The sequence below is a fragment of the Mesorhizobium sp. LNHC232B00 genome, from assembly GCF_000502435.1.
Classification (GTDB): Bacteria; Pseudomonadota; Alphaproteobacteria; order Rhizobiales; family Rhizobiaceae; genus Mesorhizobium; species Mesorhizobium opportunistum.
On record NZ_AYWP01000003.1, the window covers coordinates 55,346 to 112,012 of the forward strand.

General features: G+C 62.9%; 53 protein-coding genes, 2 tRNA genes and 3 pseudogenes (2 of these 58 only partly in view). 31 read left to right on the forward strand and 27 right to left on the reverse strand.

Annotated features, from left to right (window positions below):
- The 4 genes from X743_RS164035 to X743_RS164020 all read left to right on the forward strand — a co-directional run.
- On the forward strand, positions 1-178 hold the 3' portion of the coding sequence (locus X743_RS164035; protein WP_023764111.1) for an AAA family ATPase. 605 nt of this gene lie to the left of the window's left edge; the window shows 178 of its 783 coding nt (coding positions 606-783); the start codon falls outside the window, past its left edge; the stop codon is at positions 176-178.
- Positions 175-696: a CoA-binding protein gene (locus X743_RS164030; protein ID WP_023764112.1), complete on the forward strand. Its 522-nt coding sequence runs from the start codon at positions 175-177 to the stop codon at positions 694-696. The genes X743_RS164035 and X743_RS164030 overlap by 4 nt, the downstream gene beginning before the upstream one ends.
- 158 nt (positions 697-854) lie before the next feature.
- Positions 855-2,135, forward strand: a complete 1,281-nt coding sequence (locus tag X743_RS164025; protein WP_023764113.1) for an O-acetylhomoserine aminocarboxypropyltransferase — start codon at positions 855-857, stop codon at positions 2,133-2,135.
- Positions 2,136-2,251: 116 nt separating this feature from the next.
- Positions 2,252-2,599 carry a cupin domain-containing protein gene (locus X743_RS164020; protein ID WP_023764114.1) on the forward strand — a complete coding sequence of 116 codons (348 nt, stop codon included), beginning with the start codon at positions 2,252-2,254 and terminating at the stop codon, positions 2,597-2,599.
- Here the strand turns inward: X743_RS164020 and X743_RS164015 are convergent, their stop codons facing one another.
- The 4 genes from X743_RS164015 to X743_RS164000 form a co-directional block, all read right to left on the reverse strand.
- Positions 2,600-3,664, reverse strand: coding sequence for a hypothetical protein (locus X743_RS164015; protein WP_023764115.1), 1,065 nt, complete (start codon positions 3,662-3,664; stop codon positions 2,600-2,602).
- 25 nt (positions 3,665-3,689) lie between these two features.
- Entirely contained in the window at positions 3,690-4,940 is a 1,251-nt protein-coding gene (locus X743_RS164010) for a cytochrome P450 (protein ID WP_023764116.1), read from the reverse strand.
- A 105-nt stretch (positions 4,941-5,045) separates the two neighbouring features.
- Complete coding sequence (locus tag X743_RS164005; RefSeq protein ID WP_023764117.1) at positions 5,046-6,425, reverse strand: pyridoxal-dependent decarboxylase; 1,380 nt, start codon at positions 6,423-6,425, stop codon at positions 5,046-5,048.
- A gap of 84 nt (positions 6,426-6,509) precedes the next feature.
- Complete coding sequence (locus X743_RS164000) at positions 6,510-7,100, reverse strand: hypothetical protein (RefSeq protein ID WP_023764118.1); 591 nt, start codon at positions 7,098-7,100, stop codon at positions 6,510-6,512.
- Positions 7,101-7,451: 351 nt separating this feature from the next.
- Here X743_RS164000 and clpP point away from each other — a divergent pair, with 351 nt between their 5' ends.
- From clpP to X743_RS163980, 4 genes are all read left to right on the forward strand, one after another.
- Positions 7,452-8,081, forward strand: coding sequence for an ATP-dependent Clp endopeptidase proteolytic subunit ClpP (clpP, locus tag X743_RS163995; protein ID WP_013895939.1), 630 nt, complete (start codon positions 7,452-7,454; stop codon positions 8,079-8,081).
- A 294-nt stretch (positions 8,082-8,375) separates the two neighbouring features.
- Positions 8,376-9,650 (forward strand): ATP-dependent Clp protease ATP-binding subunit ClpX, encoded by a 1,275-nt coding sequence (clpX, locus tag X743_RS163990; RefSeq protein ID WP_013532190.1) that lies wholly within the window; start codon positions 8,376-8,378, stop codon positions 9,648-9,650.
- A gap of 274 nt (positions 9,651-9,924) precedes the next feature.
- The gene (gene lon, locus X743_RS163985) at positions 9,925-12,336 is read left to right on the forward strand and encodes an endopeptidase La (RefSeq protein WP_023764119.1); all 2,412 of its coding nucleotides are present in this window, start codon (positions 9,925-9,927) and stop codon (positions 12,334-12,336) included.
- Positions 12,337-12,533: 197 nt separating this feature from the next.
- Entirely contained in the window at positions 12,534-12,806 is a 273-nt protein-coding gene (locus X743_RS163980) for an HU family DNA-binding protein (protein ID WP_006201846.1), read from the forward strand.
- Between the two features lie 85 nt (positions 12,807-12,891).
- Here X743_RS163980 and X743_RS163975 read toward each other — a convergent pair whose 3' ends face one another.
- Positions 12,892-13,914: an aldo/keto reductase gene (locus tag X743_RS163975; RefSeq protein WP_023764120.1), complete on the reverse strand. Its 1,023-nt coding sequence runs from the start codon at positions 13,912-13,914 to the stop codon at positions 12,892-12,894.
- A gap of 116 nt (positions 13,915-14,030) precedes the next feature.
- Between X743_RS163975 and X743_RS163970 the strand changes: the two genes are divergently transcribed.
- On the forward strand, positions 14,031-14,657 hold the full coding sequence (locus X743_RS163970; RefSeq protein WP_245264154.1) for an SIS domain-containing protein: 627 nt from the start codon (positions 14,031-14,033) through the stop codon (positions 14,655-14,657).
- Between the two features lie 3 nt (positions 14,658-14,660).
- On the forward strand, positions 14,661-15,404 hold the full coding sequence (locus X743_RS163965; protein ID WP_023764122.1) for a creatininase family protein: 744 nt from the start codon (positions 14,661-14,663) through the stop codon (positions 15,402-15,404).
- Positions 15,405-15,641: 237 nt separating this feature from the next.
- On the opposite strand, the gene X743_RS163960 is transcribed toward X743_RS163965, so the two are convergent.
- From X743_RS163960 to X743_RS163950, 3 genes are all read right to left on the reverse strand, one after another.
- The gene (locus X743_RS163960; protein ID WP_023764123.1) at positions 15,642-16,559 is read right to left on the reverse strand and encodes a carbohydrate ABC transporter permease; all 918 of its coding nucleotides are present in this window, start codon (positions 16,557-16,559) and stop codon (positions 15,642-15,644) included.
- A gap of 12 nt (positions 16,560-16,571) precedes the next feature.
- Positions 16,572-17,693 carry a sugar ABC transporter permease gene (locus tag X743_RS163955; protein WP_023764124.1) on the reverse strand — a complete coding sequence of 374 codons (1,122 nt, stop codon included), beginning with the start codon at positions 17,691-17,693 and terminating at the stop codon, positions 16,572-16,574.
- Between the two features lie 91 nt (positions 17,694-17,784).
- On the reverse strand, positions 17,785-19,449 hold the full coding sequence (locus X743_RS163950; protein ID WP_013895932.1) for a sugar ABC transporter substrate-binding protein: 1,665 nt from the start codon (positions 19,447-19,449) through the stop codon (positions 17,785-17,787).
- Between the two features lie 293 nt (positions 19,450-19,742).
- On the opposite strand from X743_RS163950, the pseudogene X743_RS1000000170335 reads away from it, so the two are divergent.
- From X743_RS1000000170335 to rbsK, 4 genes and pseudogenes are all read left to right on the forward strand, one after another.
- A pseudogene (locus X743_RS1000000170335) lies at positions 19,743-19,904 on the forward strand (ATP-binding cassette domain-containing protein); the annotation flags it as partial.
- Positions 19,859-20,896 (forward strand): sn-glycerol-3-phosphate ABC transporter ATP-binding protein UgpC, encoded by a 1,038-nt coding sequence (ugpC, locus tag X743_RS0135435; RefSeq protein ID WP_051508502.1) that lies wholly within the window; start codon positions 19,859-19,861, stop codon positions 20,894-20,896. The pseudogene X743_RS1000000170335 and the gene ugpC, both read left to right, overlap by 46 nt.
- A gap of 43 nt (positions 20,897-20,939) precedes the next feature.
- Positions 20,940-21,392 (forward strand): RbsD/FucU family protein, encoded by a 453-nt coding sequence (locus X743_RS163945; RefSeq protein WP_023764125.1) that lies wholly within the window; start codon positions 20,940-20,942, stop codon positions 21,390-21,392.
- Between the two features lie 4 nt (positions 21,393-21,396).
- A complete protein-coding gene (rbsK, locus tag X743_RS163940; protein WP_023764126.1) occupies positions 21,397-22,341 on the forward strand; it encodes a ribokinase in 945 nt (314 codons plus the stop codon).
- A gap of 196 nt (positions 22,342-22,537) precedes the next feature.
- Here the strand turns inward: rbsK and X743_RS163935 are convergent, their stop codons facing one another.
- Positions 22,538-23,083 (reverse strand): hypothetical protein, encoded by a 546-nt coding sequence (locus X743_RS163935; RefSeq protein ID WP_051508503.1) that lies wholly within the window; start codon positions 23,081-23,083, stop codon positions 22,538-22,540.
- A 314-nt stretch (positions 23,084-23,397) separates the two neighbouring features.
- Positions 23,398-23,474: transfer RNA gene (locus tag X743_RS163930), tRNA-Asp, on the reverse strand.
- 217 nt (positions 23,475-23,691) lie between these two features.
- Here X743_RS163930 and X743_RS163925 point away from each other — a divergent pair.
- Positions 23,692-23,767, forward strand: a tRNA-Val gene (locus X743_RS163925).
- 102 nt (positions 23,768-23,869) lie between these two features.
- Here X743_RS163925 and X743_RS163920 read toward each other — a convergent pair.
- The 6 genes from X743_RS163920 to X743_RS163895 all read right to left on the reverse strand — a co-directional run bounded on the left by X743_RS163920 (position 23,870) and on the right by X743_RS163895 (position 29,293).
- Positions 23,870-24,136, reverse strand: coding sequence for a hypothetical protein (locus X743_RS163920; RefSeq protein ID WP_156934383.1), 267 nt, complete (start codon positions 24,134-24,136; stop codon positions 23,870-23,872).
- Positions 24,137-24,376: 240 nt separating this feature from the next.
- Positions 24,377-25,147, reverse strand: a complete 771-nt coding sequence (locus tag X743_RS163915; RefSeq protein WP_023764129.1) for an SDR family oxidoreductase — start codon at positions 25,145-25,147, stop codon at positions 24,377-24,379.
- 30 nt (positions 25,148-25,177) lie between these two features.
- Positions 25,178-26,173: an ABC transporter permease gene (locus tag X743_RS163910; protein ID WP_023764130.1), complete on the reverse strand. Its 996-nt coding sequence runs from the start codon at positions 26,171-26,173 to the stop codon at positions 25,178-25,180.
- A gap of 112 nt (positions 26,174-26,285) precedes the next feature.
- On the reverse strand, positions 26,286-27,326 hold the full coding sequence (locus X743_RS163905; RefSeq protein WP_013895921.1) for a sugar ABC transporter substrate-binding protein: 1,041 nt from the start codon (positions 27,324-27,326) through the stop codon (positions 26,286-26,288).
- A 39-nt stretch (positions 27,327-27,365) separates the two neighbouring features.
- A complete protein-coding gene (locus X743_RS163900) occupies positions 27,366-28,130 on the reverse strand; it encodes an ATP-binding cassette domain-containing protein (RefSeq protein ID WP_013895920.1) in 765 nt (254 codons plus the stop codon).
- Complete coding sequence (locus tag X743_RS163895) at positions 28,127-29,293, reverse strand: ROK family transcriptional regulator (protein ID WP_023764131.1); 1,167 nt, start codon at positions 29,291-29,293, stop codon at positions 28,127-28,129. The genes X743_RS163900 and X743_RS163895 overlap by 4 nt, the downstream gene beginning before the upstream one ends.
- Positions 29,294-29,344: 51 nt before the next feature.
- Here X743_RS163895 and X743_RS1000000171910 point away from each other — a divergent pair, with 51 nt between their 5' ends.
- Genes X743_RS1000000171910 through X743_RS01000000168630 form a run of 3 tightly spaced genes read left to right on the forward strand, consistent with a single transcriptional unit; the run spans position 29,345 to position 31,411 of the window.
- The gene (locus X743_RS1000000171910; protein WP_156934384.1) at positions 29,345-29,518 is read left to right on the forward strand and encodes a hypothetical protein; all 174 of its coding nucleotides are present in this window, start codon (positions 29,345-29,347) and stop codon (positions 29,516-29,518) included.
- Positions 29,515-30,693, forward strand: a complete 1,179-nt coding sequence (locus X743_RS163890; RefSeq protein WP_023764132.1) for a M24 family metallopeptidase — start codon at positions 29,515-29,517, stop codon at positions 30,691-30,693. Before X743_RS1000000171910 ends, X743_RS163890 begins: the two co-directional genes overlap by 4 nt.
- A complete protein-coding gene (locus tag X743_RS01000000168630) occupies positions 30,680-31,411 on the forward strand; it encodes a peptidase dimerization domain-containing protein (protein ID WP_245264155.1) in 732 nt (243 codons plus the stop codon). Before X743_RS163890 ends, X743_RS01000000168630 begins: the two co-directional genes overlap by 14 nt.
- Before the next feature lie 234 nt (positions 31,412-31,645).
- Here the strand turns inward: X743_RS01000000168630 and X743_RS01000000168635 are convergent.
- The 6 genes and pseudogenes from X743_RS01000000168635 to X743_RS163865 all read right to left on the reverse strand — a co-directional run bounded on the left by X743_RS01000000168635 (position 31,646) and on the right by X743_RS163865 (position 36,918).
- A pseudogene (locus X743_RS01000000168635) lies at positions 31,646-32,409 on the reverse strand (ABC transporter permease).
- Complete coding sequence (locus X743_RS163885; protein ID WP_023764133.1) at positions 32,406-33,179, reverse strand: ABC transporter ATP-binding protein; 774 nt, start codon at positions 33,177-33,179, stop codon at positions 32,406-32,408. Before X743_RS163885 ends, X743_RS01000000168635 begins: the two are co-directional and overlap by 4 nt.
- Positions 33,179-34,207 (reverse strand): ABC transporter substrate-binding protein, encoded by a 1,029-nt coding sequence (locus tag X743_RS163880; protein WP_023764134.1) that lies wholly within the window; start codon positions 34,205-34,207, stop codon positions 33,179-33,181. Before X743_RS163880 ends, X743_RS163885 begins: the two co-directional genes overlap by 1 nt.
- 91 nt (positions 34,208-34,298) lie before the next feature.
- Positions 34,299-34,742, reverse strand: coding sequence for a VOC family protein (locus tag X743_RS163875; protein ID WP_032922878.1), 444 nt, complete (start codon positions 34,740-34,742; stop codon positions 34,299-34,301).
- Positions 34,739-35,482 carry a FadR/GntR family transcriptional regulator gene (locus X743_RS163870; RefSeq protein WP_023764136.1) on the reverse strand — a complete coding sequence of 248 codons (744 nt, stop codon included), beginning with the start codon at positions 35,480-35,482 and terminating at the stop codon, positions 34,739-34,741. Before X743_RS163870 ends, X743_RS163875 begins: the two co-directional genes overlap by 4 nt.
- The gene (locus X743_RS163865; protein WP_023764137.1) at positions 35,479-36,918 is read right to left on the reverse strand and encodes an FAD-binding oxidoreductase; all 1,440 of its coding nucleotides are present in this window, start codon (positions 36,916-36,918) and stop codon (positions 35,479-35,481) included. The genes X743_RS163870 and X743_RS163865 overlap by 4 nt, the downstream gene beginning before the upstream one ends.
- Before the next feature lie 143 nt (positions 36,919-37,061).
- Between X743_RS163865 and X743_RS1000000171915 the strand changes: the two genes are divergently transcribed.
- Positions 37,062-37,229: a hypothetical protein gene (locus X743_RS1000000171915; RefSeq protein WP_023764138.1), complete on the forward strand. Its 168-nt coding sequence runs from the start codon at positions 37,062-37,064 to the stop codon at positions 37,227-37,229.
- A 66-nt stretch (positions 37,230-37,295) separates the two neighbouring features.
- Here the strand turns inward: X743_RS1000000171915 and X743_RS163860 are convergent, their stop codons facing one another.
- Positions 37,296-38,600, reverse strand: a complete 1,305-nt coding sequence (locus tag X743_RS163860; RefSeq protein WP_023764139.1) for a M23 family metallopeptidase — start codon at positions 38,598-38,600, stop codon at positions 37,296-37,298.
- A 299-nt stretch (positions 38,601-38,899) separates the two neighbouring features.
- Between X743_RS163860 and X743_RS163855 the strand changes: the two genes are divergently transcribed.
- The 3 genes from X743_RS163855 to X743_RS1000000173220 are packed head-to-tail and all read left to right on the forward strand — an operon-like array spanning position 38,900 to position 41,033.
- On the forward strand, positions 38,900-39,895 hold the full coding sequence (locus X743_RS163855; protein ID WP_023764140.1) for a sterol desaturase family protein: 996 nt from the start codon (positions 38,900-38,902) through the stop codon (positions 39,893-39,895).
- A gap of 8 nt (positions 39,896-39,903) precedes the next feature.
- Positions 39,904-40,515, forward strand: coding sequence for a hypothetical protein (locus X743_RS1000000173215; protein WP_245264156.1), 612 nt, complete (start codon positions 39,904-39,906; stop codon positions 40,513-40,515).
- Positions 40,500-41,033, forward strand: coding sequence for a GNAT family N-acetyltransferase (locus tag X743_RS1000000173220; RefSeq protein WP_245264157.1), 534 nt, complete (start codon positions 40,500-40,502; stop codon positions 41,031-41,033). Before X743_RS1000000173215 ends, X743_RS1000000173220 begins: the two co-directional genes overlap by 16 nt.
- A gap of 76 nt (positions 41,034-41,109) precedes the next feature.
- Here the strand turns inward: X743_RS1000000173220 and X743_RS163850 are convergent, their stop codons facing one another.
- Positions 41,110-41,577: a peroxiredoxin gene (locus tag X743_RS163850; protein WP_023764141.1), complete on the reverse strand. Its 468-nt coding sequence runs from the start codon at positions 41,575-41,577 to the stop codon at positions 41,110-41,112.
- A 95-nt stretch (positions 41,578-41,672) separates the two neighbouring features.
- On the opposite strand from X743_RS163850, the gene X743_RS163845 reads away from it, so the two are divergent.
- Positions 41,673-45,053, forward strand: a complete 3,381-nt coding sequence (locus tag X743_RS163845) for a DUF3971 domain-containing protein (RefSeq protein ID WP_023764142.1) — start codon at positions 41,673-41,675, stop codon at positions 45,051-45,053.
- Positions 45,054-45,060: 7 nt separating this feature from the next.
- Here the strand turns inward: X743_RS163845 and tyrS are convergent, their stop codons facing one another.
- Entirely contained in the window at positions 45,061-46,314 is a 1,254-nt protein-coding gene (gene tyrS / locus X743_RS163840) for a tyrosine--tRNA ligase (protein ID WP_023764143.1), read from the reverse strand.
- A gap of 309 nt (positions 46,315-46,623) precedes the next feature.
- Here tyrS and X743_RS163835 point away from each other — a divergent pair, with 309 nt between their 5' ends.
- The 4 genes from X743_RS163835 to X743_RS163820 all read left to right on the forward strand — a co-directional run bounded on the left by X743_RS163835 (position 46,624) and on the right by X743_RS163820 (position 50,222).
- The gene (locus tag X743_RS163835) at positions 46,624-47,358 is read left to right on the forward strand and encodes a glycosyltransferase family 2 protein (RefSeq protein WP_031257451.1); all 735 of its coding nucleotides are present in this window, start codon (positions 46,624-46,626) and stop codon (positions 47,356-47,358) included.
- Positions 47,351-47,683 carry a lipid-A-disaccharide synthase N-terminal domain-containing protein gene (locus X743_RS163830; RefSeq protein WP_023764145.1) on the forward strand — a complete coding sequence of 111 codons (333 nt, stop codon included), beginning with the start codon at positions 47,351-47,353 and terminating at the stop codon, positions 47,681-47,683. Before X743_RS163835 ends, X743_RS163830 begins: the two co-directional genes overlap by 8 nt.
- Before the next feature lie 43 nt (positions 47,684-47,726).
- On the forward strand, positions 47,727-49,376 hold the full coding sequence (locus tag X743_RS163825) for a glycosyltransferase family 39 protein (protein ID WP_031257452.1): 1,650 nt from the start codon (positions 47,727-47,729) through the stop codon (positions 49,374-49,376).
- A gap of 75 nt (positions 49,377-49,451) precedes the next feature.
- Positions 49,452-50,222: a phosphatase PAP2 family protein gene (locus tag X743_RS163820; RefSeq protein WP_245264158.1), complete on the forward strand. Its 771-nt coding sequence runs from the start codon at positions 49,452-49,454 to the stop codon at positions 50,220-50,222.
- Positions 50,223-50,234: 12 nt separating this feature from the next.
- On the opposite strand, the gene X743_RS163815 is transcribed toward X743_RS163820, so the two are convergent.
- Together X743_RS163815 and X743_RS163810 are read right to left on the reverse strand one after the other, a co-directional pair.
- Positions 50,235-50,978, reverse strand: coding sequence for an FMN-binding negative transcriptional regulator (locus X743_RS163815; protein ID WP_023764148.1), 744 nt, complete (start codon positions 50,976-50,978; stop codon positions 50,235-50,237).
- A 43-nt stretch (positions 50,979-51,021) separates the two neighbouring features.
- Positions 51,022-51,696, reverse strand: coding sequence for an alpha/beta hydrolase (locus tag X743_RS163810; protein ID WP_013895905.1), 675 nt, complete (start codon positions 51,694-51,696; stop codon positions 51,022-51,024).
- Between the two features lie 237 nt (positions 51,697-51,933).
- Between X743_RS163810 and X743_RS163805 the strand changes: the two genes are divergently transcribed.
- The 4 genes and pseudogenes from X743_RS163805 to sufD all read left to right on the forward strand — a co-directional run.
- A complete protein-coding gene (locus X743_RS163805) occupies positions 51,934-53,112 on the forward strand; it encodes a cysteine desulfurase family protein (RefSeq protein ID WP_023764149.1) in 1,179 nt (392 codons plus the stop codon).
- Positions 53,113-53,358: 246 nt separating this feature from the next.
- A complete protein-coding gene (gene sufB / locus X743_RS163800; RefSeq protein ID WP_023764150.1) occupies positions 53,359-54,876 on the forward strand; it encodes a Fe-S cluster assembly protein SufB in 1,518 nt (505 codons plus the stop codon).
- Positions 54,877-54,902: 26 nt separating this feature from the next.
- On the forward strand, positions 54,903-55,658 hold the full coding sequence (gene sufC / locus X743_RS163795) for a Fe-S cluster assembly ATPase SufC (RefSeq protein WP_023764151.1): 756 nt from the start codon (positions 54,903-54,905) through the stop codon (positions 55,656-55,658).
- A 25-nt stretch (positions 55,659-55,683) separates the two neighbouring features.
- A pseudogene (gene sufD, locus X743_RS01000000168645) lies at positions 55,684-56,667 on the forward strand (Fe-S cluster assembly protein SufD); it runs 290 nt beyond the window's last position.

A 56,667-nucleotide genomic window follows, 5' to 3' on the forward strand; every position in this document is an offset into this window, starting at 1 on the left:
CATGGCGACGCACTCGCCGCTGCTGATGGCCTGTCCCGGCGCGCGGCTGTTCCGCATCAGCCGGTTCGGGCTCGATCCCGCCGACTTTCGCGACACGGACCATTTCCGCATGCTGCGCGATTTCAGCAATGACCCGGATGGTTTTCTCACCGAGGCGTTGTATGAGGACGAGGCATGAATCACGATAGCTACGACAACACCTACATCGGCGGCATCCTCAATTCGGTGAAGACCATCGCCATGGTCGGCGCGTCGGCCAATGACGTCAGGCCAAGCTATTTCGTGCTCAAATACCTGCTGGCCAAGGGGTTTTCGGTGTTTCCGATCAATCCTGGCCAGGCCGGCAAGGAAATCCTTGGCCGCATGACCTATGCCAGGCTGGCCGATATTCCGGAGCCGATCGACATGGTCGACATCTTTCGCGCCCCGGCGGCGGTACCCGGCATCGTCGACCAGGCGTTGCTGCTCGATCCGCTGCCGAAAGTGATATGGATGCAGCTTGGCGTGCGCCATGACGAAGCAGCCGCGCGCGCCGAGGCCGCCGGCATCAAGGTGGTGATGAACCGCTGCCCCAAGATCGAGTACGGCAAGCTCTCCGGCGAGATCGGCTGGACCGGGGTCAATTCCGGGGTGCTGTCGTCGAAGAAGCCGCTGATGCGCCAGGGCTTCCAGAGTTTTGGCGTGCGCCAGAAATAGGCTATGGGCTAAGGCGCAAAATTATTCCGGAAAATGCTGCATTTTCCTGCGGCTTGGTCGAAGGTCCCACGCCGAAGGGTATTTTCTTCTTTGCATTCCGTGCCGGGCTTCGCCAAGAATGCCCGGCGATTTTCAGCAGGTTTTTTAGGGAGGTTTCCGTGACCCGTACGCCCGGTTTCAATACGCTCGCCGTCCATGCCGGCGCCAAGCCCGATCCGGCCACCGGCGCGCGCGCCACGCCGATCTACCAGACCACGTCCTTCGTCTTCGACGACGCCGACCATGCCGCCTCTCTCTTCGGCCTGAAGGCCTTCGGCAACATCTACACCCGCATCATGAACCCTACGCAGGCTGTGCTCGAAGAGCGCGTCGCCGCACTCGAAGGCGGCACGGCTGCCCTTGCGGTGGCATCCGGCCACGCCGCGCAGGTGATCGTGTTCCACAATCTGATGCAGCCGGGCGACAATTTCGTCGCCGCCAACAAGCTTTATGGCGGATCGATCAACCAGTTCGGCCATGCCTTCAAGAATTTTGGCTGGGAGGTGCATTGGGCCGAAGCCAATGATGTCTCGACCTTCGAAAGCCAGATCGACGACAGGACCAAGGCGATCTTCATCGAGAGCCTGGCCAATCCTGGCGGCACCTTCGTCGACATCGAGAAGATCGGCGAAATCGCCCGCAAGCACGGCCTGCCGCTGATCGTCGACAACACGCTGGCCTCGCCCTACTTGATCCGGCCGATCGAGCACGGCGCCGACATCGTCGTCCATTCGCTGACCAAGTTCATCGGCGGCCATGGCAATTCGATCGGCGGCGTCATCGTCGATGGCGGCACCTTCGACTGGTCGAAGTCGGGCAAATATCCGATGCTGTCGGAACCGCGCCCCGAATATGGCGGCCTCGTGCTGCACGAGACCTTCGGCAATTTCGCTTTCGCCATTGCCGCGCGCGTGCTCGGCCTGCGCGATCTCGGCCCGGCGATCTCGCCGTTCAACGCCTTCCTCATCCTGACCGGCCTCGAAACCTTGCCGCTGCGCATGCAGCGCCATTGCGACAACGCGATAACCGTCGCCGGCTGGCTGTCCAACCATCCCAAGGTCGCCTGGGTGAACTATCCCGGTCTTCCCAGCGACAAGAACAATGCGCTGCAGAAGAAATATTCGCCGCTTGGCGCCGGCGCCGTGTTCACCTTCGGTCTCAAGGGCGGCTATGAGGCCGGCGTCAAGTTCGTCGAGGCGCTCGAACTGTTCTCGCATCTGGCCAATGTCGGCGACACCAAGTCGCTGGTCATCCACCCGGCGTCGACCACGCACCGCCAGCTTTCCGACGAGCAGAAGGTCAAGGCCGGCGCCGGTCCGGACACCGTGCGGCTTTCCATCGGCATCGAGGATGTCACCGACATCGTCGCCGACCTGGAACAGGCGCTCGCCAAGGTCTGATTTTTGAGAGAGTAGTCAGTAGTCAGTAGTGATTAGCCACCCGAGCGTCGACGGGAGCGCTTCCACTCACCACTGACTACTGACTACTGACTACTACTCACCGTGGGAGGCAAGTCTTGTCCGCGCATTACCTGACAGTATCGACCAACAGCGTCGAACCCGATTCCGGCGCACCGGCGCCGGATCGGCTGATCTCGGGCGACCCGAAATTCCGCACCTGGAATGTCGAGGAGCGGGATGGCGGCCTCTACGCCGGCATCTGGGAATCCACTCCGGGCAAGTGGCGCATCGTCTATGACGAATGGGAATTCTGCCACATCCTGTCCGGGGTCTCGATAATCGCGGAAGAGGGCGGCGAGGCGCGCACGGTCAGGGGAGGCGACAGTTTCGTGCTGAGGCCGGGCTTCAAGGGGAGCTGGGAAGTGCTTGAAACGACACGCAAGGAGTATGTGATCAAGCTGTGATCACTTCGCCGGAAACTGGTCGAGGCAGGCTTCCGAGGCCTTGTCGTGGGCGGTCAGCAAATTGGCGTCCTGGGCTTCGAGATCGGCGTCCGCAATCTCGTCGCGATAATATTGCGTCAACAGATCCAGCCCTTCCTGGGCGACACCCTGGGTCGGCATTTCCCGCGCCAGACAGCCGCAAAGGCTGAGTGCGCGGTCCGGCGAGCCGACCTTGCGGTTGGTCAGGATGAAATGCTGGGCCGGGCAAGCGGCGACGAAGTCGTTAAAATCGAGCCTCTGTTGGGGCTGGTCGCCATGATTGAAGTAGGCCGGCTGCCATTGGCTCTTGCCGCTGACGACGTCGCAGCCGGTTGCGGTGTCGCTTGCCTGCGTGCTGACGGCTTGCCAGGCTTTCTCCTTGTCGCCGCTGGGATACTCGAAATTCTCGCCCAGCGAGGCGGCATATTGGTCAAGGTCGGCCTGGGTGAAACCGATCGCCTGAAGCCGATTGAACTGGCATTGGCATTCACCGGCAACCCGCTCGGCCTCACCTTCTTCTGGCTGTTCGCTGGATTTGCTTTTTTGGCAGGCGGCGATGAAGACGGCGCCGTCGAGCGACGTGGCGGGGAAGGTCGAGACTTCAGCGTAGTGGTCGCCTGTCCAGCCAAACAGCTTATGGTCGAGTTGCAGGTCGATGAAGCCGTTGCGCTTGAAAGCACCGAGCGCGACCCTGTCTGGAGGCGTCAGTCTCGCACCGGGGATGTCACCGAGAACCTCACGATAGCCGTCGCCTTCCAGCACGAACAGGAAAAGCCCGCATTTGGCGCCATCGCAGGCGGGATCCGCGACGTAGGCGTAGATTTCGGACAGACCGTCGAGGTTGAAGTCGACTTCATAGGCCCAGAACTTGTCCGCGGGCACGGCAGCGCCCGTCTGGCGCTCCAGCAGGCCTGCCGCCATCGCCCTGGCGATGGCATCGCTGTTTTCCTGCGGGATATTTTCCGGCTGCTGCGCCTGGGCGTGCGCCAGGCATGCGCATAGCAATGCCGATGCGAACGCCGTCGCCAGTTTGGAAAACAGTCTCATATCGCAGCCCCAGGCCCGCCATCGTTCAAAAGCCGACGGCGAGCGTTTCCAGCCCATGGAAGTGGTAAGTGTCGCGGAAGCGCGGGCTTTCGGCAAGATGGAGCTTTGGCTGGCGCTCGAACAAGGTCTTCAGCGACACCTGCAATTCGAGCCGGGCGAGCGGCGCGCCGATGCAGAAATGGATGCCGGCGCCGAAGGACACGTTCTTCTGGTCTGTCCGGTCCGGCCGGAAAGCCTGCGGGTCGGCAAAGGCGCGCGGGTCGTGATTGGCCATGCCGAGCAAGAGCCCGATTGTCTGGCCCGGCTGCACGACGATGCCTGGCGCCACTTCGATCTCCTGGTAGGCGTAGCGCGTGAACATGTGCAACGGTGCATCGAAGCGCAGGCATTCCTCGACCGTTGCAGCGGTAGCTTCCAGCGAGGTGAAGAAGCGGCGCGGGTCGCCCTGTTGCGCCAGGATCGAGCGCACCGCATTGCCGGTCTGATGCACGGTCGCTTCATGGCCGGCGTTGAGCAACAGGATGGCCGACGACACCATCTCGTCCTCCGACAGTTTTTGGCCGTCTTCCTGCGCCGAGATCAGCAGCGACAGCAGGTCGTCACCCGGGTTCTTGCGCCGTTCGGTGATATAGCCGCGCAGGAAATCGGCAAATTCGCCCGCGGCGCGGTTGGCCGTTTCCTCGGTCTCGCGGGTGCGGCCATGGATGTACATGGCGACCATTTGATGTGACCAGTCGAGCAGTTGCGGCCCCATCTCGACAGGCACGCCGAGCATTTCGGCGATGATGGTGATCGGCAAAGGCGCTGCGAAGGCGGGCAAGAGGTCGACCGGGCCGGCCGGATCGAAACGGTCGATCAGCTCATTGGCGAGCGCTTCGACACGCGGCCGCAGCCGTTCGACCTGGCGCGAGACGAAGGCGCGATTGACCAGTGTTCGCAGCCGGGTGTGCACCGGCGGTTCCAGCTCCAGCATGGAGTTCGCTTCGATGCCGTCGAAAGCCTTGAGATGGCTTCTGTCCTGGCCGACGCCCCGGCTGTCGGGAATGCCAGCCGGGCTCTGGCGGCCGAAGCGGCGGTCGCGCAGCAGCCGGTTGACGTCATCGAAGCCGCCAAAGCACCAGAAACCGAACTCCTCCCAGAAAAACGCATTCGATAGGCCGTGCAGGTGGGCATAGGCCTCGTAGGGGTTGAGGAAGAAAGCTGGCTCGTGCGGGTCGAGCCGCAGGTGGCGGGTGGCTGGATCAAAGGCCAGATAGGGGAGCGTCGATTTGGTCATGCCAGACCCATAGCGCGGCTTGCCAGCCTCATTCCAGACCGTATGTTGGCGCCCGATAGCCCATGAGTTGAGCCAGCCGGGGCGACTGCGGAAGGTCTCGGCGGCTCAGCGATTGAGCTCTTCGGCGGCGGCAATGACTTCCGATACAATGGCCCGTACGTCATCCGGAGTCGTCCGGTGATTGACGAAACAAGCCCGCAGCACGAACTGACCATTGATCGTGGCATTCGATAAATACACCCGGCCGCGCTCGATCACGCGTCGGAGGATTGCTTCGTTGTCCTTCGAGCGGTGACGGAAACAGACCGCGCTCAGCGACACGGGCGCAAGCTGTTCCAGCTCTGGATGCAGCGCGATTGTTTGCGCCAATATCTGCGCATGGTCGAGATCGCGCCTGATGGCTTCGCGATAGGCACCGCGTCCGTGAAACTGCAGCGACATCCAGAGCTTCAGCGCGCGGAAGCGTCGGGACAGCTCGATCGACTCCTCAAAGAACGCAAATGCTTCGGTGGGATCTTCGCTCAATATCCTGACATAGTCGTCGCTGTGCGAGAAAGTCGTGCGCGCGATGTCTGGATGGCGATTGAGCAGGCAGCCGCAATCGAGTGGTTGATACAGCCATTTGTGCGCGTCGAGCGACAGTGAATCCGCCAAGGACAGTCCCTGGAACTTTTCCGGCACTGCCAGAGCCGCCATCCCGCCATAGGCACCATCGACATGCATCCACAGCGCCTCCCTGCGGGCAATGTCCGCGATTTCAAGGAGGGGATCGATTGCGCCGGACACGATGGTGCCGACCGTGGCCACGATGGCGATAGGCACGTTTCCGGCCTCGCGGTCGGCGGCGATAGCGGCCTGGAGGGCGTCCGTCCGCATCTTGAATTTGTCGTCGACGGGGATCAGGCGCAGATTTTTTCTGCCGATGCCCAGCAATGCGACGGCTTTTGGTATCGACATGTGCACTTGCTCGGAAGCATAGACCACGCATGGCTGTACGCCCGTTTCGTTGGCGGGCAGCTTCGCTTCCCGCGCCATCGCCAGCGCCATGAGGTTAGCCATCGAGCCGCCGCCGCACAGGCTGCCTGTAAATCCGGCGCAGCCGACGGCCTCGGCCAACCATCCGACGACGGCGCGTTCGATGGATGTCGCCGCCGGCGCCGACCGCCATGACGTCACATTTTGATTGAGCACGGCGGCCAGCAATTCCCCCAGCGCGCCGATCGGTTCGCCCGAGCCAAGGACGTAACCGAAGAACCTGCCGGTGCCGGGGCGCGCATGCTCCGCTATCGACTTGAAATCCTGCAGGATTTCCCGACCACGACCGTTCTCCAGCCAGGGCCGCGAGAACAGCTCGGTCGTGTCCTCGCCGGTGGTCGAGGGATATGCCCGACGCCCTTCGAGAGACGCCCAATAGCTTTTGGCCAGCCCCAAGGCTTCTTCCGCAATATCCGACAGTTCCTGGTTGGAAATTTCCAGGTCGCGCATTGCTCGGCCCAAAACAGGTTTCCGTTGCGCGCAGGCTACACTTCCGGTTGAAATCCAACAACCGTCGTGGGGTCGTCTATGTCGCTAGTCCTGGCAATGCCTTGGAATATGTACGCGCCGCCAGCCTGACGACCCTTCGCGCACCAGAACGCGCCTTGCGACGGTCTGGTAAGAGGCGGGAATATCGATGACGCGCCTTTGCTCGGGCCGAACCAGCACCTCCTCGGCGATCCGGTCATACTGCGCCGCAATGACGATGCGCCGTGTGCGCTCCGGCTGGACCACCACGGTCTCGGCGACGCGTTCGTAGCGCGCCTTGTGCCAGACCTTGCACAGCACCCTGCGGCCATGGATGACGCGCCATTCCCAGGAATATCCGCCATCATCGACCTGGACCGTATGGTAGACGGTGCGGGTGACGGCGGGCACGACCTCGTAGCTCACCTGGGCCGGAACGGTCATCACCACGCGTTCGCGCGTGCCGTAGATGGGCGGGTCGTAGTCTACATGCTGGCCTGGCGGGCTGACCATCACGTCCTCGTAGACCGTGTCGTAGACGGCAGGCGAATGGACCGGCTCATAGCATTCGACGGCGCGGCCACCGGCCGCCGTCGGCGAAATCGTGCCGAGCACGGTCAGCCCGGCAATGGTGAAGCACGCGATTTTCCCAGGCATGGCACTCCCCCTGCTGAACGGCAATGACAGTTCAACGTTGGATTGTAGGGGAAGCGGCTTCGGAGGAAAGCGGTTTCGGCGCATTTCGTTAAGTGACGCGGTTAAGAAATTGCTACCCGGCTGACCCGGGGGTGTGCGTTATAGAGCGGCAGAAGCGTCGGCCGCTGCGAATCCTTGGCTGGAAACCTTGATTCGACTTACCCAGATGGCTAGGACGGGTCGGCCTTGCACAAGGATGAGCCGGCATCCTATTTACAGAATAACGATCCAGAACCGATTCTGCCCGACTTGCCAGCCCACTTGCCAGCCTTCCCCGGAGCCGGAATCCCACCGCGAGATAAGAGACAACGAATGAAGAACCCCGTCGAAACCTACATGAACCTCGTTCCGATGGTGGTCGAGCAGACCAATCGCGGCGAGCGCGCCTACGACATTTTCTCGCGCCTCCTCAAGGAGCGTATCATTTTCATCACCGGTCCGGTCGAGGACGGCATGGCGACGCTGGTCTGCGCGCAGCTCCTGTTCCTCGAAGCCGAGAATCCGAAGAAGGAAATCAACCTCTATATCAATTCGCCGGGCGGTGTCGTCACCTCGGGCATGGCGATCTACGACACCATGCAGTTCATCAAGCCGGCGGTGTCGACGCTCTGCATCGGCCAGGCGGCCTCGATGGGCTCGCTGCTCCTGACCGCCGGCCACAAGGACATGCGCTTCGCCACGCCGAACGCCCGCATCATGGTTCACCAGCCCTCCGGCGGTTTCCAGGGCCAGGCGTCCGACATCGAGCGTCATGCCCAGGACATCATCAAGCTGAAGCGCCGCCTCAACGAGGTTTACGTCAAGCACACCGGCAAGAGCTACGAAGAGATCGAGAAGACGCTCGACCGCGACCATTTCATGACCGCCGACGAGGCCAGGGACTTCGGCCTCATCGACAAGGTCATTTCGTCGCGCGAGGCGGCCGAGGGAGCGCTGGCATAAGGGCTTGTTGGCAGTTGGATGGCACCATTACGCGCTTTTGGCGCGTCTTGCGTCATTTCGGCCACAATTGGCTGTTCCCTCGACGGTCAGGATTGCCTACGTTAAGGCTATGTTGATTTTCGACGGCTTAGCTTTGCGTGGGGAGCTGCGAATCATTGCCACGTTTTCTGATTTGTGTTTCGTACGGAATACGTTGCGGGAGCCGGGACACTGGCGGCGGCGGATTCCCGCGATAGATTGAAGTTGCGCCCTTTCAGCCAGACCATCGGCGGGCGGCCATGAAAGGACATGAAAATGAGCAAGGTCGGCAACAACAGCGGTGATTCCAAGAACACGCTCTATTGCTCGTTTTGCGGCAAGAGCCAGCACGAGGTGCGCAAGCTGATTGCTGGCCCGACGGTCTTCATCTGCGATGAATGCGTCGAGCTCTGCATGGACATCATCCGCGAGGAGAACAAGACCTCGATGGTGAAGTCGCGCGAGGGCGTGCCGACACCGCAGGAGATACTCAAGGTTCTCGACGATTATGTCATCGGCCAGCCCTACGCCAAGCGCGTGCTGTCGGTGGCAGTCCACAACCACTACAAGCGCCTCGCGCATGCCGGCAAGAACAACGATGTCGAACTGGCGAAGTCCAACATCCTGCTGATCGGCCCGACCGGTTGCGGCAAGACGCTGCTCGCGCAGACGCTGGCCCGCATCATCGACGTGCCGTTCACCATGGCGGACGCCACGACGCTGACCGAAGCCGGCTACGTCGGCGAGGACGTCGAGAACATCATCCTGAAGCTGCTGCAGTCGGCCGACTACAATGTCGAACGCGCCCAGCGCGGTATCGTCTACATCGACGAGATCGACAAGATTTCGCGCAAGTCCGACAATCCCTCGATCACCCGCGACGTGTCGGGCGAGGGCGTGCAGCAGGCACTTCTGAAGATCATGGAAGGCACGGTCGCCTCCGTGCCGCCGCAGGGCGGCAGGAAGCACCCGCAGCAGGAATTCCTGCAGGTCGACACCGCCAACATCCTGTTCATCTGCGGCGGCGCCTTCGCCGGACTGGACAAGATCATCTCGGATCGCGGCCGCAAGACCTCGATCGGCTTCGGCGCCGTCGTCGCTTCGCCGGAAGATCGGCGCACCGGCGATGTCTTCCGCCTGGTCGAGCCGGAGGATCTGTTGAAGTTCGGCCTGATCCCGGAATTCGTCGGCCGTCTGCCGGTCCTGGCGACGCTGGAGGACCTCGACGAGCCGGCGCTGATCCAGATCCTGACCGAGCCGAAGAACGCGCTGGTCAAGCAGTACCAGCGGCTGTTCGAGATGGAGAATGTCGACCTGACCTTCCACGAGAACGCCTTGTCGGCGATCGCCAAGCGCGCCATCGAGCGCAAGACCGGTGCGCGCGGCCTGCGCTCGATCATGGAAGCGATCCTGCTCGATACGATGTTCGAACTGCCCGCGCTCGAAGGCGTGCGCGAAGTGGTGATTTCGGAGGAAGTGGTGACCGGCAGCGCCCGGCCGCTCTACATCTACTCCGAGCAGAAGGAAAAGAAGGGCAACGTCAGTGCCTGATATGGCACTTCAGCCCATATTTTTGTGGAACGGCGCCCTTGCGGCGCCGTTTTGCTATGACGGGCCTACGACCGTTGCAATGGAATGGATTGCGGACGATGTTAACTCTTGATCTTTGCCCCGCTTGCATCCACCTAACACGAGAAGGCCGAGGTGCCCGATTTCTGTGCTGTAAAACTCCCGTCACAAACGGTGGTAGGCGGAACGATCCCCGGTCGTTAATATAAGATTCGCGGTTGGCTCAATTAGCGGCCGCGACATGAAAGGTTGGACAATGGCCAAAATATCCAAGGCTCCCAGCGACGGCGTCTTCGCAGTCCTGCCACTGCGCGACATCGTGGTGTTCCCGCACATGATCGTTCCGCTCTTTGTCGGGCGTGAGAAATCGATCAAGGCGCTGGAAGAGGTGATGGGGCAGGAAAAGCAGATCCTGCTTGCCACCCAGATGAATGCCGCCGATGACGATCCCGAGCCCGATGCCATCTTCGATATCGGCACGCTCGCCAATGTGCTGCAATTGCTGAAGCTGCCCGACGGCACCGTCAAGGTTCTGGTCGAGGGCGCCTCGCGCGCGAAAATCGTCTCCTTCACCGACCGTCCCGACTTCCACGAGGCCCGCGCCACGGCGCTGGTCGAGCCGGAAGAGGAAGAGGTCGAGGTCGAGGCGTTGGCGCGCTCGGTCGTCACCGACTTCGAGAACTACGTCAAGCTGAACAAGAAGATCTCGCCTGAAGTGGTGGGCGCTGCCAGCCAGATCGACGACTATTCCAAGCTCGCCGACACCGTTGCCTCGCATCTCGCCATCAAGATCCCCGAGAAGCAGGAAATGCTGGCCACGCTCTCGGTCAAGGAGCGGCTGGAAAAGGCGATGGGCTTCATGGAAGCCGAAATCTCCGTCCTGCAGGTGGAGAAGCGCATCCGCTCGCGCGTCAAGCGCCAGATGGAGAAGACGCAGCGCGAATACTACCTTAACGAGCAGATGAAGGCGATCCAGAAGGAGCTCGGCGAAGGCGAGGACGGCCGCGACGAGGCCGCCGAAATCGAGGCGCGCATCAAGAAGACCAAGCTCTCCAAGGAGGCCCGCGAGAAGGCGGAAGCCGAATTGAAGAAGCTGCGGACGATGTCGCCGATGTCGGCGGAATCCACCGTCGTGCGCAACTATCTCGATTGGCTGCTGTCGATCCCGTGGGGCAAGAACTCCAAGGTCAAGCAGGATTTGGCTTACGCGCAGAACGTGCTTGATACCGATCACTTCGGCCTCGACAAGGTGAAGGACCGCATCGTCGAGTACCTTGCCGTGCAAAGCCGCCAAAAGAAGCTGAAGGGGCCGATCCTGTGCCTCGTCGGCCCTCCCGGCGTCGGCAAGACCTCGCTCGGCAAGTCGATCGCCAAGGCGACCGGCCGCGAATTCATCCGCATGGCGCTGGGCGGCGTGCGTGACGAAGCCGAGATCCGTGGCCACCGGCGCACCTATATCGGCTCGATGCCCGGCAAGGTCATCCAGTCGATGAAGAAGGCGAAGAAGTCCAACCCGCTCTTCCTGCTCGACGAGATCGACAAGATGGGCCAGGACTTCCGTGGCGATCCGTCGTCGGCGCTGCTCGAGGTGCTCGATCCCGAGCAGAACTCGACGTTCATGGACCATTACCTCGAGGTCGAGTACGACCTGTCGAGTGTGATGTTCGTGACGACGGCCAATACGCTGAACATCCCTGCGCCCTTGATGGACCGCATGGAGATCATCCGTATCGCCGGCTATACCGAGGACGAGAAGATCGAGATCGCCAAGCGGCACCTGATGCCGAAGGTGGTGCGCGATCACGCGCTGCAGCCGAAGGAGTTCTCCGTCGGCGAGGACGCGATCCGTGCCATCATCCAGACCTACACCCGCGAAGCGGGCGTCAGGAGCCTGGAGCGCGAGCTGATGAAGCTCGGGCGTAAGGCGGTGACCGAGATCCTGAAGACGAAGAAGAAGACGGTGACCATCACGGCGGCGAACCTCGCCGATTACCTTGGTGTCCAGCGCTTCCGCTTCGGCCAGGTCGAGGCTGACGATCAGGTCGGCGTCGTTACCGGGCTTGCCTGGACGGAAGTCGGCGGCGAGCTGCTGACGGTCGAAGGCGTCATGATGCCCGGCAAGGGCCGCATGACGGTGACCGGCAATCTGCGCGACGTGATGAAGGAATCGATCTCGGCGGCGGCCTCCTATGTCCGCTCGCGCGCGCTCGATTTCGGCGTCGAGCCGCCGCTGTTCGACAAGCGCGACATCCACGTCCACTTGCCGGAAGGCGCCACGCCGAAGGACGGCCCGTCCGCGGGTGCTGCGATGGCGACTGCCATCGTGTCGGTGCTGACGGGTATTCCGGTCCGGGCCGATGTGGCGATGACTGGCGAGATAACGCTTCGCGGCCGCATCTTGCCGATCGGCGGCCTCAAGGAGAAGCTGCTGGCCGCATTGCGCGGCGGCATCAAGAAGGTGCTGATCCCGGAAGACAACGCCAAGGATCTGGCGGAGATACCGGACAACGTGAAGAACGGCATGGAAATCATTCCGGTCTCGCGGGTCGGCGAGGTGTTGCGCCACGCGCTGGTGCGTATGCCGGAGCCGATCGAATGGGTCGAACCGGTCAATCCGCCGGCCACGACGGACACCACCGACGATGCCGGAAAGTCCCTTGCACATTAGTAATTGCTAAAGTTGCAGCGCACAAACAGAAGAGCCGGGCCTCGCGCCCGGCTTTTTCATGTGAAAAACCCCGGAATTCCGGGCTTTTTCCGGTTTTTTCCTGCCTTTTCGACTTGGTTGCGGAAGCGCTTCTTTCTAAAGTCCGTTTCCTGCCGGATGAGTCGTTAGTTCCGGTGTTCTCATGGAAGGGAATTTTTATGAACAAGAACGAACTGGTGTCCGCTGTCGCCGACGCCGCGAGCATTTCGAAGGGTGACGCGCAGTCGGCGGTCGATGCGGTATTTTCCGTGATCACCGGCGAACTGAAGAAGGGCGGCGATGTCCGGCTTGTCGGCTTTGGCAATTTCACCGTGTCAAAGCGTGCGGCTTCGACCGGCCGCAACCCTCAGACCGGCGCCGAAGTGAAGATCCCGGCACGCACCGTGCCGAAGTTCTCGGCCGGCAAGGGCCTCAAGGACGCAGTCAACTAAGCGTTTTTTCTTTTTCAGAGACCAGAAAAGCCGGGCCCGCCCGGCTTTTCGTTTTTGCGCGTGCGGCCGCGAGGGCCGCCCCGGCCTATGCGGTCGGCGCCTCAGTGCGCATCAGGCCTTCCTTCTTGAGGTCGGCCCACAGGGCCGCGGGCAGCTTGGCGTCGAGCAGCGACCGGTTGCTCTCCACTTCGCTCGGCCGCTGGCCGCCGGGGATCACCGAGACGACCGACGGATGCAGCAGCGGGAACTGCAGCGCCGCCTCGATCAGCCTGACGCCATGGCGCTTGCAGACGCTCTCGATGCCCGCGACCCGCTCAAGGATGTCCTTGGGGGCCTCGGAGTAATTGTAGTAGGCGCCCGGCTTCGGCCCGGTTGCCAGGATGCCGGAATTGTAGGGGCCGCCGAGAACGATGCCGATGCCGCGCTTCTGGCAGAGCGGCAGGAAAGACGTCAGCGCCTCCTGTTCCAGCAGCGTGTAGCGCCCGGCAAGCAGGAACAGGTCGAAATCGCCGCGCTCGGCCAGCGTCTGGGCAACCTGCCATTCATTGATGCCGCCGCCGAACGCCTTGATCACGCCCTGGTCGCGCAATGACAGCAGCCCGTAATAGCCCGAGCGCATGAACTCCTCGATGCGCTGGTCGGACGCCTCTTTGCTGCCATGGGTGAAGATATCGACATCGTGCACGAAGAGAATATCGATGCGGTCGACGCCGAGGCGCTCCAGCGAGGCCTCGAACGAACGCATGACGCCATCATAACTGTAATCGTACACCTCGCGCCGCGATGGCGTGTCGAAGAACTTGCCGATGCCCGTGCGTTGCTCCGGCGGGCAGGCGCGCATGATGCGGCCGACCTTGCTCGACAGCACATAGTCGTCGCGCTTCCTGCCGCGCAGGAACGGGTTGAGGCGTGTTTCCGACAAGCCAAGCCCGTAGAGCGGCGCGGTGTCGTAGTAGCGGCAGCCGGTCCCCCAGGCGGCCTCGAGCGTGGCATTGGCGTCCTCGTCCGAAACGGCGCGGTAGAGATTGCCGAGCGGCGCGGTGCCGAAGCCGAGCTCGGTAAAAGTGATGCCGCCATTGCCGATGCGGTCAAAATGCCGTGTCTTCATGTCCTGCAGTGTCCCGGATTGATCTGTGAGTTGATTTGTCTGACATGACATTATCATGCCTGCGATCAGGCAAAAGCGCCGCGCGGCGTTGGACACGCATTTTCGCGGTTGCTAGCATGAACGAAATCAAGCTGTTCGTGGGAAAATCGCAGGATGATTTCGAGGGCGGGTTTGCCGTGAGCGACCGGAACGAAAGCCTGTTCAAGACCGCGCTTGCCGAACTCGGCGGCGTGCTGGAGCGCGTCGACGAGAGCCGGATCGATGCCGCCTGCGAGATGCTGGCTGATGCCGGGCAGATCGTCGTCTACGGCTGCGGCCGCGAGGCCTTGCAGGTCAAGGGCTTTGCCATGCGGCTCTATCATCTCGGCCTGCCGGTTTCCGTGGTCGGCGACATGAACACGCCGCCTCTGGGGCCGGGCGACGTCTTCCTGGCCAGCTCCGGGCCGGGAGAAACCACGACCGTGCTGACTTTGATGCAGGTTGCGCACGCCGCCGGCGCGACCAACCTTCTGCTGACTGCCCAGGCCGAAAGCAGCGCTGCAAAGCGCGCCGATTTCACGCTGCTCATTCCCGCACAGACCATGGCCAACGATCAGGGCGCGCAGAAGACATCGGTGCTGCCAATGGGCTCGGTGTTCGAAGGAGCGCTGTTCCTGCTGTTCGAAGTGATGGTGCTGAAGCTCAAATCCCTGACCGGTGCGTCGCCTGAAGCCATGCGCGCCCGCCACACCAACATGGAATAGATCATGCGCTATGAACTGATGCTGCCGCACCAGATCCGCACGGCGATCGCTGAGAATTGGCCGGTCGCGCTGCCGCTCGGCGTGCTCGAATACCATGGCGAGCACATGGCTGTCGGCATGGACACGCTGGCTGTCGTCAAGACGCTGGAACTGTTGGAGAAGGAGAGGGAGGTCGTCATCCTGCCGCCCTTCTACTACGGCGCCGCGAGCTACGCAGTGGCGCCGCCGGAAGGCACCGGCTCGGTGCAGGTCGGCGGCAATCAACTGGCTCCGTTCGCGGAAGAGCTGTTCTACGGCCTGCTGCGCATCGGCTTTCGCAACATCCACGCCATCGTCCACCACCAGACCGAAAATTTCGCCGCCGGCATGCCGACCGACCTCGCCTTCAAGACCGCCGGCCGTCAGGCGATCTTCCGTTTCCTCGAAAAGCAGCGCGGCGAGGGCTGGTGGGGCTCTCCAGCGATGGCCGATTACTATGCTGGGCACGCCGAGGGTGAAAACTTCTTCAACTGGGTGCAGGTGCATCCGCTGATGCCGGCGGCCATGAACGGCAAGTACCCGTTCGACCACGCCGGCATCGGCGAGACATCGCTGATGCTGGCGCTATGCCCGGAAGCTGTCGATGCCGCCCATTTCGCCGACAATACCGTCTGGTACACGGCAAGCGCGCCGGAAGCCTCGGTGGAGTTGGGGCAAAAGGGTGTGGCGATGATCATGGACCACCTGAGAGAAATCCTCAGGCGCTAGGGGAGGTTCTTCCTTCTCCCCTTGTTGTGGGAGAAGGTGGATCGGCGCGTAGCGCCGAGACGGATGAGGGGTGTTCCAGCGGAATGAGGCGTTGGTGTTCCCTGGAGCACCCCTCATCCGACCGAGCTTCGCTCGGCCACCTTCTCCCGCAAGGGGAGAAGGGAAGGGGCAGCNCTCATCCGACCGAGCTTCGCTCGGCCACCTTCTCCCGCAAGGGGAGAAGGGAAGGGGCAGCCACTACTTCACGGCCCCCGCGGTCATGCCCATGATCAGATAGCGTTCGAGCGCAATCCCGATGACCGCCAGCGGCGCAATCGCCGCGGTGGCAAGCGCTGCCATCGACCACCAGTTGATGCCTTGCGAGCCGGTCTGGCTCGCCACCATGACGGGAATGGTCTTGGCATCGGTCGAGGTCAAAAGCGCGGCGAAGAAATACTCGTTCCAGCACAGCACCATCGCCAGGATGAAGGCGGCGACCATGCCCGGCAGCGCGATCGGCATGACGATACGGAAAAAAGCGCCCCAGATCGACAGCCCGTCGACGAGCGCTGCTTCCTCGAGCTCGACGGGAATGGAATTGAACTGGTCGCGCATGATCCAGATGACGATCGGCAGCACCATCAGCGTGTAGAGCAGGATCAGCCCGATGCGGGTGTCGAGCATGCCGACTTCCCGGTAGAGCACCAAGAAGGGCAGGGCGAGCACCACGGGCGGCAGGATCAGCTGCGACAGGAAAAAGAAGGAGATGTCCTCGTTCTTGAACCAGGCGAATTTGTAGCGGTAGCGCGTCAGGCCGTAGGCGGCGAGGCTGCCGATGACGATGGCGAGGCTCGACGCGCCGATGGAGGTGATGACCGAGTTCATGAAGCGCTTGAAGAACTCGTCGCGCACGGTGGAGGTCTGGAAGATCGAATCCGGCGACAGGCCGAGCGATCGCCAGCCTTTCCAGTCCGGCCAGAAGTCGACGAACGGGATCAGATGCCCTTGCGTGACGTCGACAGCCGATTTGAACGAGGTCGTTATCGTCCAGTAGATCGGGAACAGGCAGATGAAGGCCCAGAAGACAAGCGCGCCGTAGATGAAGACACGGCTGGTGATGAAGCTCGCCGGAGAGCGGATTTCGGAAACGGTGTATTCGGTGGTCTGAACGCTCATGATCCGGCCGCTCTAGTTCACGTTGCGCACGAAGCGGTTGGCGATCTTCAACAGCCACGTCACGAATACGACGATGATGACGAGATAGGCCATCGCCAGCATGGTGCCGTAGCCGACATTCGAGCGATCGCGGTATTCGCGGTAGATGAAGCTGGAGACGGAATCGGTCGCGCCGCCCGGGCCTCCGGACGTCACGGTGATGATGATGTCGGCAAGCTTCAGCTTGAAGATGATGCGCAGGATGACGGCGGTCACCGAAACCGGCAGCATCAGCGGGAAGGTGACCTGCCAGAAGGTCTGCCAGGCATTGGCGCCGTCGACGCGGGCCGCCTCCAGCACCTCGCGCGACATGGCCTGCAGTCCGGCCAGCAGCATGATCATCATGAACGGAATGAAGGTCCAGGCATCGAGCAGCATGATCGAGATGCGCGCGATGATCGGGTCGGAAAAGAAGGCGGGATTTTCCCAGCCGAGATGGCGCGCCAGCGTCGCCGCCGGGCCGAACCGGTACTCCATCAGCGATTTGCCGATCATCCAGGAGACGGCGACCGGCGATAGCATCAGCGGCATCAGGAAGACGACGCGGAAGAATTTTCGCGCCCGGATCTGTGCGTTGAGCAGAAGGGCGAGCCCGAAGGCAATGACATATTCGACCAGCACCGCCAGCACGTAGAGCACCATGTTGAACAGCGCGTTGCGGTAGTAGGGATCGCCCAGCATCTGCCAGAAATTGTCGAGCCCGTTGAACTTGCGGCCCGAGAACGAACTCAGGTTCCAGTCCGTCAGCGCGATGTAGAAACCGAACAGCGTCGGGAAGATCACCATGGCGATGGTGAACAGCAGCGCCGGCAGCAGGAACAGCGCGCGCTGGCCGTCCTCGCCGCGCGTCAGCACCTGGCCGACGCCGAGCGCCACGCCCCACAGCACATAGGCATAGACGACCGGGCGCCAGGTCTCGAAGCCGACGGTGCCGGCCTCGGTCTTGTACAGGATCTCGAGCACGATGATCGCCAGCAGGCCTAGCGTCGCCGCAGCCATCAGCGCCCAGCCAAGCCGTTTGCGGGCCGGGGAAATCAGATCGTAAGCGCCGGCATCTGCCGGCCACTGGTTTGCGGTCGAAGTCTGGTCAGTCACAAATCTCGCCCGTTTGGAAGGCTCCTCGATGAGCCGGAGCCCGGTCTAAAGTGGTCCGGCGTTGCCGCCGGACCACGGTTCATAGGCTAGCCTACATGCCGAGCGAGGCCTTGTAGAGCTTGATCTGGTTGTCGCGGCCGATCTGGTCGGTCAGCTTCTCCCAGGCCGCTGCAATGGCGTCTGCGCCTTCCTGCGCCTTCATCTTGCCGGCGAAGGTGTTGGCCAGGATATCCTCGGCGGCGGAATAGTACTGGAAGATGCCGGGGATACGCGGCTCGATCGCCGCATTCGGGTGGTTGTAGCTGTCGCCTTCCGACTTGAGATACGAGGTGATGAAGGCCTCGTCATAGCCGGCCGCCACCCACTCGGGAATGTCGAAATGCGAGTTGCGGTAAGGCTGGAAGCCCGACGGGTACATGGCCGTCCAGATCGACAGGTCCTTGCCGCCGAGATGGGCGGCCGCGGACCATGCCGCCTTCTTCTTCTTCTCGTCGGCATCGACCCGGGCCATGACATAGACGCCCCAGCCGAGATAGGCGCAGTTCGGCGCGTAGTTCGGCCCGCTGGCGAGCTTGTCCCACTTGCCGGTCTTCGAATTGTAGACGTCGTCCGAGCCCGGCAGGATCGAGAAGCCGGTGACGTCGCCGATGACCGAGGAATCGTTGGTCTTGACGTTGGAGCCGACGTCGCCCCACCAGGTGACCATCGACCCGGTACCCGCCAGGAACTGCTGGAAGGCGGTGGTGTTGGGATCGGCGTTGATCTGGTCGGCGGGTTCGGACGGCAGCGCGTCGATGACGTCCTGAATGGCGCGCACCCAGGCCGGGTTGTTGACGCGCGGCTTCATTGTGTCGGCGTCGAACAGCCAGGCCTTGTCGTCGGGATGCTTGGCATAGGCGGTGGCGCGGCTGCCGAGGAAGTAGAAGCCGAAGCCGCCCCACGGCTTTGGCGCGTCGAGATAGCCGTAGACGTCCTGGTCCTTGAGCTTCTTGCCCTTGAGGAACTTGGTCACGGCCTGCACCTGCTGCCAGGTCTTCGGCACGCCCCATTCGCCTTCGCCGCCGCCATCCTTCCAGGCCTTGGCGAGATCGGCATCGGCGAACACGTCGGTGCGGTAGTTGAAATTGTGGGCGTCGCCGTCGACGGTCACGCGGTACTGCTTGCCGTTCCAGGTGCCGACCGGCGGCTTCAGGTAGTTGACGAGATCGTCGAAATCGATCTGCGTCTTGACCCAGTCGGGCATCTCGGACGTCAGGCCCTTGCCGCACACATCGCCTTCGAACGGCGCGCCCATCTCGATGATGTCGAAGTCGACGGTGCCGGTGGCGATCGACTGCTGCAGCCGGGCATTGTAGTCGGCCTGCGCCAGGTCGATCCAGCTGATCTTGGCGCCGGTATAGGCCTCCCACGGCTTCAGGAAGCCGCGGAACAGCACATTGTGCAGGTTCTGGTTGTTGAGGCCCATGAAGGTCAGCTCGACGCCGGCGAACTCACCTTCCTTGACATTGGCCTTGGTCGCTTCGAGGCAGAGCTCGCCGACCTTCTGGAAGTCGGCATCGGTCGGCTGGCCTTTGCCAACGCCGGGAATCTGCAGGATTTGCTTGCGCAGCTCGCTTGCCGCGGAAGCAGGGCGTGTCAGGGCGCCGAGCCCGGCGCCGGATGCGGCCGCGATGGCCGCCATGCTGGCCGCGCCTTTCAATATGTCGCGCCTTGTAGCGCCGGCACGGGTCAGTTTTTCGTAAAGATCGACTCTCATGTACCATTCCTCCCAGAACAACAGCCGTGATTGAAATGCCAACTTCTCTCGGACGCCGGAACGTCGACGGTTCTCCTCGATAAAACAGGGACCTGAGACCCCACCCAGTGTCCGCCTGGAGCTCCGTCTTCCGGGTCAAAGGTCCGGCATTCGGAATTGGCGACCATCACTATTCTCGCAACGCGATGGCGTGTCAACGAGATCGGGTTTTTATCTATAAGGGACCGACTTGCCCTGGCAGGTCGCGTTGGTTAGCTTCTGCGCCTACGGCTGGTGGAGCCGATGGGGGAGACATGGCTCAAGTCGCAATCAGCAAAGTGGCCAAGGCCTTCGGAACCGTCAAGGTTCTGCACGAAGTCAGCGTCGATATCGCCGATGGCCAATTCGTGGTGCTGGTCGGCCCTTCGGGTTGCGGCAAGTCGACGCTGCTCAGGATGGTGGCCGGGCTGGAGACCGNGACCTGAACCTCGCCATCGAGGATCACGAGTTCGTCGTCTTCCTCGGCCCATCCGGCTGCGGCAAGTCGACCTTGCTCAGGATGCTGGCGGGGCTGGAGGACATCAGCGGCGGCGAGGTCTCGATCGGCGGCAAGGTGGTCAACGACCTCGATCCCGGCGATCGCGGCATCGCCATGGTGTTCCAGAACTACGCGCTCTATCCGCACAAGACGGTGGAGCAGAACATGGCCTTTGCCTTGAAGCTGCGGAAGACCGACCCGGCCGTGGTCGCCGAGCGGGTCAAGCGCGCCGCCGACATCCTCGACCTCAACCCTTATCTGAAACGCTACCCACGGCAGCTCTCGGGCGGGCAGCGCCAGCGCGTGGCCATGGGCCGCGCCATCGTGCGCAATCCGCAGGTGTTCCTGTTCGACGAGCCGCTCTCGAACCTCGACGCCAAGCTGCGCGTGCAGATGCGCACCGAGATCAAGGAACTGCACCAGCGGCTGAAGACCACCACCATCTACGTCACCCACGACCAGATCGAGGCCATGACCATGGCCGACAAGATCGTCGTCATGCGCGACGGCCGCATCGAGCAGGTCGGCGCGCCGCTAGAATTGTTCGACCGGCCGGCGAACCTCTTCGTCGCCGGCTTCATCGGCTCGCCTTCGATGAACCTGCTCAACGGCGTGGTGCGCAAGGGCGGCGTCGACATAGCCGGAGCGCTGTTCCCGATCGCCCCCAACAATGCGGTGCAGGACGGTCGGGCCGTCGTTTACGGCGTACGACCGGAACATCTCGAAATCCATCCCGATGGCGTGCCGGCGACGATTTCGGTGGTCGAGCCGACCGGCTCGGAGACGCTGGTTTTCCTGCGCTTCGGCGATGGCGAGATGGTGGCGCTGTTTCGCGAGCGCCACGACTTCAAACCCGGCGACACGCTCAAGCTGCGGCCAAGGCTCGACCATATCCACCTGTTCGACGCCGAGACAGGCAAGCGTCTCTAAATCTCGGCGTCTCTGATCTCAAACGGACTTCACGAGGACCATCATGCTCAAAGGGATCCATCCGTTGCTCAATGCCGACGTGCTCCAGGCATTGCGGGCGATGGGACATGGCGATGACCTGATCATCGCCGACACCAATTTTCCGGCAGCTTCGGTGGCGAAGCAGACCGTGCATGGCAAGCCCCTGCGCATCGACGCGCCGGCCGCAGAGGTGGTCAAGGCGGTGCTGTCGCTTTACCCGCTCGATACGTTCGTCGAGGACTCGGCCGCGCGCATGGAAATCGTCGGCAAGCCCGACGAGATCCCGCCGGTGCAGACGGAAGTGCAAAAGGAGATCGACAAGGCCGAGGGCAAGGCCTGGCCGATGATCTCCGTCGAGCGCTATGCCTTTTATGAGCGCGCCAAGCAGGCTTATTGCGTCATCCAGACGGGCGAGCGCCGCTTCTATGGCTGCTTTGCCTTCCGCAAGGGCGTCGTGCCGCCGGACGCGGAGTAGCGGCATGGCCTCGGGCAAGCCGGTCGTCATGAAGCCTGTGGTCATATTGGGGGTCTTCGTTGCCGACACTGCCTATCGCGCCGATCGCCAGCCGCGCATGGGCGAGACGATTCTCGGCAATTCGTTCAAGCTCGGACCTGGCGGCAAGGGGTCCAACCAGGCGGTGGCCGCCGGCAAGCTCGGTGCCGACGTCACGTTTCTGAGCCGCCTTGGCGTTGATCCTTTCGCTGACATGGCGAAGCAGACCTGGGCGCAGGCGGGCGTCAAAAGTGCCGTCATCGACACGCCGGACAGCTATACGGGCGCCGCCTACATCTTCGTCGAGGAGGGAAGCGGTAACAACGCCATCATCGTCAGTCCGGGCGCTGCCATGCTGATCTCGCCGGCGGACATCGAGGCCAATGCGGACCTGATCCGCGCCGCCGGCGTCTTTGTCACCCAGCTCGAACAGCCGATCGATGCGGCGATGCGGGCATTGGAGATCGCGCGCGGGGCAGGGGTGACGACCATCCTCAACCCGGCTCCGGCGGCCAAGCTTCCCGACCGCATCTACACGCTCTGCGACTATCTCACGCCCAACGAGACCGAGACGGAGGAATTGACCGGCATGAAGGTCTCCTCGGTCGACGAAGCGCGGGTCGCCGCGGACAGACTGCTCGAAAAGGGCGTCGGCACGGTCATCGTCACGCTCGGCGACAAGGGCGCGCTGCTGCACGCGAAGGATCGCTCGGAGCATGTTCCCGTCATCAGCGCAGGCCCGGTGGTTGAAACCACGGGAGCAGGGGATGCCTTCAACGGCGGCTTCGCCGCGGCCCTGTCGCGAGGCGTGGAGCCGCTGGAGGCTGTGCGCTTCGCCTGCGCCGTCGCCGGCATTTCGGTGACCCGTCCAGGCACGGCGCCATCGATGCCGACGCTGCAGGAGGTCGAGGCACTGCTGGCGAAGGGTTGAGATAATTGAGGTTCCCGGGCCAAGCGAACCATCAGGCTGTTCCAGCCCTGATGCATGCCGCCCAACAATGACCTCGGTTTTGTGCCCTCGGTTTTGGTAGAACAGCATGCATAGAAACTGAGGACCCAAAGCGCATCGCATGAACCCACTTCAATGCGATGCGCCTTGGATGTCCCGTGGGCGATCGTCTGACCAATTACTGCTTGATGTAGCAGCGCTTTCTCTGATCAGGCGCGGGATCGCCGAATGCATCGTTGTCGCATTGGACACCGTTGCGGAACACGTCCTGCGTGAATCGGCCGCGCGCTCCGTACCTGACCACTTTGCGGCCATCGAAGTCGCAGAACTCACCTTCATCGGCACAGACCGCCCAGCTCTCGCGGCGCGGCGCGTCGTAATCGTCATCCGACTGGTCCCGGTCGCGCATGACGATGAAACACGACTTTGGCCTGCCCGGTGCGGGGTCGCCAAAAACGCGATTTGAACAGGGCACTGCGTTTCGCTCGATATAGCGCGAGGTCGTGCGGCCCCGGGCGCCGTACACCACCTCGGCGGGGTACGGCAGACGGCAGATTCCGCCCTCGCGCGCGCACTGCTGCAGCCGGTCGGCCGACGCGGTCGCTGGGAAAAGGGCGGTGGCGACCATCGTTACGGCACCCAGGTAAATGAGCGTGGATATCGTGCGTATAGGAATGTTTCTTGCGATTGACACTGTAAGTCCTCCATGCCGTTTCGGCAGCATATCTGTGCAGCTCCGCTGTCTGCGAAATGAATGGAGCGCTTTGTGGGCAAATCCGCAAGCGCGATCCGCAAGACCAAACACGGCTCAACGGTTTCAAGAGCTGCTTTTCAGCATATTGGAGTGGCCTCCCGTTTGCCACACCGTCGCGTATGCATGTTTGGTTTTTTGAAGCCGGCTGTGAAGACCGTCGGCGGTGTACGATCGGCACGGGGAGCGATCACTGACCGCGCCTCGACACTTCACTTCTGAAAGTGGACCTTGACAATTCATGTCGGCATTTCCCTGTGCCAAGAGTTTGAAACCCTTGAGAGAAATGGCGCGAGTGACGGGGCTCGAACCCGCGACCTCCGGCGTGACAGGCCGGCACTCTAACCAACTGAGCTACACCCGCGCATTGACGAGCACGTGTCAGCCGTGTTCGTCGTTGGGGCGCTGGATAAGGGGTTCGCCACCGGGTGTCAAGCGCACCAAACCATCATAACAGCAAACTGGAGAAGGTTTTTTGACAGCCGGCGTTTTGTTGGCAAATCCGGCCCGCGAACAGGGCGTCGCCTTTTCATTTGGCCTTGCGAAGCCGGTCCCGACCGCTTAAAGGTCCGGCCCGGAGCGGGCGATTAGCTCAGTTGGTAGAGCGCTTCGTTTACACCGAAGATGTCGGCGGTTCGAGCCCGTCATCGCCCACCATTCCGGTCACATAGTCCCTTCACCACTGCGTCGATGTCGGCAGCACGGACTGCAACGAGATTGACCGGCATATATGTCCGCTGGAGGGTCGGTGCGCCGACGTCAAGGATTTTGCGCGCTCTTCAGGTCCTGGATTTCCTCAAGCAGGTTTTTGATCAATATCTGGTAGACCTGCGTGAGTTCCGCTGGCGCGAGTTCGACCCGGATATCGTACGAGCCGGCATAGTTCACTTGCAGAGTCGCCGTCCCGAACAGCGTCGTGGTGCCGTCGCGAATATCAGTCGCCACAATCAGGTTTTGGACAGGCTGGTCAAGCAGGATGACGCCAGCTTCGCCGGGATTGTTATGGGTCGTTGTCCTAATTCTCATATCAGCCTCCTGTTCACACACAGCAGCGTGCGGCACCATTGTCTTCCGCGATCGCACCATAGGCTAATACGATCAGGCAGTTCACAATACACCTACAAGCGGTCGATTCCTCCGGGATGTAGCCACTCCAAAAACCCGCCACGGGTCGCTCCCGTGGCGGGTTTTTCATCGATCAGGGGGTTGCGGGCCACCGGCGCGAGCTTCCTGACGCCTCGTCGGCGTGATTTCGCACCTGAGGGGTCACGGCGGCAGCAGCCGAAAGTCATTGCCCTCGGGCAGCAATTGTCCGCCATCGACGACGATGGTCGTGCCGGTGATGTAGCTGGCGTCATCCGAGGCGAGGAACAGGAAGGCGTTGGCGACGTCGCGCGGGCTGCCGAGCCTGCCAAGCGGGATGGAATCCTCCATGTTCTTGATGTAGGCGGCGCCGCGATGCTGCTGGATGGCTTCGGTCAGGATGTTGCCGGGCTCGACGCCGTTGACGGTGATGCCATAGCCGGAGAATTCCAGCGCCGCCGCCCGGATGAAGCCGTTGATGCCGGCCTTGCTGGCCGAATAGTGGCCGTGGCCGGGGCTGGTCACATGCGGACCTGTTATGGAGGAGGTGTAGAGCATGCGGCCAAAATGCTGCGCCTTCATCGGCACCAGTGCGGCGCGGCTGGCATTGAAGGTGCCGCGCAGATTGACGGCCATGACGCGGTCCCAGTCGTCGGCGCTCGTGTTCTCGATCAATTGCCAGGGATAGATGCCGGCATTCTGCACGATGATGTCGAGGCGGCCGTGCTGCATCAGCGCCAGAGCCACCGCGGCCTCGGCGTCGCTCATCCGCGAGATATCGGTGCGGATGAAGGGCACGCCGAGTTCGCTGGCGGTCGCTTGGCCGGCCGCCGCCTCGGTATCGGCGAGCACCAGCCTTGCGCCTTCCTCGGCGAAACGCTGCGCGATGCCCTTGCCGATGCCGCGCGCGCTGCCGATGATCAGCGCCACCTTGTCTTTCAGTCGTCCGGTCATGCCCGCCTTCCTGTCATGCGAATCGTCCTGTCATGCGAGTCTTTGGCGAATGGTTTGCTTGAAGGCGTCGAGCAGCACGGCCGCCAGCACCAGCAGGCCGTGGATGACCTGGGTGAAGTTGGCGGGCAGCCCCATCAAATTGATCGCCGTGTTGATGGCCGAGAGCAGAAGCACGCCGGCATAGACGCCGGGCAGGGTGCCGACGCCGCCCTTCAGGCTGACGCCACCGATGACGACCGCGGCAAAGGCGTTGAACAGCAGGCCGACGCCGAGATTGGCGGTGGCGCCCGAGGTGCGGATCGCCAGCAGCCAGCCGGCTAGGCCGGCTATGGCGCCGGCGAGCACGAAGGCGATGACTAGGTTGCGGTTGACCCGGATGCCGGCGCGGAAGGTTGCCGTCTCGTTGCCGCCGATCATCACCAGGTGTCGGCCGAACGGCGTCTTGGCCATGATCAGCGAGAAGACGACGAAACAGGCGATGGCGATCCAGGCGGTGAGCGGCAGGCCGGCGAGGCGCTGGATGCCGAACCAGCGAATGGCCGGCGCCAGGTCCTGCGCCGAGCGGCCGCCCGAAATGACCAGTACCAGGCCGCGCACCCAGATGTAGGACGCCAGCGTGATGATGAAGGCGCTCATCTTCACCTTGACCACCAGATAACCGTTGAAGACGCCGATGAGGCCGCCGACGGCCAGCGCCAGCAGCAGCGATACCGGCACCATCAGCCATTCCGGATGCAGTTGCACGCCCATGCCAATGCCTGACGAGCAGAATAGGATGCCGACCGCCATGGCGCTGAGCGCGGCGACGGATTCGACCGACAGGTCCATGTGGCCGGCGATGATGACCAGCGCCAGGCCGATCGACATGACCCCGAGCACGCTCGAAGCCTCGATGATGTTGGCGAAGATGCCGAGCTGGAAATAGTTCGGGATGAAGATGGAAAACACCACCAGCACGAACAGCAGCATGAACCAGACGAGGTTGTCGAGGACGAACTCCAGGGCATGACGGGTGCGGAGGTTCATGGGCTGATCCGGCTGGCGTATGATCTCGAAAATCGATCCGATTTTCGCAAGATTGGAGTTGCGCAGAAGTGGCTCCGGGCCGGGAGGGCCCGGAGCGTTTCAGGCGGGATGCCTATTCGACCGACTTGACCGTGTCCGTCGGTGGCTTCTGGTTGCCCCAGAAAGCCGGGTTGTCGACGTTTTCCTTGGTAATGGCCGCACCCGGGATCTTGATGTTCGGGCCCCAGCTTTCCTTGGTGACGACCGATTTCAGGCCAAGCACGTCATAGTCGCCAGGCTTGATCTCTTCCTTCTTGACCACCTTGTCCATGAACATGGCGACCGCCGCGGCCTGTGCGTAGAGCGGCTGCTCGACTTCGACGTTGAGCCAGCCCTTGCGGATCAGGTCGAGGCCGACCGGAGCGCCGTTCGAGCTCATCAGCATGACGTCGCCCGGCTTCTTGCCGGCGGCCTCGAGCGAGGCGACGGCGGCGACCGACAGGTGCGCGGCATGGCTGAAGATCAGGTCGATGTCGGGGTTGGCCAGCATCTGGTCGGCGACGATGGTGCCGGCGTTGCTGGCTTCCCACTGCATGGCCGGAAGCGAGATGATCTTGACGTCCGGAAACGCCTTCATCTTCTCCTCGAAGCCCTTCTGGATGTCGAGCGTATAGGGATCGCCGGGGTCGCCCAGCACTTGCAGCACCTTGCCCTTCACCGAGCCGTTCTTGGCTTTCAGCAGTTTCTCTGCCTGGTCGGCCGCGACATGGCCGATCTCGACGGTTCCGGCGACCGATGTGAAGTCGGAAGGCGTCGAGGTGATCTGGCGGTCGAACTCGACCACCGGGATGCCGGCCGCACGCGCCGCCTCGATGGACGGTTTCAGCGCGTTGAAATCGACCGCGGCCAGGATGATGGCCGCCGGCTTCAGCGCGATGACGTCGTTCATCTGCGACTGCTGCGCGTCGGTCTTGTTGTCGGCATTCAGCGTTTTCACTTCATAGCCGACCTGCTTGAGGAACAGCTCCAGCGCGCTCACCGAGCCGGTCTGGAACTCGTCGAGCAGTGTCGGCACCATGTAATAGACGGTCCCCTTGGACTGGGCGAATGCCGGCGTGAGCGTGGCAAAGGCCAGTGCCAGGATACCGAAGACAGCAAGAAGTACTCGCTTCATGTTGTTGGCTCCCTGTTAAGCCGGACCCCTCTTTGTCCCTCAGCCCGCCGGTCCGGCACCGGCAAGCGTTTCACCGGTGATCATGTTGATCACCGCATCGGGACTTGTTTTGCTGCGTGCGACATCGCCCGCCACGACGCCTTGCCGGATCACCACGATCCGGTCGGCGACCTGAAAGGCCTGCTGCATGATGTGGGTGATGATGACGACGCCGATGCCCTGGCTCGCCACCTGGCGGATCATGTCGAGGCCGCGCCGCGTCTGCTCGACACCAAGGGCGGCGAACGGTTCGTCCAGAAGCACCAGCTTGCCGCCCCAGTGTACGAACCGGTTGAGCTCGATGGCTTGGCGCTGGCCGCCCGATAGGTGCTCGACATTGGTGCGCAGAGACGGAATGCGGGTGCCGGCGCTCGCCAGGGCCTTCCCAACGACGGCCTCCATGGCGCGCTCGTCGAGCACGGGAATGCCGAGAACCTTCCGGGTGATCTCGCGGCCCATGAAGAAATTGGCCACCACATCGACATTGGTGCACAGCGACAGGTCCTGGTAGACGGTCTCTATGCCCGCCGCCTTCGCTTCGGCGGGCGATTTGGCGAGAAACTCCTTGCCCTCGAACAGCATGCGGCCCGAGGTCGGCTCCAGTCCGCCCGCTATGATCTTGACCAGTGTCGATTTGCCGGCGCCGTTGTCGCCGAGCAGGGCCACGACCTCGCCCTTGCCGATCGAGAAGCTGATCCCCTTCAGCGCTTCGATCGCGCCATAGTTCTTGGTGACGTTGTCGAGCACCAGCAGAGGTTCACTCATGCGGCAATCTCCTTGGCCGCCAGGAGATCGCGGCCACGCTCGCGCTCTGCCGTGAACATCTGCCCGAAGCGCGGCGACAACACCCCTGAAACTGCAAGGGCGGCGGCGCCGCGCAGCACGGATTGCTGACCGCCGCCCGCGACGACCACGCGGGGCGCCTTGCGGTCGCCGCGGGCCGAGACCGAATTGAGCAGCGGCGTTGCCGCGCCCGCCAGAAGTTGCAGCAAGTCCGGCGCCGCCAGCCCGCCGAGCACGATCGTCTCGGGATCGAACAGGTTCTCGATGATGGCGATGGCATTGCGGAAGATCGGGCCGACCTCAGCCACCCAATCGGCGTCGTTGCCGGCCCAGCGCCCCCGTGCTTCGAGCGAAAGATAGCGTTCGAGGCAGCCCCGGTTGCCGCAAGGACAGGGCTCGCCGCCGGGAACGACGGGAATGTGGCCGATTTCGCCGGCATTTCCCCAGGCGCCGCGCATCACGCTGCCGTCATGCATCATGGCGCTTCCCAGCCCGACGCCGAAATAGAGATAGTAGTATTCGGAATGGTGGACCCCGATGCCGTAGAGGCGTTCGCCCATCGCGGCGGCGGCCATGTCGCTTTCGAAGAACGCCGGCAGTCCCGTCGCGGCCGTCAGCCGCTCGCGCAGCGCCACATCCTTCCAGCCAGCCATCGTCGTTGGCCCGACGAAGCTCATGGCCTCCACGCCAAACGGTCCGGGAAGCGCCATGCCGATGCCGATGACACGGCCGCCGGCCCGCTTCCCCGTTAGATCACGGACCATGCCGCCGATCTCATCGAACGCATGATCGGGCGCCGCGTTGGGCGCTTCGCGGTGCGAACTCTCGATCACGTCGCCGCTGAGATTGATCAGTGCTGCATCTATCCCGAGCGGCGTCAAATGGATGCCGACAGCATAGCCGCCCTCTGGATTGATGCGCAGCGTCGCCGGAGGTAGGCCGCGCCCCTTGGGTTCCTCTCGCAGGGACAGGATGTAGCCCTGTTCCTCCAACTCGCGGACGATGGTCGATACGGTCTGCACGGTGAGCCCGACATGCCGGGCGATATCGCCGCGGGCGATGGGGCCGTTACGGCGGATCGACTCGAGCACGATGCGCCGGTTGTACGGCCGCCCAAATTCCTGATTGGTCCCCCGCAACGCCATGCCTTGCACTCCCAACGGATACAAGTTTGCATCAAAGATTTATTCAGTCAAATGGAATTCAAAAATAAATCAGCAAAAAGTCACGGGGGCAAAAAGGCGCTGGGATGGACGTTGCTGGGTTTAGGACCTGTTCAGGTGCCGCCCTTGGCCGATTGCCGCAATCGCGAGAACCGCTTCAATGGTGGCCAAGCAACCGCGACGCAACACAGCATGGAGCAAAGATGATCGAATTGCCGTTTGCCCGCGAGGAGTACCAGCAGCGGCTTCGCAAGATCCGCGCCGAGATGGCCAAGCGCGGTCTCGAGCTCCTGATCGTCAACGACGTTGCCAACCAGCACTATATCACCGGCTATGACGGTTGGTCGTTCTACACGCCGCAGGTGGTGCTGGTTCCCGTGGAAGACGTCGAGCCGGTCTGGATCGGGCGCGCCATGGATGCCGCCGGCGGTCTTCTCACCGCCTGGATGAGACCCGAGAACGTGGTCGGCTTCCCTGAAGATCACGTCCAGCGTGTCGATCGCCATCCGATGGACTGGATCGCCAGCTGGATAGTGGCAAAGGGCTGGGGTATCAGGCATATCGGCATCGAACTCGAAGCCTATTATTTCTCCCCGAAAGCGCATGCGCGGCTCGTCGCCGGCCTTCCCAATGCAAAATGGCACGATGCCGATCTCCTGGTGAACTGGATCCGTGCGGTCAAATCGGCGCCCGAGATCGCCTATTTGCGCAAGGCGTCGACCCTGGCCGAAGCGGCGGTGGCGCGGGCCTTCGAGGTGATCGCGCCGGGTGTGCGCGAGTGCGATGCGATTGCGTCCATCCAGGCGGCGCAGATCGCCGGCAGCCCGGATTTCGCCGGCGACATCACGGCCCTTCCGCCGACAATCCTCGGCGGCGAGAACGCCTCGGCCCCGCACATCATGTGGAGCGACCGTCGGTTCGGGGACAACGAGACCATTGCTCTGGAACTCGCCGGCGTCTGCCGCCGCTATGCCGCCGGGTTGGCGAGAACGATGCAGCTTGGCAAGACGCCGACGCGTGTCGCGGACACGGCAAGGGCGGTGATCGAGGGCATGGACGCGGTACTCTATGCGGTCCGGCCAGGAACATCGGCCGAAGCGGTCGAAGGTGCATGGCGCAAGGTCATCCAGCGCTACGGGCTGAAGAAGGAGTCGCGCATCGGCTATTCCATCGGCGTCGCCTATCCGCCGGATTGGGGCGAACACACGATCAGCCTCCGCCCGGGTGACAAGACGGTGCTTCAGCCCGGCAACGTCGTTCATTCCATCCTCGGCATGTGGATGGACGGCTGGGGTATCGAGATCAGCGAGACCATCCTGGTCACCGAAACCGGCCATGAGACGCTGACCAGGTTCCCGCGGGAGATCCATGTCAAAGCCTGAGGGATCGGTCATGGCCGACGGTGGCGCGATTTCCGGCGCGGTCGAAATCGGCGCCGGCATGCTCGATCGGATGATCGAGATCCGCCGCCATCTGCACCGCAATCCGGAGCTGTCCAACCACGAGGCGAACACGCATCTTTATCTCAGGCAAATGCTGGCCGGGCAGGGAATTGCCGACATTCGTGATGTCGCGGGCTTTGGCCTTGCGGTCGACATCGTCGGCACCGGCGCGGGTCCATACACTTTGGCGTGCGACACCTTCGATGCGGTCGTTACCGGCTCGGCGGCACATGCGGCAAAACCGCATGAAGGTGTCGATGCGCTGGCCGTGGCCTGCTCCCTGGTGACGGAATTGCAGAAGATCGTCTCGCGCGAGATCGATCCGTACGACCCCCTGGTGATTTCCGTGACGGCCATCAATGGCGGCAACGCCTACAACGTGTCCGCCGGCAAGGTCGCACTGAAAGGCACCGTCCGCAGCGGCAGCGATGCAACCCGCGAGCGGGTCTGGCGCCGCGTTCGCGCGATAGCCGAAGGGATGGCGGCAAGCCATGGGGCGCATGTCGAGGTCGATATCCACAGGGGTGAACCGGGCGTCGTCAACGATGTCGAGATGGCCGAGTTGATTGTCGCCAGCGGCAAGGCCTGCATCGGCGCCGACGACGTCCTCAACACGCCTGGATGGACCGTTGCGGACGACTTTGGCTACTGCAGCTAGAAACGTCCTTCGGTCTACTTCCGGCTCGGAATCCGCAACGAGGAAGCCGGATCTGTCTTTCCGCTGCACCACGCCAGGTTCCGCGTCGACGAGGCCGCCTTGAAGGTTGGCGCGGCCACCCTGGTTTCGGCGGCGACCCGTTTTCTGTCGATGCAACCTAAAAATGCAGACTAACGGAAGCGGTCTAAGGACCGGCTCGTGCGGATTGCACGAGCCGGCAAAACGGTCGCCTTTTCAGTATTTGATGACGCGGCGCTCGACCATCACCACGATGCAAAACACCGCGATCGACAGGCACGACGACAACACAATTGCCGCGTAAAGCCGGTCCGACTGATAGTTGAAGCTCGCCTGGATGATGAGCGCGCCGAGGCCCTTGTCCGAGCCGATCCATTCGCCGACGATGGCGCCGATCACGGCTGTCGCCGAAGCAATCCTGAGCGAGGAAAACAACATCGGCAGCGCGCGGGGCAGGCGCAGGTCCCAAAAAATCTCCCAGCGCGTCGCCGACAGCACCCGAAACAGCTCGTGCTCGTTGTCGCTGGGTGAATCCAGGCCGCGAATCATGTTCACCAGCGTCGGGAAGAAGCAGATCACTGCCGCGATGACGATCTTCGGCGTCATGCCGAGCCCGAAGATCAGGATGATNGGATGATGATCGGCGACAGCGCCAAGATCGGAATGGTGTTGAAGAACAGCACGATCGGGAAATAGGCGGCCTGCAGGATGCGGCTGTGCACGAAAACGACGGCGAGCAGCACGGCGGCGAGGTTGCCGATGACGAAGCCGGCCAGCGCCTCGATCAGCGTCGGCCTCAGATTGTCCATGAGCAGAGCGAAATTCTTCTGGAAGGTTCCGAAGATCGCCGTCGGGGTCGGCACGATATAGGTCGGAACACCGAGGAAGGGCAGAAGGTACTGCCAGGCAACCAGCAGCGAGGCCGCGCCGAGGACGGGCAGGGCTATCGCCAATTGCGGAGAGAGTGGCGCCGGCCTCACGATGCGCGCTCCAATGCGGTGCGCAGTTCGGCCATGGCGGCGACGATCGCCGGGTCTTCGCGCGAGCAGCGGTTGCCGTCCTGCTTGATCGGCCGCATGTCCAGGTCCTTGACCAGCCGTCCCGGATTGGCGGCGAGAACGATGACCCGTTCACCAAGATAGGCGGCTTCGGCTATCGAATGGGTGACGAACAGGATCGTCGTGCCGGTGCGCCGCCACAGATTGAGAAGCTCGTCGTTGAGGCGGTCGCGGGTGATCTCGTCGAGCGCGCCGAACGGCTCGTCCATCAGCAGCAGCTTGGGCTGACCAAGCAAGGCGCGTGCGATTGCCACGCGCTGGCGCTGGCCGCCGGACAGCTGGTGCGGCAGACGCTCACCGAAGCCGGCAAGCCCCATGAGCTCCAGCAATTCGTCGCTGCGGTCTTCTATCTTGCGCGTCAGGCTGCCTTGCCCGATGCCAAGCGGCAGACGCACATTCTCGCGCACGGTACGCCACGGCAGAAGCGTCGAGTCCTGAAAGACGAAACCGACATCGCGGCGCGAGCGCACCGCGTGCGGCGTGTCGCCGAGCACGCTGATCTTGCCGCCGAGCGGATCGAGCAGGTCGGCGACCACGCGAAGCAAGGTCGACTTGCCGCAGCCGGACGGTCCGAGGATCGACAGGAAGGAGCCGGCCTCGACGGTGAGGTCGAGGCCGGAAAGCACTTCGACGGCCGCCTGGCGGCTGCCATAGCCGACATCCAGCCTGCTGGTTTCGATCGCGTTCGCCATCAGGCGGCGGGCGCATCGAGCTTCGGCCGCTCGGCAGCCGAAAGTTCGAGGATCTTGGTGGTGTGGACGTCGGCGGCCGCGGGCCGGCCATTCGGGTACTGGCCGACCTTGTCGAGCAGCGCCAATTGCTCCTCGATTGACGCCGGGTCGAAGGTGCCCCAGCCGTCCTTGGCTGTTGCGCCATCGAAGGAGAGCTTCAGCACGAGGTTGACGGTCTTTTCTTCCCAGCCGAGGTCCATTTCGGGATAGGCGGCAACCATTTTCTTCACTGCCTCCTGCGGGTTGGCGTGCACCCAGCCCCAGCCCTTGGCGACCGCGCCGATGAACTTGGCCAGCGTGTCCGGATCTTTTTCGATCGCGGCGTCGGTGGCGAAATAGACGTCGGCGTAGGAATTCAGGCCGAGGTCGCGCACCAGAAGATCGATGCGGTCGTCGCCGAGGACGCTGAGCGCCTGTGTGTTGGTGATCCAGCCGCCGATGGCATCGACATCGCCGCGCACCAGCGGTCCCTTGTCGAAGCCGACATTGATGACGGTGACATCGGACGCGCTCATGCCGTTCTTGGCCAGGATCTCGTCGATGACGAAACGCGCCGTCGGCTGGATGCCGATCTTCTTGCCCTTGAGGTCGGCAATGCCACGGATCGGGTTTGCCGCCTTCGACGTGAAGGCATAGGGGCCGGTGCGGAAACCGCAGGCGATGATCTTCACCGGCACGCCGCTGGCGCGCGCTGCAAACAGCTGCGGCGTTTCGGAGAACTGGCCGAGCTGTGCTGCGCCCGAGATCACCGGCGGCACGGTCGAGGCGTTCGGGCCGCCCGGGCTGAATTCCACCTCGAGCCCGGCATCCTTGAAGTAGCCGTTGGCGACGGCGGCGATGTCGCCGATCTGTCCGTTGGACACCAGCCAGTCATACTGGATGACGACCTTTGCGGCGGCCTTCGCTCCCGGCGTCAGCGCCAGCTGCATCCCGGCCGATGCGGCGGCGACAGCCGCCACGCTGGATTTCATGAAGCTGCGGCGGTTCATGTCGTAATGTCTGTTCCCATTCATTTTTCGCTCCTGTTGCAAGACTGTCTCGTCTCTTCATTACGCGCCGTTCCCTTTGGCGCGGTGTCGTCTACGGCTGTTCGTCGTGGTAGTCGCCCGGGCCGCCGTCGAGCCAGGCGTAGAGTTCCCAGAGTGTGTCGTCCGGGTCGGTGAAATAGGCGCAGCGCGCATTCCAGACATAGTTTTCGGGTGGCCCGTAAAACGGCACGCCCTTGGCCGTCAGCTCGGCATGCAGCCGGTCGATCTCGTCTGGCGTATCGAGCCGGACGGCGACGCAGACCTTGTGCGCGTGGCGTGGCGATCTCAGTTTCGAAACGCCGGCATGCTGGCCGATATGGTCGATCTCCCAGGCTGCCAGTGTCACGCCCTCGCCATGGAAGTCGGCGAAACCCTCGGCGCGGCGGCGCAGGCGGAAGCCGAGCTTGTCGACATAGAACGTCACCGTCCGCTCGATGTCCTCGACCAGAAGGCAGACGTCGGAAATCCGGCTGATGCTTGTGACGGCCATGCTCATCTCCCTCCGCCCGTACGTTCGCCGCGCACGAGCGGCAGATTGACGCCGACACGGTTGGCCGCGCCGATGATGTGCGCGCGCATCGCGGCCTCGGCTTTTGCCGCGTCGCCGGCGACCAGCGCCTCGTAGATGCGCACATGCTCGCCGACGTTGACTTCCACCAGATCGTGTAAGGGGTTGGTCTGGCGTGCGTAATAGATCGAGCGCCGGATCTGTTCGCAGACGAAGGAGATGAAGCTGTGGATGTAGCTGTTGCCCGTCGCCCGGGCGATTTCGCGATGAAACAGAAGGTCGGCGTCGATGCTGCCGTCCTCCCACCGCTCCTCGCCGCTCATGCGGTCGAGCGCCGCCTTGATGGCGTCGAGATGCTCCTGGTCGCGCCGCTCGGCGGCAAGCGCCGCCGATTCGGCCTCGAGGATGCAGCGCAGCTCGAAGAGCCGCTCCATGTTCTGCCCCTCCTTCAGCGTCTCGCGGTCAATGCGGATCGCCGCCCGCTGCTCCGGCGCCAGGACGAAGGAGCCTATGCCTTGCCGTGCCTCCACCATGCCGTCGGCGCGCAATTGCGCGATCGCCTCGCGCACCACATTTCGGCTGACGCCGAATTTTTCGGAAAGCTGCTGCTCCGTCGGCAGCAGGGCGCCCGGATTGAGTTCGCCGGACTCGATCTCGCGGCTGAGGAACGCAGCGACCCGGCGCGGTAGCGCCTCGACGGTGCCGATGGCGGCCAGTCGTTGTTTCATGAACAGGTCTCCGTCACAGGGAACAGGCAGCCGGGATTCATCAGTCCGGCCGGATCGATGGCATTTTTCAGCGTGCTGACCAGACGGCAATGGACGGGAGACATGCCGGTCCAGTAGACGCGTTGGCGGGTGCGCCCGATGCCATGCTCGGCGCTGACCGAGCCGCCAAGTGCGTTGACGATGTCGTACAGCCGGGCGGTGATGGCGACGCCCCTGGCGCGAGCGTCGGCCTCGGCAAGATCAAGCGGCGGCAGGACGTTGAAATGGATGTTGCCGTCGCCGGCATGGCCATAGGCCTGTGAAATCCAGCCCGGATGCTCCAGCGCCACAAACCCGCGGGCCTGGGCGATCAGCGTGGGGATGTCGGAGATGCGCACCGAAAGGTCGGTGCGTACGTGATAGCCGCGCCTGGCCTGGCCTTCGACCAGCCCTTCGCGAATGGCCCAGAATGCCTTGGCCTGTGCGCCGCTCTCGGCCAGCACGGCGTCGGCCACGAGATGCCTCTCCATGACGCCGGCGAGGAAATCGACCAGCAGCGAGCGGAGTTCGACGGCAGCGCCCGACGACAGCTCGATCAGCACATGAACAGGGGCATCTACCGGCGCGACGATGGTCGGGTCGGCCAGGCGCGCAAGCTCCATGCATTCCGAGCCGATGATCTCGAAGGCTGATATCAGGTCCGAGCAGTCGCGCCGGGCCTGCCTGAACAGGGCGATCGCCGATTCGAACGAGGGAAGGCCGAGATATGCCGTTTCGATCTGGCCCGGTTTTGGAGAAAGCTTGACCTCGACGCCGGTGATGATGCCGAGCGTTCCCTCCGCGCCGATGAAAAGCTGCTTCAGGTCGTAGCCGCGATTGTCCTTGCGTAGGCCGGAAAAGCCGCTCCACAAGTCGCCGTCCGGCAGCACCACTTCCAGGCCGACGATGAGATCGCGGGCCATTCCGTAGCGCAACACGTTGACGCCACCGGCATTGCTGGCGGCATTGCCGCCGATCTGGCAGCTTCCCTGGGCGCCAAGCGCCAGGGGAAACAGGCAGTCCTGGTCATCCGCCGCGTCCTTGATGTGCTGGAGGATGCAGCCGGCGTCGGCCTGCAGGGTGAAATTGTCGGCATCGACAGAGCGGATCCTGTTCAGTCGCTCCAGGCTGATGACCACGGCGCCGGGCGTCGTGCCGATGTCGATCGCACCAGCGACAAGCCCGGTGTTGCCGCCCTGCGGGATCATCGCCAGACCGAGCGTGCCGCATAGCCGCACGGCAGCTTGAACCTCGGCGACCGAGGCTGGCTTCAACACCGCAAGCGCGCTGCCGTGATGATCGCCGGACCAGTCCGCGAGGTATTTTGCCATGCTGGTAGGATCGGCAGCCACGCCGCTCTGCCCCAGGACACGCTCCAGGGCAGCGAGAATGTCAGGCGAGATGCCGTGGAAGGTCATTGTCCGGCCGGTCTGGGTGCGTATGGTTATACATATCATCCTACAACTGGCGTGCTGTCAACGGCCAAGCCGCCTGTCACAGGGACTCGTGGACAGAAAGTCGACCGGTGTCCCGCCGGTCCCCTGCGCACTAAATAGAAGATATGAATACGATCTATGCCTTGCTGGTCTTCGCGGCGGCCATTGCAATCATCTATCTGGGCGGCCGATGGAACACGTCGGATACCGACCACTATATGGGCTTCGAAAACCTACGTTCGCCCCACAAGGGGAAAGCCCGCAACGATGACGAGGATCCGAAAAAGGAATGAGGAGCCGGGGACGGCGGTTGCCTGACCGGTTCTGGCGTATCAGCCCGCCGATAGGCGCCCGGCACCTCAGAGAAACTGCGCGACCTTCTTGCCGACGGTGAGAAAGCGTAGCGGATCGATCGCTTCGCCATTGTGGCGCACTTCGTAGTGCAGATGCGGGCCGGTCGAGCGGCCGCTGCTGCCGGTCTTGCCGAGGACGGCGCCGGCATCGACCTTCTCGCCGACGGTCACGTCGATTTCGCTGAGATGCCCGTAGCGGGTCGCAAAGCCGTTGCCGTGGTCGACTTCCACCATGCGGCCATAGCCGCCGTTCCACCCGGCCTTGGTGACGACGCCGGGCGCCGTGACCTTTGCCGCCATGCCGATCGGCGCCCTGAAATCCATGCCCGAATGCAGCGCGGCGGTGCCGAGGAGGGGGTCGGTGCGAACGCCGAACGGGCTGGTGACGGAGTGGCCGGGTGCGGGGTTGGACAGCGGCAGCTGCCGCGCTTCCTTCTTGAGATGGTCGAGCGCATCCAGGGCTTCGTCCAGTTCCTTGACCTTGCTGTCGAACATCATCGAGCTGTCGAGCGGGATCAGCGGTCCGCCGACATCGCTCTGGTCCTTGCCGAAATCGCTGTCGACCGGCAGTCCGGCCGCTTGCAGCGCCTGGGTGATCGCGTCGGCGCTCTTGTAAGCGTTGTCGGCAAGCGCGCTGATGCGGGTGAGCTGTTCGGTCTCGATCGATTTCAGCGACTGGTTGATCGAGACGAACAATTTGTCGGCGCGATCGGCGGCTGAATCGTTTGGCAACGGATCGGAGCGGGTCGACCACAACGAGAACGGCCTGGTGTCCGCGGCCCCCAGGTCCGCGCTCAGGCTGGCGACCGCGTAATTCTGCGCCGGCTGGCTGATGCTGCCGGTCACCTCGGCGGATTTGTCAGGCTTCGCGGCTGCTGCCGGGGCCTCGCCTGGCACCGTTCCGACGTCATTCTCGGCGCGTTCGAGCAACGGGCCGAGGCGGCCGTGACGCTGGCTGAGCTGCGTCTGCCGGTCAAGCAGCTCGCTGACCTTGGTCTCCATCAATTGCTGATCGAGCAGCTGGCGGCTGGTGATGCGGTCGACCTGGGCGCGCAGCGCCGAAATACGGTCCTCGTAAGCCTGCTGCATGCGCGCCTGGCGCGCGGTGGTGGCGCCGATCAGGTCATCGCGCAGCACCAGATAGGACGTGGCCAGCAGGTAGCCGACGGCAATGGCGGCGAGTGCTGAACCGATGAATGCCGCGAGCCAGGGTCGGATCGTGAAGTGCCTGATCTCGTTACCCCGGGCAATGATGACCGTGTGGGGTTCCTTGCGCCTGCCGAAGACTGCGGACTGACCGGTTGCGTTCACGGGACCAAGCTTTCGTTTACGACACACGACGGCTTGATTACACATTATTAGGGTTAACAAAGGCTTGCCGGATCGATCGCACGGCAACGAATACACGCGGCGAGGGCAGTGGGTTGCATCAAAACTGCCAAGGGAGCGGCCATCGTGCACCGTGCCGCGCACCATGTTTCAACCAGAAGAGCGGGTCACTCGCCGATTAAGGTCAAGAATCCTTAACTCTCTTTGATTGCATTTACTTGACGGTTTCCGGCTAAAGGCGTGATGGGTTTGGGAATCTATTGAAGATGGCGGTCCAAGGGATGCTGAGCGATCTGGTTGGCAAGGTCCTCGACAAGCTCTCCGGCACCAGTCTGCTGGCGACCGGGCTTCTGCTGCTGACCGCCTTGGTCAGCGCGCTCGTGGCCTATTGGCGCACGGTCGAGCAGAAGAGCTGGAAGGAGTTTTTCGAGTTCGCCATCCCGCATGAGGTCATCACCCATCCCTCGGCGAGAGCCGACCTGCTGTTCTGGGTGACGAAGAAGGCCCTGATGCCCTTCCTGATGCTGCCCGCCGGAATTGTCTTCGTCACGGCGGTGGGCTACGGGACCAACAGGCTGTTCTCGACACTGTTCCAGTTCCAGCCGCCGCTGATCGAGGGGCCGGCGGGCCCGGTAACGGTGCTGATCTTCACCATCACCATGCTGCTCGCCTACGACATTTCCTATTATCTCTATCACGTCGCCCAGCATCGCTATCCGGTGCTCTGGGAACTGCACAAAGTGCATCACTCGGCCGAAGTGATGGTCGGTATCACCAAGGATCGGGTCCACCCGCTCGACGAACTGATGAACCGCGCCTGGGACGGTATCGTGGTGGGCATCTGCTTCGGCATCTGGTCGCTGATTTCGCTGAACCTTGTCGAACTGACGGTCTTTGGCATCAACGTCTACGTCATGCGCAACATCCTGATGATGGATTTCGTCAGGCATACGCATTTCAAGATCTCGTTCGGCCCGCTCAACAATTTGATCCTGTGTCCTCATTGGCACCAGCTGCATCACAGCACCGACCCGCGCCACTACGACAAGAATTTCGGGCTGCTCTTCTCGTTCTGGGATCGGCTCTTCGGAACATTGTGCGTGCCGAAGCCCGAAGAGGATTTCAAGTTCGGCCTGGTCGATCGCGATGTGCGCGACTACCAGTCGCTTGCCGGCCTCTATGTCATGCCGCTGAAGCGAATGTGGAGGCATATCGCGCGGCGCGTCCGTCCCGGAAAGCCGGAGACAACGCGGGCATCGCAAAGGGCTCAGCCGTGAACGCTCCCATGGCACCTACGATCCCGCGGAGCTTCGTCTTCGAAGTCGTGACATCGGCGGCGCGTTTGGACGAGATCGCCCCGGCCTGGACTGCGCTTTGGCAGCGAGCCGGCGGGCTTGTCTTCCAGCATCCGGCCTGGATCGCGGCCTGGTGGCGCACCACCCCCCATCAGGAGCGGCGCACGCTCAGGATCGGGCTGGCCTGGAACGGCGACCGGCTCGAAGGCGTGATAGCGCTCGCCACCTTCAAGCGCTCCGGCATCCGCATTCTCGAATGGGCGGCGAAGGATCACAGCGACTACGGCGACGCGCTGTTTGCCCCCGGCGGCGACCCGCAACAACTCTCCCGGCTCTGGCAGTATGTTCTCGACCAGGGCGGCTTCGACCTCATCTATCTCAATCGTCTGCTGCCGGATGCTGGTTTCCGTGCCCTGCTGGATCCGGCCTCGCACCAAGGCAAGGCGCTTCGGCGCAACACCGCTGCGAAATCAGCTACCGTGTCGAGGGCTCCTGGCCGCGTGGCGCGGACTGGTTCGAGACGCTGTCCAAAAAGGCCCGGCAGAACTACCGTCGCGGCCGCAAGTTCATGGAAGAAGGCGGCGCTTTGCGTTTTCGCCTGATGGATGCCGGCGAACCGCTCGAGCCGGTGCTCGCTCGGGTCGCGGCGCTGAAGCGGCTGTGGCTGGTGCGGCACGGCCGCGTTTCGGACCTGTTCGATGAAGGCTCGCCCGTTCTCGCCGCCCTTGTGTCGGTGCTGGCCGAGCTCGGGCTGTTGCGTATTTTCGTCTTGGAGCTCGACGATACGATCGTCGCCGTCTCGATCAATTTCGAACAGCACGGCACCATGATGGCTTTCGTCACCACCTACGATCCCGAATACGAGCGCGCCTCGCCGGGTATGGTGCTGATGGTGGACTATATCCAATGGTCGCTCGACCGTGGCCTTGGCAAAATTGATTTCCTCTGCGGCGGCGAGGATTTCAAGCGGCGCTTCGCCACGCAATCGGTCAGGCTGTCATCGGTGATCGGCGCGCGCGGCTTGCGCGGTCGCCTCGCCGCGCTGGCCGATCATCTGAACCATGTTTCGAAATCCTGGCGGGCGCGACAGCAGCCGAAGGCGGAAACAGCTGAAGAATAAGCACGCTCGATTTCGGCATCAGCCGGATTTTCGTGCGCCGACATGAAGGCTATGTCGCCGTCGGCCTTCGTGGCGCTCAGAGCGCGCGGACCGCCTCAAGAACTTCCTCGGCATGGCCCTTCACCCGGACCTTGCGCCAAATCCTGGCGATCCGGCCATCGCGCCCAATCAGGAACGTGGCGCGCTCGACGCCCATGTACTTGCGGCCATACATCGATTTCTCGACCCACAGATGGTAGGCATCGATCACCTTGCGCTCCTCGTCGGCGGCGAGGTCGACGGTGAGGCTGTATTTCGACTTGAACTTGTCGTGCTTCTTGACGGGGTCAGGCGACAGGCCGATCACCATGGCGCCGGCCTTCTCGAATTCCGGCTTGAGCTGTGAAAAGCTGATCGCCTCTTGCGTGCAGCTTGTTGTGTCGTCCTGCGGATAGAAATAGAGCACCACGGGCTTGCCGAGGGATGCGGCAAGGCTGATCGAGCCGCCGCCGTCTCGCGGCAGGTCGAATTGCGGCGCAAGATCGCCCACGACGAGGTCAGCCATACCGATGCCCTTGTTTGAGGTTACGCGCGAAGCCACACCGATATAGTGTCGACCGGGGATTCGTCCACGAGCGAGTTTGTACAACGGAAGATTGCGTGGATCAGGAGCAACCGCAGCACGAGAAGATCAGGTTCAGGCGCGATGAGATCGCCGACCTGGGGACCTTGCCGTCCGCGTGCCGGGTGCCGCCGCTTGGCCAGGCCCGGATTGGACGTGGCTTTCGCATCCTTTCGCGCGTGTTCGCCGGCATGGTCGCGCTCATGCTGCTGGTCGCGACGGCTGTCTATCTCGTCGGTCTTTCCGGCATTGGGGCAGACCGGCTGCGCGTCGAGGCGGAAACTGCTATCGAGAAACTCGCCGGCGTCGATGTCCATGTCGCGGTCGGGCCTGCTCGCATCACACTCGACAGTTCGAGTTTCGTTGCGCTCCAGGTCAGCGACGTCAGCCTGAAGACGAACGACGGCAAACCCATGGCTGACGCCGGGCGTGTGCGCTTCGGCGTCCGCCTTGTGCCGCTGCTGTGGGGTGAGGTGCGGCTGACCAGCGCCAGGATTTCCGATGCGCGCATCGTCATGGCGGCGATGCCCTCCGGCGGCGACTGGACCGCCGCGCTGCGCAATGAGGACGGCCTCGTCGATCCCGAGAAACTGTCGGACGCGGTGTTCGGCAACATCCATCGCGCCCTCGACGCCGTGCGGGAAGATTCGATGCGCCGGATCGATCTCAGCAATGTCGAATTCGTGCTGCCCGATACCGGATCGATCAAACTGGTCAAGATCGCCGACGCCACCGTCGTTCAGTCGGGGCCGGGCGGCATGGAGTTTTCGTCACAGGCCGATGTCGACGGCAGGACGATCAAGGTTGCCGCTTCTGCCACACGCGATGTCGCGGCACATCGCGTGACGGCGCTGGAAGCGAGCATCGATCTGGCGGCTGCAGCCGACACCACGGCCGGCGCCGGGAAGCTGGGCGCCGTCGCGTTGAAGCTGAAGGGATCGGAAGGTGCCGGCACGAATGCGTCGCAACTGACGGCCGCGGTGTCGTCGACCGGGTCGGTGCTCGATCTCGGCACACGTGGATTGCTGCCGGCGGACGTCGCGGTCGATGCGACGCTTGTCGCCGGCAGCAACAAGATCCAGGTGGACAGGATGCTGTTCAAGACCGGCCGGTCGACATTCGATTTCGCCGGCTCTATCGGGCCGAAGCCGGCGTCGGGAGCGGCCGGCGAGGAACCCGCCTACCGCTACGATCTGACCAGCGACGGTTCGTCGCTGGCGCCATCGGAGTCACCCGAGCCCGCGTTGAGCTTCCTTGCGCGAATAGCCGGCGTGTACCAGACCAAAAGCCACAAATTAGTGGCCGAGCAGATCGCGCTTCGTTCCGATACCAGTGGCGAAGTGCTGGGGACCGCCGCCGTCGAGTTCGTCGAAGGCAAGGCGCCCGGGATCAACCTCGCCTTCAACATTCACAACATGCTGGTCTCCCACGTCAAGCAGCTCTGGCCGTGGTTTTCAGCGCGCAATGCGCGGCTCTGGGTGCTGAGCAATCTGTTCGGAGGCCGCGTCGTCGACGGCAATCTCCAGTTCCAGGTGGTGCCCGATCGCCTCGGCAACGGTGTGCCGCTTTCCGCCGACGAAGTGTTCGGCCGCTTCCAGATCGACGGGACGCGTTTCGACACGGCCGGCCGCATTCCGCCGATACGTGATGCGGTCGGTGTCGTCGCCTTCCATGGCAATGACGTCGACGTCTCCCTGTCCTCGGGCACCGTCTTCATGCCCAGCGGCCGCACCGTGGCGGCCATCAACGGCACGCTGGCAGTAAAGGCGGCGAACCGCCCGCCGGTCATCGGCGCGCTCGATATTGACGTTGCCGGCGACGCGGCGGCCGTCGCCGAACTGGCCTCCTACGAACCGATCAATGCCATGCGCCATGTCGGCTTTCTGCCGGATGACCTGTCCGGCAGCGTCACCGGCCATGTCAAGGCCGATATCCCGCTGCAGTCCGGCATCGACAGCTCCAAACTCGACTGGCTCGTATCGCTCGACTACACCAGCCTTTCATTGGCCAAGCCGTTCGAAGGGCAGACCGTGACGGATGCCGACGGCTCGATCACGGTCGATCCCGAAAAGGCGGTGATCTCGGCCAAGGCATCGCTGAACGGTATTCCGGCCGAACTCGACCTCGTCGAGCCGCTGGCCGATGATGGGCCGGCGCGCAGCCGCAAGGTCGCCCTGGTGCTCGACGACAAGATCCGTGCCGCCGCCATGCCCGGCCTGACGCCGCTGCTTGCCGGCACGGTGAAGGTCGCGATCGACAAGAGCGGCAGCGGCAATCAGAACGTCTCGGCCGACCTGACCAATGCCAGGCTGGACATTCCCTGGGCCGGCTGGAGCAAGGGGGCAGGGGTTCCCGCCACCGCCACATTCGTCATGACAAAGTCGGGCGAGACCACGACGCTGTCCGACTTTGAGCTCGACGGCAAGACCTTCTCCATCGACGGTAACGTTGTCCTGCTCAACGGCGCCCTGTCGTCGGCAAAGTTCAGCAAGGTTACCCTGAACCGAGGCGATGACGTGGCGGTGTCCGTCAGGCGATCGGGCAAGGGCTATGCTGTCAACGTCAGCGGCAACGCCCTGGATGCCCGCTCGCTGATCAAGCAGTTCACCTCGGACGTCGACACCGCCACCAAGACCACTGGCGCCGACGCCATTTCGGTGAGCGCCGACGTCGACCGGCTCACCGGTTTCCACGACGAGCAACTGTCCAACCTGAAGCTCGACTACAGCGCGGCCGGCTCGCGGGTGAACGGCCTGAAGGTCACTGCGACGGCAAGTTCTGGCGCCGCCATCACCATCAGCAACACCACCGGTGGCGGCCAGCGCGCGCTCAACGTGCAGTCCGCGGACGCCGGCGCCATATTGAGGTTCCTGAACGTCTACGAGCACATGGAAGGCGGGTCGATCATGCTGGCCCTGTCGGGAGCCAGCGACGGGCCGATGAAGGGCAAGGTCGACACCAGCAATTTCTTCGTCGTCAACGAACCGAAGCTCGCCTCCATCGTCTCGACCACCCCGGCCGGCGACAGCCGTAGCCTCGACCAGGCGGTCAAGGGCAAGCTCGACACGTCGCGGGTCAAGTTCGAGCGCGGCTATGCCGAGATCGAGAAAGGCAGCGGCTATCTGAAGCTGGCCAACGGCGTGCTGCGGGGGCCGCGCATCGGCACGACCTTCCAGGGCATCCTGTACGACCAGAACAACAACATGGACATGACCGGCACCTTCATGCCGGTCTACGGCCTCAACCGCATCTTCGGCGAGCTGCCGATCGTCGGTGCGCTTCTCGGCAATGGCCGCGACAGGGGCCTCATCGGCGTGACCTACAGGCTCAGGGGCAATGCCAACAAGCCGGTGCTCGACGTCAATCCGCTCTCGGTGATCGCGCCGGGGATATTCAGGTCGATCTTCGAATACCGGTGAAGCGGCCTTAGATAGGCCGCACCAGAATATGTTTTTTCCTGCCGAGTGAAAGCTTTACGACGTTTTCCGGACTCAGATCCTGAAGCGTCACCAGCCGGCGCTCGTCGCTGACAGGCTGGTCGTTCAGCCGCACCGCGCCGCCTTGCACATGCCGCCGCGCTTCGCCGTTCGACGCCGCTAGCCCGGCGGTCACCAGCAGCGACAGGATCCCGACGCCGGCTTCGAGCTTGGCGTTCTCAACCTCGACGGTCGGCAGCGATTCGGCGAGCGCGCCTTCCTCGAACGTCTTGCGTGCCGTGTCGCTGGCCTGTTCCGCGGCAGCGCGACCATGCAGCAATGCGGTGATCTCCGTGGCGAGCACCTTCTTGGCGTCGTTGATCTCGGATCCGCCGAGCCGCTCGAGGCGCGCGACCTCGTCCAACGGCAGCGTCGTGTAGAGTTTCAGGAACCGGCCGACATCGGCGTCCTCGGTGTTGCGCCAATACTGCCAGAACTCGTAAGGCGAGAGCATGCTGGCATCGAGCCAGACCGCGCCCGAGGCGGATTTGCCCATCTTGGCGCCTGACGAGGTGGTGAGCAGCGGCGTGGTCAGCGCATAAAGCTGCGCGTCCTCCATGCGACGACCGAGGTCGATGCCGTTGATGATGTTGCCCCACTGGTCGGATCCGCCCATCTGCAGCCGGCAGCCGAGCCGCTTGTAAAGTTCGACGAAGTCGTAGGCCTGCAGGATCATGTAGTTGAATTCGAGGAAGGACAGCGACTGCTCGCGGTCGAGCCGCAGCTTGACGGAATCGAACGCCAGCATGCGGTTGACTGAAAAGTGACGACCGACATCGCGCAGGAAATTGACGTAGTTGATCTTCATCAGCCAGTCGGCGTTGTTGACCATGACGGCGTCGTTCGGGCCACTGCCGAATTTGAGGTAAGGCATGAAATTGCGACGGATGCCGACGAGATTGTCGTCGATGTCCTGCGGGGTCAGAAGCTTGCGCGCCTCGTCCTTGAAGGAAGGATCGCCGATCATCGAGGTGCCGCCGCCCATCAGCGCGATCGGCCGATGGCCGGTCTGCTGCAGCCAGTGCAGCATCATGATCTGGATCAGCGAGCCGGCGTGAAGGCTCTTGGCGGTGGCGTCGAAGCCGATATAGGCCGTCACCGTTTCCGTGGCGAAGAGATTGTCGAGGCCGGCATCATCCGAAGTCTGATGGATGAAACCGCGCTCGCTCATCGTGCGCAGGAAGTCGGATTTGAAGGCAGGCATGGTTTCTTTCCCGAAAGCGTCCGCCCGTCCGGCGCGGCCGTATGTGAACGGGCGCGTTTAGCATCCAAGCGCGATCAGCAAAAGTGGTTTCCGATCTTGCGTCGGATTGCCCGCCAACCAAAGGGGTGCGATCAGCAGGGGGTGGATGCGGTTTTGTGGCACGCATGGATGATGTCCGTCATGCTTGCTTCATCGTTTCGGCTGGCGTAATGAGGCGCCGCGCCACAAGGTTCTTGCAGCCCACGACCTCGAGCGGCACCGTACGGCATTCAAAACATGCCATATCCGACGACAGAGCCCCGACGCGACATGCCGGACGCATTGATATCCATTGTCATTCCCTGCCGGAACGAGGCGGCAAACCTGCCGTTGCTGATCGACGAGATCGAGGCGGCGATGGTAGGGCGCGACTTCGAACTGATCATCGTCAATGATGGCTCGACCGACGACACTGCGGCTGTTCTTGCCGAACAGGCAGCTCTTCGCCCGTTCCCGGTGCGGGAATTGCGGCACCGGAAATCCGCCGGCCAGAGCCTTTCGGTGCGTTCGGGCGCCTGGGCGGCGCGCGGAGGCATCGTCGCCACGATCGATGGCGATGGCCAGAACGATCCGCAATACATTCCCGTGCTGGTCGACGCCTTGCTGCAGGCCGGCCCCGATTTCGGCGCCGCACAGGGGCAGCGCCTCAAGCGCCGCGACAGCAAGGTCAAGCAATTGGCGTCACGTTTCGCCAATTGGCTGAGGAACGCCATCCTGCATGACGAGACGCGCGATACCGGCTGTGGCCTGAAGGCTGTTCATACCGACATCCTGCGCAAACTGCCGTTCTTCGACGGCACGCATCGCTTCGTGCCGGCCCTGGTCATCCAGGAGGGGTACCGTGTCGTGCACTGCGACGTGGTCGACCGTTCGCGCCGGCACGGCAAGTCGAATTACGGCATTTTCGATCGCGGCCTGCAGGGCGCGCTCGATCTCGGTGGCGTCTGGTGGCTGCGCCGCAGGCGCCGCAGAATGCCAAAGATAGAGGAAATCAAGCGTGTTTAACGTGCTTCAGGAATTGGGCACCTGGCTTCACCAGGTCTTCATCAAGCAATTCGATGCGTGGATCCTGCTCGGCTTCGTCGCGCAGTTCTTCTTCACCATGCGTTTCGTCGTGCAGTGGCTCGCCTCGGAAAAGGCCAAGCGCAGCGTCGTGCCGGTGGCATTCTGGTTCTTCTCGCTGTTCGGCGGCGGCCTGCTTCTGATCTATGCCATCCAGCGCCAGGATCCGGTGTTCATCGCCGGCCAGGCCATGGGCCTGTTCATCTACATCAGAAATCTCTGGCTGATCGCCAATGAGCGCAAGGCGGCGATGACCAAGGTCGATTGAGCAGCCCCGTGCACGTGAACAACATGATCGGAGAGGCTCAAAAATGGCGTTGAACAGGAACTACATCCTTCTCTTCCTGTTCAGCCTGATGATGACGGCCTCGGGGCTGGCATCCCTGCCGCCGATCGACCGCGACGAGTCGCGCTTCGTCCAGGCGACCAAGCAGATGGCGGAGAGCGGCGACTATGTCGACATCCGCTTCCAGGAGGCCTCGCGCTATCAGAAGCCCGTCGGCATCTACTGGCTGCAATCGGCAGCCGTGACGCTGAGCGGCAAGGGCGCTGAAGCCCCGATCTGGGTTTACCGCACGGTGTCGGCGCTCGGCATCGCCATTGCGGTGCTGGCGATCGCCTGGACGGGAACCAATCTTTTCGGAGCGAATGCCGGTGTCGTCGCCGGCCTGGTGATGGCCGCGATCTTCGCCACCGCCTTCGAGGGGCGCGATGCCAAGACCGACGCGATGCTTTTGGCCTGCTGCGTGGCCGCGCAAGGCGCGCTGGCGCAGATCTACCTGGCATCGCGCCGCAACGAACCGGTCGCCGGCCATCTCTGGTGGATTTTCTGGATCGCGCAAGGGGCTGCGATCCTCATCAAGGGGCCGATCGCGCCGCTGCTTTCGGCGCTGACCATCGCGGTGCTGTTTGCCTTCGAGCGCGATGGGCGCTGGCTGTCGAAGCTCAGGATCGGGCGCGGCCTGTTGCTTGTCGTGGTGATTGCGCTGCCCTGGCTCGCCGCGATCACCTGGAAAAGCCATGGCGCCTTCCTGCAGCAGGCCGTCGGCAAGGACATGCTCGGCAAGGTCGCGTCGGGCGAGGAATCGCACGGCCTGCCGCCGGGCTTCTATATGCTGACCTATTCGCTGTTCATGTGGCCGTTCGGCCTGATCGCGGTTGGCGCCGGGTTGCAAGCCCTCAACCGGTTGCGCGACGACCCCAGACTGCGCTTCTGCCTCGCCTGGTACATCCCGTTCTGGCTGGTCTTCGAGTTGATCCCGACCAAGCTGCCGCACTATGTCCTGCCGGCCTATCCCGGCATGGCGCTGTTGATCGGCTGGCTTTTGACCTTGCAGCCCGAGGATGCCAATGCGCCGCTCAAACGCTGGCAGACCTGGTTATGGTGGTCGACGGCATTTGGCCTGGTCGTGGTCAGCCTCGGTCTTGCGGCGGTCTGCGTGGGCGCGCCGATCTATCTCACGCACACATTCTCATGGTGGAGCATCCCGGCCGCGGCGGCGGCGCTCGGCGCCGGCTACCTCGCTTTTTCGCGACAGTTGCAGGTGCCGCTGCCCCGCATCGGTGCCATCGCCGCCTGTGCGGGCATCACCTATGGCTTGCTGTTTGGCGTCATCGCGCCGTCGCTCAAGCCGATCTGGCTGAGCCCGGCCATCGAGGCGGCGGTCAACGCCAACAAGCCTTGCGACACGACGGTGCTGGCTTCGGCTCGGTATCAGGAACCGAGCCTGGTGTTCCTGGTAGGCACCAAAACGGTGCTGACCGATGTCGGCGGCGTGGCGGAACATTTGCTTGCCGATCCCGCCTGCGCACTGGGACTGGCGCCGACCGAGGACGAGCAGAAACTGAACGGCATGCTGTCTGTGCAAGGCAAATCCGTGAACCGCGTCGCCGAGGTCGATGGCCTCAACTATTCGTCGGGAGACAAACTGTCGCTCGGCCTCTATCGTGTGGCGCCATGACGGCTGGTCCATGACAGGGTCGAATTCCCAATGCTCGTGAAAACGCGCCCTTCCGTTTTCGCCAGGCTTGTTGCGGTGAGACGCCGCTCCCTCGACAATTTTCGCGACACGTTGCGGATCGTGAGAAGGCGCTTTGCCGTTCGTCCAGCGCGTTACCCCAACGTCGCATGGCCGGTTTGGGTCGTGGTTTGGGTGTTGCTGACGGCGGCCGCCTTTGTTCGCCTCGACACACCGGCAGGGATTGCTCATGGCCAATGGTCGGGGGCAAGGTTTGCCGAGTTCATGACCCAGTTCGCTCTCGGCGGCTGGTATCTGATCCCATCGGCGCTCTTGCTCGTCGCGGCCAATCTGATCGATTGGCGAAGCCTTTCACGGCGATCGTTGATGCTTGTCTACAACTGGACCTGCCTGGCATTCCTGGTGCTGAGTTCGGTTGGCCTTTCCGGCTTGCTGGTCAATGTCCTGAAATACGCGATCGGCCGCGCCCGCCCGCTCTACTTCCAGGATTTTGGTGTCCTGGCCCTGCATCCTTTTGCCTTCGATGCGCGCTTCGCCGGTTTTCCATCCGGCCATGCCACGACGATGGGTGCCGTGTTCGGCGTTCTTCTGCTGTTGTTTCCACGACGCTGGACCGTCGCCCTTGTGGTCACGGCCTGCATCGCCTCGACCAGGGTCTTCGTCGGCGCGCACTATCCGAGCGACACCGTTGCCGGCTTCGGCCTCGGCTGCGCCTTCGCGCTCGCATGCGGGCTGGTCTTTGCCAGGCTGGGTTTCATTTTCCGCCCGGCAGCCGCGGGCCTGCCGGTCCGCAAAGCATCGTTCCGGCTGATTGCATCGGAACCATAGATCGCTGCCGGATCAATTGCCGCCCAGGCCGCCGTAGGACTTTACCAGGCGAACCATGTCGGACGAATCGGCGACTTCGCTTTCCAGTCCCTGCGCGACGCCGACGCGATCGGCGACGGGACGGTTCTGGCTCACCTTCCACTTGCCGTGGATCTCGCCGATCTCGATCTCCAGCCCAATGATGCCTTTGATCTGCGACTGGATGAAAGGCGCCGGCGCGTCCGTCACCGCCCATGGCGCCTCGCGAACGGCTTCCTGGGAGGCGGTCAGATCGGCGATCTGCCNCGCCGGCGCGTCCGTCACCGCCCATGGCGCCTCGCGAACGGCTTCCTGGGAGGCGGTCAGATCGGCGATCTGCCGTGCCAGCCAGTCCTGGTCATCCATCACCTTGACGGTGCCGCGCACCTGCACGATGGCGTAGTTCCAGGTCGGCACCACCTTGCCGGTCTCGCGCTTGGTCTCGTACCAGGACGGCGTCACATAGGCATCGGTGCCCTGGAAGACGATCAGCACGGGCGACGCCGGATTGTCTGCGATGAGGCGCCATTGCGGGTTGGCCCTGGCCAGATGCGCGCGCAGCCTTCCGTTCGGCGGCAGGCTTTCACTAAGCTCAGAGGGGGCATCAAGCAGGAACGGAATGGCGTTGGCGACCGGGCCGTCCGGCCCGTTCGAGATCAGCATGCCGAGCGGATGCGCCCGGATCAGTCCGTGCAGGACATCCGGCCGCATTTCCTGGAACTGGGGAGGCTCATACATCCGCGCTCGTGCCTTCCTTCTGCTTATCTCAGCCGCCCTTTTGCTATCTCAACCGCTTGGGCCGCGGATCCGACAATTCTCCAGCCAGCCGGCGGTCGAGATAGTCGGAGCATTCCTCGATCAGCAGATCGGCGTCGTTGGCGAAGAAATGGTTGGCGCCGGGCAAGGTCTTCTGCGTGATGGTGATGCCCTTCTGGGTATGCAGCTTGTCGACCAGGCCCTGCACATCCTTCGGCGGCGCCACCTTGTCGGCGTCGCCATGGATGATCAGGCCCGATGACGGGCAGGGCGCCAGGAACGAGAAATCATAAGTGTTGGGCTGCGGCGCGATCGAGATGAAGCCTTCGATTTCCGGCCGGCGCATCAGGAGCTGCATGCCGATCCACGAGCCGAACGAATAACCGGCGACCCAGCAGCTCTTGGAATCCGGATGCAGCGATTGCACCCAGTCGAGCGCCGCCGCCGCGTCCGACAATTCGCCGGTGCCGTGGTCGAATTCGCCCTGGCTGCGGCCGATGCCGCGGAAATTGAAACGCAGCGTGGTGAAATCGCGCTTCTGGAACATGTAGAAGAGGTCGTAGACGATTTTGTTGTTCATCGTGCCGCCGAACTGCGGATGCGGGTGCAACACGATGGCAATCGGCGCGCTCTTTTCCTTGGAGGGCTGGTAGCGCCCCTCCAGACGGCCGGCCGGACCGGTGAAAATGACCTCAGGCATGAAATACTCCACTGTAATACGAATGCGCGGCGCCCGGAACGAACCTTCCTCTGGCCTTGACGCAGGGCGAGCGTCTTCCTAGAAGCTAGTTTAGAACTGTTCAAAACTGAGTGGCCAGACGTCGAGCCCGGCCACCTGCGCCGCAAGCCGCGTAAATAGGACGGCTCGCCTTGGAATTTCAAGGAAATAACGCCATACGACAACCGAATGGCTTCTGACGGGACCAACTGGACGAAAATGGCCGCAAAACGTGCCTATCTCGACTACAATGCCAGTGCACCGCTGCTTGCCGCGGCGCGCGAGGCCATGGTCGCGGCACTTGATGTTGCCGCCAACCCGTCATCGGTCCACGCGGAGGGGCGCGCGGCGCGGCGCCTGATCGAGACGGCGAGGCGTGAGGTGGCGGCGCTGGTGAATGCCAAGCCCGAACATGTCGTGTTCACCTCCGGTGCGACCGAAGCCGCCTCGACGCTGCTTTCCCCCGACTGGCAGATGGGACGCGGCAGCGTGCGCATGAGCCGGCTCTACGTCTCCGAGGCGGACCATCCATGCCTTTTGAATGGCGGGCGCTTTCCCGCGGCGCAGGTGACGCGCATCGGCGTCGATGCCAACGGCATTGCCGATCTCGGCGCATTGGCCACAGCGCTTGGCGGTCACGACAAGGCCGACGGCCTGCCGCTGGTCGCGATCCATGCCGCCAACAACGAGACCGGCGTCATCCAGCCGATCGATCGCATCGCCGAAATCGTCAAGGCGGCGGGCGGTGTCCTGGTGGTTGACGCGGTCCAGGCCGCGGGCCGCGTTTCGATCGATATGTCAGCGGGTTACGCCGATTATTTGGTTCTGTCTTCGCACAAGATCGGCGGCCCCAAGGGTGTCGGCGCCATCGTCGCCGCCGCGGACCTGATGATGCCCAAGCCCCTGGTCAATGGCGGCGGCCAGGAAAAGGGCCATCGCGGCGGCACGGAAAACCTCGCCGCCATTGCCGGTTTTGGCGCTGCCGCGCGTGAGGCCCTGAACGGGCTGCAGGCGATCGATACGGTGCGCAAGCGCCGCGACGAGATCGAGGCCATTGTGAAAACCCTGGTGCCCGAGGCGGAAATCTTTGGAACCGGCGCGCCAAGGCTTGCCAACACGACATTCTTCGCTATTCCCGGCATCAAGGCCGAAACCGCGCAGATCGCCTTCGATCTTGCCGGTGTGGCGCTGTCGGCGGGCTCTGCCTGTTCATCGGGCAAGGTCGGGCCGAGCCATGTGCTGAAAGCCATGGGTTACGGTGACAGTCTCGGCGCCTTGCGCGTGTCGATCGGTTCGGCGACGGGCGCCGAGGATATCGAACTGTTCAGGACCGCTCTGGCGGGCATCGCTGCAAGGCAAGCCGCCAGGGAAAAGGCGGACAGGGAAGAAGCCGCGTAGCGGTTGGGAGCATCGGACCGAAAAGTGCGTAGCGGTTTTCGGGAAAATCCGATGCTTGACTAAGATGTTTTTGGGTCTTTTTTTGACCTGGTAGAGCCGTGCGTTTCATGTTGGCCGGGTGAATTTCCGGTCGAGACGCACTATATGGAACTTACGCTGCCGCGAGCGCTTCTTTGGCGTTCATTTCGGCGGTGCCATAGTTTGAAAACTGTCGGGCCTTGACCCCGGCGTGGATGGAGAACGCATATGCCTGCTGTGCAGGACACGATCGATCGGGTCCGAAAGATCGACGTCGACCAATACAAATATGGATTCCAGACCGAGATCGCTGTCGACAAGGCTCCCAAGGGGCTGAGCGAAGACATCATCCGTTTCATTTCGGCCAAGAAGGACGAACCGTCCTGGATGCTGGAATGGCGCCTGGAAGCCTATCGGCGCTGGCTGACGCTGGAAGAGCCGACCTGGGCGCGCGTCCACTATCCCAAGATCGATTTCCAGGATATCTACTACTACGCGGCGCCCAAGAGCACGCCCGGCCCGTCGTCGCTCAGCGACGTCGATCCCGAACTCCTGAAGGTCTACGAGAAGCTCGGCATTCCGCTCAAGGAACAGGAAATTCTCGCCGGCGTGCAGAAGACCGATGCCTCCGAGCTCGAGGAAGCCAGCGACAATGTCTACAAGTCGGGCCGTGTCGCCGTCGACGCGGTGTTCGATTCCGTCTCGGTGGTCACCACCTTCAAGAAGGAACTGGCGCAGGCCGGCGTCATCTTCTGCTCGATCTCGGAAGCCATCCGCGAGCATCCGGAACTGGTCCAGAAATATCTCGGCTCGGTCGTGCCGACGTCGGACAATTTCTATGCCACGCTGAATTCGGCTGTCTTCACCGACGGCTCGTTCGTCTTCGTGCCCAAGGGCGTGCGCTGCCCGATGGAGCTGTCGACCTATTTCCGCATGAACGAGAAGAACACCGGCCAGTTCGAGCGCACGCTGATCATCGCCGAGGAGGGGGCTTACGTCTCCTATCTCGAAGGCTGCACGGCGCCGCAGCGCGATGAGAACCAGCTTCACGCCGCCGTCGTCGAACTGGTGGCGCTCGACGACGCCGAGATCAAATATTCGACGGTGCAGAACTGGTACCCCGGCGACGCCGAGGGCAAGGGCGGCATCTACAATTTCGTCACCAAGCGCGGCGACTGCCGTGGCGACCGCTCGAAGATCTCGTGGACACAGGTCGAAACCGGCTCGGCCATCACCTGGAAATATCCGAGCTGCATCCTGCGCGGCGACGATTCCCAGGGCGAGTTCTATTCGATCGCCGTGTCGAACGGCTACCAGCAGGTCGACTCTGGCACCAAGATGATCCATCTCGGCAAGAACACGTCGAGCCGCATCATCTCCAAGGGCATCGCCGCCGGCTTCTCGCAGAATACCTATCGCGGCCAGGTTTCGGCGCACCGCAAGGCGACCAATGCCCGCAACTTCACCAACTGCGACTCGCTGCTGATCGGCGACCAGTGCGGCGCGCACACCGTGCCCTACATGGAAGCCAAGAACTCGACGGCGCAGTTCGAGCACGAAGCAACGACCTCGAAGATTTCCGAGGACCAGAAATTCTACGTCATGCAGCGCGGCATTCCCGAAGAGGAAGCGATCGCGCTGATCGTCAACGGCTTCGTCAAGGACGTCATCCAGCAACTGCCGATGGAATTCGCGGTCGAGGCGCAGAAGCTGATCGGCATCTCGCTCGAGGGCTCGGTCGGCTGACCGGACAATATTCAGGAAACAAAAGAATGCTTGAGATCAAGAACCTGCACGCCCGCATCGTCGATGACGGCACCGAGATCATCCGCGGCCTGAACCTGACGGTGAAAGCCGGCGAGGTCGCCGCGATCATGGGACCGAATGGTTCAGGCAAATCGACGCTGTCCTACATCCTCGCCGGCCGCGAGGACTATGAGGTGACCGAGGGCGACATCCTCTACAACGGCCAGTCGATCCTCGAAATGGATCCGGCCGAGCGCGCCACGTCGGGCATCTTCCTGGCCTTCCAGTATCCGATGGAAATACCGGGCGTCGCGACCATGGAATTCCTGAAGGTGGCGATGAACGAGCAGCGCAAGGCGCGCGGCGAGGAACCGCTGAAGATCCCTGAATTCCTGAAGCGGGTGAAGGAAGCCGCGGCCTCGCTCAACATGGACATGGCGATGCTGAAGCGGCCGCTCAATGTCGGCTTCTCCGGCGGCGAGAAGAAGCGTGCCGAGATCCTGCAGATGAAGCTCCTGGAGCCGAAGCTCTGCGTGCTCGACGAGACCGATTCCGGTCTCGACATCGATGCGCTGAAGATCGTTTCCGACGGCGTCAACGCGCTGCGCGCGCCGGACCGGGCGTTCCTGGTCATCACCCACTACCAACGCCTGCTCGAACACATCGTGCCCGACAGCGTGCACGTGCTCTACAAGGGCCAGGTCATCAAGTCCGGCGACAAGTCGCTGGCGCTCGATCTGGAAGCCAACGGCTATGCCGGCGTGATTGGGCAAGCCGCGTGAGATGCCAGAAGGCAAGGTCAAACTGATGAATATGCACACACAACCGCAGCGGACACCGGCCGAGACAGCGTTGATCGACGCCTTCGGCGACCGTCTGTCGCTGTTGCCGGGCGATGGCGCGGTGATGCTGAAGCGCGACGACGCCATTGAAGCGATCAAGCACGGCCTGCCGACGCGGCGCGTCGAATCCTGGCACTACACGGACCTTCGGCGGCTGCTGAACGCGGTGCCGGACTTCGATCCGGCCGCCGCCCCCAAGGCCGTCGCGCCGATCGTCGAAGGCTCTGCCGTGTTGGCGATCCTGAACGGTAAGTCCGATGCGAAGACGCCGGCTGTGGACGGCGTCGCCATTGAGCGCCTGTCGGAAAAGCTGACCGACGGCAGCATCGCGCCGGGGCTCGATCCCTATGGCAGTGACGATGCCATTGGGGCGCTGAACATGGCTTTCGTCGCCGATGGGTATTTTATCGACATCGCCGACGGTGCCGAACTGGAAAAGCCGATCGAATTGCAGAATTTACAGGCCGGCGGCCAGACGCACGTACGCCTGCCGGTGCGTGTCGGTGCCGGCGCCAAGGCGGTCATCGTCGAACGCCAGGCCGGCGAGGGCGCGGCGTTGACTAGTTCGGTCAGCCAACTCGTGCTCGGCGAGGGCGCCGAGGTGACATGGCTGATCGTCCAGGAACAGCCCGAGACCGCGACGCATCTGGCGCAGTTCAAGGCCCATATCGGCAAGGACGCGAAGCTGACCCTGTTCGTCATGAATGCCGGCGGCAGGCTGGTGCGCCAGGAGATCGTGGTCAGGACAACCGGCGAAGGCGCCGATTTCAAGCTGCGCGGCATCAATCTGCTGGCCGGCGACACCCACACCGACGTGACCATGGTTCTCGATCACGCCGTGCCGCATACGACCTCGACCGAAATTGTCCGCAACGTGGTGACGGGCAAGGCGCGCGGTGTCTTCCAAGGCCGCATCAACGTCCATCAGTATGCGCAGAAGACGAACGCC

Coding starts and splice junctions, on each gene's coding strand:
- sufB (WP_023764150.1), top strand. CDS start 53,359: ATGCCTGCTGTGCAGGACACGATCGATCGGGTCCGAAAGATCGACGTC.
- clpX (WP_013532190.1), top strand. CDS start 8,376: ATGAGCAAGGTCGGCAACAACAGCGGTGATTCCAAGAACACGCTCTAT.
- X743_RS164005 (WP_023764117.1), bottom strand. CDS start 6,425: ATGCGCGACCTGGAAATTTCCAACCAGGAACTGTCGGATATTGCGGAA.
- X743_RS163890 (WP_023764132.1), top strand. CDS start 29,515: ATGATCGAATTGCCGTTTGCCCGCGAGGAGTACCAGCAGCGGCTTCGC.
- tyrS (WP_023764143.1), bottom strand. CDS start 46,314: ATGCCTGCCTTCAAATCCGACTTCCTGCGCACGATGAGCGAGCGCGGT.
- X743_RS163880 (WP_023764134.1), bottom strand. CDS start 34,207: ATGAACCGCCGCAGCTTCATGAAATCCAGCGTGGCGGCTGTCGCCGCC.
- X743_RS163935 (WP_051508503.1), bottom strand. CDS start 23,083: ATGCTGCCGAAACGGCATGGAGGACTTACAGTGTCAATCGCAAGAAAC.
- X743_RS163850 (WP_023764141.1), bottom strand. CDS start 41,577: ATGGCTGACCTCGTCGTGGGCGATCTTGCGCCGCAATTCGACCTGCCG.
- X743_RS163875 (WP_032922878.1), bottom strand. CDS start 34,742: ATGAGCATGGCCGTCACAAGCATCAGCCGGATTTCCGACGTCTGCCTT.
- X743_RS163960 (WP_023764123.1), bottom strand. CDS start 16,559: ATGAGCGTTCAGACCACCGAATACACCGTTTCCGAAATCCGCTCTCCG.
- X743_RS163885 (WP_023764133.1), bottom strand. CDS start 33,179: ATGGCGAACGCGATCGAAACCAGCAGGCTGGATGTCGGCTATGGCAGC.
- X743_RS164010 (WP_023764116.1), bottom strand. CDS start 4,940: ATGACCAAATCGACGCTCCCCTATCTGGCCTTTGATCCAGCCACCCGC.
- X743_RS163920 (WP_156934383.1), bottom strand. CDS start 24,136: ATGAGAATTAGGACAACGACCCATAACAATCCCGGCGAAGCTGGCGTC.
- X743_RS163970 (WP_245264154.1), top strand. CDS start 14,031: ATGAACGAAATCAAGCTGTTCGTGGGAAAATCGCAGGATGATTTCGAG.
- X743_RS164000 (WP_023764118.1), bottom strand. CDS start 7,100: ATGCCTGGGAAAATCGCGTGCTTCACCATTGCCGGGCTGACCGTGCTC.
- X743_RS163870 (WP_023764136.1), bottom strand. CDS start 35,482: ATGAAACAACGACTGGCCGCCATCGGCACCGTCGAGGCGCTACCGCGC.
- X743_RS163835 (WP_031257451.1), top strand. CDS start 46,624: ATGCCGGACGCATTGATATCCATTGTCATTCCCTGCCGGAACGAGGCG.
- clpP (WP_013895939.1), top strand. CDS start 7,452: ATGAAGAACCCCGTCGAAACCTACATGAACCTCGTTCCGATGGTGGTC.
- sufC (WP_023764151.1), top strand. CDS start 54,903: ATGCTTGAGATCAAGAACCTGCACGCCCGCATCGTCGATGACGGCACC.
- X743_RS164030 (WP_023764112.1), top strand. CDS start 175: ATGAATCACGATAGCTACGACAACACCTACATCGGCGGCATCCTCAAT.
- X743_RS163965 (WP_023764122.1), top strand. CDS start 14,661: ATGCGCTATGAACTGATGCTGCCGCACCAGATCCGCACGGCGATCGCT.
- X743_RS163905 (WP_013895921.1), bottom strand. CDS start 27,326: ATGAAGCGAGTACTTCTTGCTGTCTTCGGTATCCTGGCACTGGCCTTT.
- X743_RS1000000171915 (WP_023764138.1), top strand. CDS start 37,062: ATGAATACGATCTATGCCTTGCTGGTCTTCGCGGCGGCCATTGCAATC.
- X743_RS163975 (WP_023764120.1), bottom strand. CDS start 13,914: ATGAAGACACGGCATTTTGACCGCATCGGCAATGGCGGCATCACTTTT.
- X743_RS163865 (WP_023764137.1), bottom strand. CDS start 36,918: ATGACCTTCCACGGCATCTCGCCTGACATTCTCGCTGCCCTGGAGCGT.
- X743_RS163900 (WP_013895920.1), bottom strand. CDS start 28,130: ATGAGTGAACCTCTGCTGGTGCTCGACAACGTCACCAAGAACTATGGC.
- X743_RS163895 (WP_023764131.1), bottom strand. CDS start 29,293: ATGGCGTTGCGGGGGACCAATCAGGAATTTGGGCGGCCGTACAACCGG.
- X743_RS163805 (WP_023764149.1), top strand. CDS start 51,934: ATGGCCGCAAAACGTGCCTATCTCGACTACAATGCCAGTGCACCGCTG.
- X743_RS163950 (WP_013895932.1), bottom strand. CDS start 19,449: ATGAGAGTCGATCTTTACGAAAAACTGACCCGTGCCGGCGCTACAAGG.
- X743_RS163825 (WP_031257452.1), top strand. CDS start 47,727: ATGGCGTTGAACAGGAACTACATCCTTCTCTTCCTGTTCAGCCTGATG.
- X743_RS163945 (WP_023764125.1), top strand. CDS start 20,940: ATGCTCAAAGGGATCCATCCGTTGCTCAATGCCGACGTGCTCCAGGCA.
- X743_RS01000000168630 (WP_245264155.1), top strand. CDS start 30,680: ATGTCAAAGCCTGAGGGATCGGTCATGGCCGACGGTGGCGCGATTTCC.
- X743_RS163855 (WP_023764140.1), top strand. CDS start 38,900: ATGCTGAGCGATCTGGTTGGCAAGGTCCTCGACAAGCTCTCCGGCACC.
- X743_RS163915 (WP_023764129.1), bottom strand. CDS start 25,147: ATGACCGGACGACTGAAAGACAAGGTGGCGCTGATCATCGGCAGCGCG.
- X743_RS1000000173215 (WP_245264156.1), top strand. CDS start 39,904: ATGGCACCTACGATCCCGCGGAGCTTCGTCTTCGAAGTCGTGACATCG.
- rbsK (WP_023764126.1), top strand. CDS start 21,397: ATGGCCTCGGGCAAGCCGGTCGTCATGAAGCCTGTGGTCATATTGGGG.
- lon (WP_023764119.1), top strand. CDS start 9,925: ATGGCCAAAATATCCAAGGCTCCCAGCGACGGCGTCTTCGCAGTCCTG.
- X743_RS164015 (WP_023764115.1), bottom strand. CDS start 3,664: ATGAGACTGTTTTCCAAACTGGCGACGGCGTTCGCATCGGCATTGCTA.
- X743_RS163910 (WP_023764130.1), bottom strand. CDS start 26,173: ATGAACCTCCGCACCCGTCATGCCCTGGAGTTCGTCCTCGACAACCTC.
- X743_RS1000000171910 (WP_156934384.1), top strand. CDS start 29,345: ATGGAATTCAAAAATAAATCAGCAAAAAGTCACGGGGGCAAAAAGGCG.
- X743_RS163810 (WP_013895905.1), bottom strand. CDS start 51,696: ATGCCTGAGGTCATTTTCACCGGTCCGGCCGGCCGTCTGGAGGGGCGC.
- X743_RS163980 (WP_006201846.1), top strand. CDS start 12,534: ATGAACAAGAACGAACTGGTGTCCGCTGTCGCCGACGCCGCGAGCATT.